General features: G+C 63.5%; 52 protein-coding genes and 1 tRNA gene (2 of these 53 running past the window's edge). 19 read left to right on the top strand and 34 right to left on the bottom strand.

All coding sequences use genetic code 11. The features are described 5' to 3' along the window. From AC3G7M_RS07415 to rpsB, 10 genes are all read right to left on the bottom strand, one after another. Window positions 1-391, bottom strand: the 5' end (the start) of a protein-coding gene (locus AC3G7M_RS07415) for an OmpH/Skp family outer membrane protein (protein WP_489215245.1). It extends 455 nt beyond the left edge of the window; 391 of the gene's 846 nt are visible here — the first part of the coding sequence; the start codon lies at window positions 389-391; the stop codon falls past the left edge of the window. Between the two features lie 33 nt (window positions 392-424). Then, on the bottom strand, window positions 425-2,779 hold the full coding sequence (gene bamA / locus AC3G7M_RS07410) for an outer membrane protein assembly factor BamA (protein WP_489215244.1): 2,355 nt from the start codon (window positions 2,777-2,779) through the stop codon (window positions 425-427). A 263-nt stretch (window positions 2,780-3,042) separates the two neighbouring features. Next, window positions 3,043-4,155: an RIP metalloprotease RseP gene (gene rseP / locus AC3G7M_RS07405; RefSeq protein WP_489215242.1), complete on the bottom strand. Its 1,113-nt coding sequence runs from the start codon at window positions 4,153-4,155 to the stop codon at window positions 3,043-3,045. A 35-nt stretch (window positions 4,156-4,190) separates the two neighbouring features. Next, window positions 4,191-5,354, bottom strand: a complete 1,164-nt coding sequence (locus AC3G7M_RS07400) for a 1-deoxy-D-xylulose-5-phosphate reductoisomerase (protein WP_489215240.1) — start codon at window positions 5,352-5,354, stop codon at window positions 4,191-4,193. Next, window positions 5,345-6,112: a phosphatidate cytidylyltransferase gene (locus AC3G7M_RS07395; protein ID WP_489215238.1), complete on the bottom strand. Its 768-nt coding sequence runs from the start codon at window positions 6,110-6,112 to the stop codon at window positions 5,345-5,347. The genes AC3G7M_RS07400 and AC3G7M_RS07395 overlap by 10 nt, the downstream gene beginning before the upstream one ends. A 97-nt stretch (window positions 6,113-6,209) precedes the next feature. After that, a complete protein-coding gene (gene uppS / locus AC3G7M_RS07390) occupies window positions 6,210-6,884 on the bottom strand; it encodes a polyprenyl diphosphate synthase (protein ID WP_489215236.1) in 675 nt (224 codons plus the stop codon). 117 nt (window positions 6,885-7,001) lie between these two features. After that, window positions 7,002-7,523, bottom strand: coding sequence for a ribosome recycling factor (frr, locus tag AC3G7M_RS07385; RefSeq protein WP_489215989.1), 522 nt, complete (start codon window positions 7,521-7,523; stop codon window positions 7,002-7,004). Between the two features lie 59 nt (window positions 7,524-7,582). Next, complete coding sequence (gene pyrH, locus AC3G7M_RS07380) at window positions 7,583-8,305, bottom strand: UMP kinase (protein ID WP_489215234.1); 723 nt, start codon at window positions 8,303-8,305, stop codon at window positions 7,583-7,585. Between the two features lie 209 nt (window positions 8,306-8,514). Continuing rightward, window positions 8,515-9,438 (bottom strand): translation elongation factor Ts, encoded by a 924-nt coding sequence (gene tsf / locus AC3G7M_RS07375; protein WP_489215232.1) that lies wholly within the window; start codon window positions 9,436-9,438, stop codon window positions 8,515-8,517. Window positions 9,439-9,604: 166 nt separating this feature from the next. Then, window positions 9,605-10,411: a 30S ribosomal protein S2 gene (gene rpsB / locus AC3G7M_RS07370; protein WP_489215230.1), complete on the bottom strand. Its 807-nt coding sequence runs from the start codon at window positions 10,409-10,411 to the stop codon at window positions 9,605-9,607. A 472-nt stretch (window positions 10,412-10,883) separates the two neighbouring features. Between rpsB and AC3G7M_RS07365 the strand changes: the two genes are divergently transcribed. After that, on the top strand, window positions 10,884-11,576 hold the full coding sequence (locus tag AC3G7M_RS07365; protein WP_489215228.1) for an EAL domain-containing protein: 693 nt from the start codon (window positions 10,884-10,886) through the stop codon (window positions 11,574-11,576). Between the two features lie 51 nt (window positions 11,577-11,627). Further along, window positions 11,628-12,677 (top strand): LLM class flavin-dependent oxidoreductase, encoded by a 1,050-nt coding sequence (locus AC3G7M_RS07360; RefSeq protein ID WP_489215987.1) that lies wholly within the window; start codon window positions 11,628-11,630, stop codon window positions 12,675-12,677. 9 nt (window positions 12,678-12,686) lie between these two features. Here AC3G7M_RS07360 and hydA read toward each other — a convergent pair whose 3' ends face one another. Together hydA and AC3G7M_RS07350 are read right to left on the bottom strand one after the other, a co-directional pair. Further along, window positions 12,687-14,144 (bottom strand): dihydropyrimidinase, encoded by a 1,458-nt coding sequence (gene hydA / locus AC3G7M_RS07355; protein WP_489215226.1) that lies wholly within the window; start codon window positions 14,142-14,144, stop codon window positions 12,687-12,689. Window positions 14,145-14,165: 21 nt separating this feature from the next. Next, window positions 14,166-14,486, bottom strand: coding sequence for a hypothetical protein (locus AC3G7M_RS07350; protein ID WP_489215224.1), 321 nt, complete (start codon window positions 14,484-14,486; stop codon window positions 14,166-14,168). Window positions 14,487-14,987: 501 nt separating this feature from the next. On the opposite strand from AC3G7M_RS07350, the gene AC3G7M_RS07345 reads away from it, so the two are divergent. The 4 genes from AC3G7M_RS07345 (at window position 14,988) to AC3G7M_RS07330 (ending at window position 20,697) form a co-directional block, all read left to right on the top strand. Next, window positions 14,988-17,246, top strand: coding sequence for a DUF6600 domain-containing protein (locus tag AC3G7M_RS07345; protein ID WP_489215222.1), 2,259 nt, complete (start codon window positions 14,988-14,990; stop codon window positions 17,244-17,246). 150 nt (window positions 17,247-17,396) lie between these two features. Beyond that, the gene (gnd, locus tag AC3G7M_RS07340; RefSeq protein WP_489215220.1) at window positions 17,397-18,392 is read left to right on the top strand and encodes a phosphogluconate dehydrogenase (NAD(+)-dependent, decarboxylating); all 996 of its coding nucleotides are present in this window, start codon (window positions 17,397-17,399) and stop codon (window positions 18,390-18,392) included. After that, window positions 18,389-19,921: a glucose-6-phosphate dehydrogenase gene (gene zwf / locus AC3G7M_RS07335; RefSeq protein WP_489215218.1), complete on the top strand. Its 1,533-nt coding sequence runs from the start codon at window positions 18,389-18,391 to the stop codon at window positions 19,919-19,921. The genes gnd and zwf overlap by 4 nt, the downstream gene beginning before the upstream one ends. A 47-nt stretch (window positions 19,922-19,968) precedes the next feature. Further along, entirely contained in the window at window positions 19,969-20,697 is a 729-nt protein-coding gene (locus tag AC3G7M_RS07330) for an ROK family protein (RefSeq protein ID WP_489215216.1), read from the top strand. Between the two features lie 57 nt (window positions 20,698-20,754). Here AC3G7M_RS07330 and AC3G7M_RS07325 read toward each other — a convergent pair whose 3' ends face one another. Both AC3G7M_RS07325 and AC3G7M_RS07320 read right to left on the bottom strand, forming a co-directional pair. After that, window positions 20,755-22,089, bottom strand: coding sequence for a UDP-glucose dehydrogenase family protein (locus AC3G7M_RS07325; protein WP_489215214.1), 1,335 nt, complete (start codon window positions 22,087-22,089; stop codon window positions 20,755-20,757). Between the two features lie 145 nt (window positions 22,090-22,234). Next, window positions 22,235-23,686 (bottom strand): TSCPD domain-containing protein, encoded by a 1,452-nt coding sequence (locus tag AC3G7M_RS07320; protein WP_489215212.1) that lies wholly within the window; start codon window positions 23,684-23,686, stop codon window positions 22,235-22,237. A gap of 267 nt (window positions 23,687-23,953) precedes the next feature. On the opposite strand from AC3G7M_RS07320, the gene AC3G7M_RS07315 reads away from it, so the two are divergent. The 5 genes from AC3G7M_RS07315 (at window position 23,954) to AC3G7M_RS07295 (ending at window position 27,054) form a co-directional block, all read left to right on the top strand. Beyond that, window positions 23,954-24,325, top strand: coding sequence for an NADH:ubiquinone oxidoreductase subunit NDUFA12 (locus AC3G7M_RS07315; RefSeq protein ID WP_489215210.1), 372 nt, complete (start codon window positions 23,954-23,956; stop codon window positions 24,323-24,325). A 2-nt stretch (window positions 24,326-24,327) separates the two neighbouring features. Continuing rightward, window positions 24,328-24,846 (top strand): outer membrane lipid asymmetry maintenance protein MlaD, encoded by a 519-nt coding sequence (gene mlaD / locus AC3G7M_RS07310; protein WP_489215208.1) that lies wholly within the window; start codon window positions 24,328-24,330, stop codon window positions 24,844-24,846. Further along, window positions 24,843-25,088, top strand: coding sequence for a hypothetical protein (locus AC3G7M_RS07305; RefSeq protein ID WP_489215206.1), 246 nt, complete (start codon window positions 24,843-24,845; stop codon window positions 25,086-25,088). The genes mlaD and AC3G7M_RS07305 overlap by 4 nt, the downstream gene beginning before the upstream one ends. Window positions 25,089-25,096: 8 nt before the next feature. Continuing rightward, window positions 25,097-25,672, top strand: coding sequence for a DUF2155 domain-containing protein (locus tag AC3G7M_RS07300; RefSeq protein ID WP_489215204.1), 576 nt, complete (start codon window positions 25,097-25,099; stop codon window positions 25,670-25,672). A 296-nt stretch (window positions 25,673-25,968) separates the two neighbouring features. Further along, the gene (locus AC3G7M_RS07295) at window positions 25,969-27,054 is read left to right on the top strand and encodes an OmpA family protein (protein WP_489215203.1); all 1,086 of its coding nucleotides are present in this window, start codon (window positions 25,969-25,971) and stop codon (window positions 27,052-27,054) included. Window positions 27,055-27,158: 104 nt separating this feature from the next. Here AC3G7M_RS07295 and AC3G7M_RS07290 read toward each other — a convergent pair whose 3' ends face one another. The 4 genes from AC3G7M_RS07290 to AC3G7M_RS07275 all read right to left on the bottom strand — a co-directional run bounded on the left by AC3G7M_RS07290 (window position 27,159) and on the right by AC3G7M_RS07275 (window position 32,065). Further along, complete coding sequence (locus AC3G7M_RS07290; protein ID WP_489215201.1) at window positions 27,159-28,535, bottom strand: MFS transporter; 1,377 nt, start codon at window positions 28,533-28,535, stop codon at window positions 27,159-27,161. Window positions 28,536-28,637: 102 nt separating this feature from the next. Continuing rightward, entirely contained in the window at window positions 28,638-30,167 is a 1,530-nt protein-coding gene (locus AC3G7M_RS07285; RefSeq protein WP_489215198.1) for a sensor histidine kinase, read from the bottom strand. A 36-nt stretch (window positions 30,168-30,203) separates the two neighbouring features. Further along, on the bottom strand, window positions 30,204-30,890 hold the full coding sequence (locus tag AC3G7M_RS07280) for a response regulator transcription factor (protein WP_489215196.1): 687 nt from the start codon (window positions 30,888-30,890) through the stop codon (window positions 30,204-30,206). A gap of 80 nt (window positions 30,891-30,970) precedes the next feature. After that, the gene (locus AC3G7M_RS07275; protein WP_489215194.1) at window positions 30,971-32,065 is read right to left on the bottom strand and encodes a S1C family serine protease; all 1,095 of its coding nucleotides are present in this window, start codon (window positions 32,063-32,065) and stop codon (window positions 30,971-30,973) included. A 171-nt stretch (window positions 32,066-32,236) separates the two neighbouring features. Between AC3G7M_RS07275 and AC3G7M_RS07270 the strand changes: the two genes are divergently transcribed. Both AC3G7M_RS07270 and gpt read left to right on the top strand, forming a co-directional pair. Further along, complete coding sequence (locus AC3G7M_RS07270; protein WP_489215192.1) at window positions 32,237-32,581, top strand: tRNA-binding protein; 345 nt, start codon at window positions 32,237-32,239, stop codon at window positions 32,579-32,581. Next, complete coding sequence (gpt, locus tag AC3G7M_RS07265; protein WP_489215191.1) at window positions 32,581-33,069, top strand: xanthine phosphoribosyltransferase; 489 nt, start codon at window positions 32,581-32,583, stop codon at window positions 33,067-33,069. Before AC3G7M_RS07270 ends, gpt begins: the two co-directional genes overlap by 1 nt. A gap of 7 nt (window positions 33,070-33,076) precedes the next feature. Here the strand turns inward: gpt and AC3G7M_RS07260 are convergent, their stop codons facing one another. After that, window positions 33,077-34,288: a UbiH/UbiF/VisC/COQ6 family ubiquinone biosynthesis hydroxylase gene (locus AC3G7M_RS07260; RefSeq protein WP_489215189.1), complete on the bottom strand. Its 1,212-nt coding sequence runs from the start codon at window positions 34,286-34,288 to the stop codon at window positions 33,077-33,079. 262 nt (window positions 34,289-34,550) lie between these two features. Between AC3G7M_RS07260 and AC3G7M_RS07255 the strand changes: the two genes are divergently transcribed. Beyond that, window positions 34,551-34,889, top strand: coding sequence for a P-II family nitrogen regulator (locus AC3G7M_RS07255; RefSeq protein WP_227320522.1), 339 nt, complete (start codon window positions 34,551-34,553; stop codon window positions 34,887-34,889). 26 nt (window positions 34,890-34,915) lie between these two features. Further along, entirely contained in the window at window positions 34,916-36,238 is a 1,323-nt protein-coding gene (locus tag AC3G7M_RS07250) for an ammonium transporter (protein WP_489215985.1), read from the top strand. A 66-nt stretch (window positions 36,239-36,304) separates the two neighbouring features. On the opposite strand, the gene ccmB is transcribed toward AC3G7M_RS07250, so the two are convergent. Together ccmB and ccmA are read right to left on the bottom strand one after the other, a co-directional pair. Further along, window positions 36,305-36,973, bottom strand: coding sequence for a heme exporter protein CcmB (ccmB, locus tag AC3G7M_RS07245; RefSeq protein WP_489215186.1), 669 nt, complete (start codon window positions 36,971-36,973; stop codon window positions 36,305-36,307). Then, window positions 36,970-37,575, bottom strand: a complete 606-nt coding sequence (gene ccmA, locus AC3G7M_RS07240) for a cytochrome c biogenesis heme-transporting ATPase CcmA (RefSeq protein WP_489215184.1) — start codon at window positions 37,573-37,575, stop codon at window positions 36,970-36,972. Before ccmA ends, ccmB begins: the two co-directional genes overlap by 4 nt. Before the next feature lie 220 nt (window positions 37,576-37,795). Between ccmA and acnA the strand changes: the two genes are divergently transcribed. Together acnA and AC3G7M_RS07230 are read left to right on the top strand one after the other, a co-directional pair. Then, a complete protein-coding gene (gene acnA / locus AC3G7M_RS07235; protein ID WP_489215182.1) occupies window positions 37,796-40,489 on the top strand; it encodes an aconitate hydratase AcnA in 2,694 nt (897 codons plus the stop codon). 175 nt (window positions 40,490-40,664) lie between these two features. Next, complete coding sequence (locus AC3G7M_RS07230; RefSeq protein WP_489215180.1) at window positions 40,665-42,770, top strand: FUSC family protein; 2,106 nt, start codon at window positions 40,665-40,667, stop codon at window positions 42,768-42,770. A gap of 6 nt (window positions 42,771-42,776) precedes the next feature. Here AC3G7M_RS07230 and AC3G7M_RS07225 read toward each other — a convergent pair whose 3' ends face one another. From AC3G7M_RS07225 to AC3G7M_RS07215, 3 genes are read right to left on the bottom strand one after another with little or no spacing between them, the layout of a single operon-like run. Further along, window positions 42,777-42,965, bottom strand: a complete 189-nt coding sequence (locus tag AC3G7M_RS07225; protein ID WP_489215983.1) for a Trm112 family protein — start codon at window positions 42,963-42,965, stop codon at window positions 42,777-42,779. 57 nt (window positions 42,966-43,022) lie between these two features. Further along, window positions 43,023-43,703 (bottom strand): LON peptidase substrate-binding domain-containing protein, encoded by a 681-nt coding sequence (locus AC3G7M_RS07220; RefSeq protein WP_489215178.1) that lies wholly within the window; start codon window positions 43,701-43,703, stop codon window positions 43,023-43,025. A 5-nt stretch (window positions 43,704-43,708) separates the two neighbouring features. Further along, window positions 43,709-44,644: a tetratricopeptide repeat protein gene (locus tag AC3G7M_RS07215; protein WP_489215176.1), complete on the bottom strand. Its 936-nt coding sequence runs from the start codon at window positions 44,642-44,644 to the stop codon at window positions 43,709-43,711. A gap of 214 nt (window positions 44,645-44,858) precedes the next feature. On the opposite strand from AC3G7M_RS07215, the gene AC3G7M_RS07210 reads away from it, so the two are divergent. After that, a tRNA-Gly gene (locus tag AC3G7M_RS07210) sits at window positions 44,859-44,933 on the top strand. A gap of 1,000 nt (window positions 44,934-45,933) precedes the next feature. On the opposite strand, the gene AC3G7M_RS07205 is transcribed toward AC3G7M_RS07210, so the two are convergent. The 10 genes from AC3G7M_RS07205 to AC3G7M_RS07160 all read right to left on the bottom strand — a co-directional run bounded on the left by AC3G7M_RS07205 (window position 45,934) and on the right by AC3G7M_RS07160 (window position 57,310). Beyond that, the gene (locus AC3G7M_RS07205) at window positions 45,934-46,953 is read right to left on the bottom strand and encodes a sugar-binding transcriptional regulator (protein WP_489215174.1); all 1,020 of its coding nucleotides are present in this window, start codon (window positions 46,951-46,953) and stop codon (window positions 45,934-45,936) included. Window positions 46,954-46,998: 45 nt separating this feature from the next. Continuing rightward, a complete protein-coding gene (locus tag AC3G7M_RS07200; RefSeq protein ID WP_489215172.1) occupies window positions 46,999-48,117 on the bottom strand; it encodes a lactonase family protein in 1,119 nt (372 codons plus the stop codon). Window positions 48,118-48,149: 32 nt separating this feature from the next. Beyond that, window positions 48,150-49,097 (bottom strand): ABC transporter permease, encoded by a 948-nt coding sequence (locus AC3G7M_RS07195; RefSeq protein ID WP_489215170.1) that lies wholly within the window; start codon window positions 49,095-49,097, stop codon window positions 48,150-48,152. Then, window positions 49,094-50,044 carry an ABC transporter permease gene (locus AC3G7M_RS07190; protein ID WP_489215168.1) on the bottom strand — a complete coding sequence of 317 codons (951 nt, stop codon included), beginning with the start codon at window positions 50,042-50,044 and terminating at the stop codon, window positions 49,094-49,096. The genes AC3G7M_RS07195 and AC3G7M_RS07190 overlap by 4 nt, the downstream gene beginning before the upstream one ends. Further along, on the bottom strand, window positions 50,031-51,545 hold the full coding sequence (locus AC3G7M_RS07185; protein ID WP_489215166.1) for a sugar ABC transporter ATP-binding protein: 1,515 nt from the start codon (window positions 51,543-51,545) through the stop codon (window positions 50,031-50,033). Before AC3G7M_RS07185 ends, AC3G7M_RS07190 begins: the two co-directional genes overlap by 14 nt. Window positions 51,546-51,575: 30 nt before the next feature. Further along, window positions 51,576-52,658: a substrate-binding domain-containing protein gene (locus AC3G7M_RS07180; RefSeq protein WP_489215164.1), complete on the bottom strand. Its 1,083-nt coding sequence runs from the start codon at window positions 52,656-52,658 to the stop codon at window positions 51,576-51,578. Window positions 52,659-52,962: 304 nt separating this feature from the next. Further along, on the bottom strand, window positions 52,963-53,793 hold the full coding sequence (locus AC3G7M_RS07175) for an MBL fold metallo-hydrolase (protein WP_489215162.1): 831 nt from the start codon (window positions 53,791-53,793) through the stop codon (window positions 52,963-52,965). A gap of 13 nt (window positions 53,794-53,806) precedes the next feature. After that, window positions 53,807-54,802 carry an ABC transporter permease gene (locus AC3G7M_RS07170; RefSeq protein WP_489215160.1) on the bottom strand — a complete coding sequence of 332 codons (996 nt, stop codon included), beginning with the start codon at window positions 54,800-54,802 and terminating at the stop codon, window positions 53,807-53,809. Then, window positions 54,795-56,351 carry a sugar ABC transporter ATP-binding protein gene (locus AC3G7M_RS07165; protein WP_489215158.1) on the bottom strand — a complete coding sequence of 519 codons (1,557 nt, stop codon included), beginning with the start codon at window positions 56,349-56,351 and terminating at the stop codon, window positions 54,795-54,797. The genes AC3G7M_RS07170 and AC3G7M_RS07165 overlap by 8 nt, the downstream gene beginning before the upstream one ends. A 14-nt stretch (window positions 56,352-56,365) precedes the next feature. Continuing rightward, entirely contained in the window at window positions 56,366-57,310 is a 945-nt protein-coding gene (locus AC3G7M_RS07160; protein ID WP_489215156.1) for a sugar ABC transporter substrate-binding protein, read from the bottom strand. A gap of 193 nt (window positions 57,311-57,503) precedes the next feature. Here AC3G7M_RS07160 and AC3G7M_RS07155 point away from each other — a divergent pair, with 193 nt between their 5' ends. Continuing rightward, window positions 57,504-57,671, top strand: partial view of a LacI family DNA-binding transcriptional regulator gene (locus tag AC3G7M_RS07155; RefSeq protein ID WP_489215154.1) — the start only. 858 nt of this gene lie beyond the right edge of the window; 168 of the gene's 1,026 nt are visible here — the first part of the coding sequence; it begins with the start codon at window positions 57,504-57,506; its stop codon lies off the right edge, out of view.

Below are 57,671 nucleotides of genomic sequence, written 5' to 3'. Positions count from 1 at the left end.
GCTGAATCTCCTTCTCTACCGCTTGCGCGGCAACAGAGGCCTGCAGCACATCCGGCACCCCGATAACACCGATGATCGGCGCCGGCGGCGGGCTTTCCTTCATCAGCGTCGGCAAGGTCGGAATGGGCGCACTGGCCTGGGCCTGAGCCGCAGCCTCAGCCTTGGGATCGGAGGCCGGAGCGACGGGGATGGGCGCGCCCATCTCCGGCATGGCCACGGCGCGCCGGCTGGCGGTGTGGGATGACCCGGCCGAACCATGCTTGGCGCTTGGCTGGCCACCCTGGCCGGGAACGAACCAGCCTTGGCCCTGGGAAGTCTGGGCATAAACCGCGCCAGGCGTGAGCAGCAGCGCCGCCGCCACGGCGACCATAGAACGAGAAAGGTATCGCAAAGGATCTATAACCTTACCGAAGCGGGATGAAAGCTAGAAGTTCGTGCCGAAGCCGAAGCGGAAGACCTGAGTCTGATCGTATTTGTACTTCACGACCGGATCTGCAATATCGATGTTGATAAGGCCGAAAGGTGTGTTCCACGAGAAGCCGAAGCCGACGGACACGCGGGGCGACTTGTTCTGGTACACGTCTCCATACTGATCCGTCACGCCATACAGCGTGCCGATATCAGAGAAGAGACGGCCCGAAAGGCCGATATCCTTGGAGATCGGCAGCGGGAAGTGCAGTTCCACCGTGCCCGTCATGATGGTATCGCCGCCGAGGCTGTCGCCGGTCGCCGTATCATGCGGGCCGGCACCACCTTCCTGGAAGCCGCGCATATTGTCGCCGCCCAGGAAGAAGTTATCGATCAGATAGTTGTTGCCGCCGTAGCGGTAGAGCTTTCCACCGCCAGCGCGCAGCGCCAGAGTCCAATCGCTATTGCCGGTGAAGTAGTCGAGCGGGATATAGTAGCCTGCATCCAGCTTCACGCGGACATAGTCCGAACTGCCGCCGAGACCGGCGAAATCAGTCCCCAGGCGAATGATGTAGCCCTTGTGCGGATCAAGTGTGCTGTCGCGCCGGTCATAGGTCAGCGCCTGGCCGAGCTGCGACAGTAGTGACCAGCCCTCTTCGTTCTGCACATAGATACTGGCAGTGGATTCGACGTTGTAGACATCGCGATCGACCAGCGAGTAGCTCTCGGTCTGCGACAGATAGTTGTTGAAGGCATAGCCGGTGCGGATCGTAAAGCCGAGCCGCTGTTCCTCATACTGCGAAATACTGAGGTTATTGTTCGTCGTATCGAAAATCTCGCCGCCCAGCATCAGGTTGCGGTCGAGGAAATAAGGGTCTGTCACCGACAGGTCGATCTGGCTGGCACGCTGGGCCAGCACACCCGTAATGCCGGCATCGATACCGCTGCCGATAAGGTTCTTTTCGTTAAGGCCCAGATCGATCAACGCGCCGTCATCGGTCGAGTAACCGCCGCCGATGGTAAACGACCCGGTCGCCTGTTCCTGAACATTGGTGGTGAGCACGATCTTGTCGGGGGCGGAGCCCGGCTGCGTGCTCATGTCCACGTTCTTGAAATACTGCAATTCGGTCAGACGTTGGCGCGACTGCTTGATCTTCTCGGCGTTGAACGCGTCCCCTTCCGCGATCGAGAACTCACGGCGAATGACCTTGTCCTCGGTCCGGCTATTGCCGGTGATGTCGATCCGTTCGAGGAAGACGCGTGGCCCCTCGGTGATCTCGAAGGTCAGGTCGACAACATGCTGTCCGCTCGAGGTGACCCGCTTCGTCTCGATCGGCTTGACCTGAACGAAGGCGAAGCCCCGACCCTGGATGTCGGCGGTGATGGCCTGGACGCTCTCGGTGATAGCATCGCCGTTATACCAGTCGCCCTTGGAAAGTTGCAGGTCGCCTTCGGCCGTCGCGCCGTCAAGATGCGGCAGGTGCGACACGATCTTGACATTGCCGATGCGATAGCGCGGCCCTTCGTTGAGCACGAAAGTGATGAAGAAGGAGGAGCGATCGGGCGCAAGCTCCGCTTCCGTGTTCAGAAGCTGGTAATCGGGATAGCCGCTGCGATGATAAAAGCGGCTCAGCAGGTCTTGATCCAAGCCTACCCGGCCCGGATCATAGGAATCGGAGGTCGACAGGAAGCGCCACCAGGCACTTTCGCGACTGCTGACAACGTCGCGCAATGCGCCTTCGCTGAAGTGCTTGTTACCCACGAAGGCGATGCGGCTGATGTAGGTGGCCTTGCCGTCATGGATCTTGTAGACGACATCGACGCGGTTTTCAGGCAGCAGGATGATCTGCGGCACGACAGTCGTCGAATAATAGCCCTTATGGGCATAGGCATCGAGAATCGCCTGGCGATCCTGCTCGGCCGCCTGCGGCGTATAGACCGAATTGCCCCGCAGTGAGACGACAGCGACCAGGTCCTTGTTGACCAGCTGGTGGTTACCCTCGAAGGCAACCTGCGCGATCACTGGGTTTTCGCTGACATCGACCACCAGATTGTTGCCAACCCGCGTGATAGAGACATTCTTAAAGAGGCCTGTCGCATAGAGTGTTTTGAGGCTTTGGTCGATCGCCTTGGGATCGAAGGGCTGTCCCGGCGTCAGCAGCATGTAGGACTCAATGGTCCCAGCCTCGATTCGGTGATTACCTTGCACCACGATGGCCGCAATGGTGTTGCCCGTCTGAGCCTGGGCAGCAGCCTTCGGCCGCCCCGGCTTCGTGGCGTGGTGACGCAAGGTTTGCGAAAACGCTGCACCGGGGACAAGCGCGGGCAGAAGGCAGGCTGTTGCGAGCAGCGCAGCACGAGTGCGAAGCAAAGAACGCGTCTCCCTCAGTTCCGGCAAATGCCGGTAGCAGAACCAGCCCGATCGGCAGGCGGGCAAAAACGTCAGTGGGCCCCGACCATCGGACCTTCCGCCATCGAGAGGCCAATCCCCTGGGGGAAGGCAACGCGCGGCAGTCGCTAGATAGTCCGGCAAAGAGCCCCGACCGCAAGACACGGACCGGCGGCTTTGCCCTATCTCAGCCCCCCGTATCGCGGCAAGGTCTTTCTGGCCGCAATACCGGGGTCATTCCTACGTCATCCGACGAGATGCGTCACCCAGCGAACGAAGCCCAACTGATTGACGTCGTTCCATGTCGCAAAAACAAACAGGCAAAGCAGCAGAGCGAATCCAGCCCGGAAGCCATATTCCTGGGCACGGGCGGGAATCGGCCGGCCGCGGATCGCCTCCGCGATGTAGAAAAGAAGGTGGCCGCCGTCCAGGACCGGGATCGGGAAGAGATTGATCAGGCCCAGATTGACCGACAGAACCGCGATGAAAGACACCAGGCTCGCGATGCCCATCGCCGCGACCTGCCCCGATAGGGACGCGATTCGGAGCGGGCCGCCCAGCTGATTCAGACCTGTACGGTGGGCGGCAATCTGCCATAGGCCATTGAGCGTCTCCCGACCGACCTTCCAAGTCTCCTGCAGCCCCTGCACCACTGCGGCGCCCGGACCCAGGCGCTGGAAGCTCGGCGGGCCTTCGATGATGCCGAGTACGCCATGCTGACCGCCATGGCCGTCAGGTGCGGTGCCGACCGTCAGCCGGAACATGATCGAGGCATCGCCGCGCTTGACGGTCAGCCCCAAATCCTTGCCCGGGTTAGGGGCAACCTGATGCTGGATATCCGCGAAACTCGAGACCGGAACGCCGCCGACGCTCTGGATGAGATCGCCCGGCTTCAGGTTGGCGTGGGACGCGGCCGAATTCGGCATGATCTGGCCGACGACCGGTGCATCGATCGGCTTGCCCACCGCCATGAAGAGGCCGATGAATAGGACCGCTGCCAGGATAAAATTGGCAATCGGCCCGGCCGCGATGACGATCATGCGCGACCAGACGGACTTCTCATGGAAGGTTCGGCCGGACTGCCAGGCTGCCCGCTCTTCGGGGGAGATATCGTCCGGCCGTTCCTGGCCATGCAGCTTGACGTAGCCACCCAGCGGAATCCAGGCAAGTTTCCACACCGTGCCCCGCTTATCGGTCCATCGCGCGAGAGACTGGCCGAAGCCGATCGAAAAGGTTTCCACATGGACGCCGCGCCAACGGGCCGCAAGGTAATGGCCCATCTCATGGACGAAAACGAGGACGCCCAGGACGATAGCGAAGGAAACAAGCGTGCGGAGGAGACTGATGATGTCGTGCATGATGGTCCGTCTCTAGCCGATTAGCTGGGTGGCCGTCACGCGGCACGCGACAGAATGCGCGCATCGGCCGCGTGACGTGCCGCGGCATCGAGCGCAATAATCGCTTCCAGGTCCGGGGCCGGCGGGACGCCAAGCGTATCAAGCACGGCTTCGACCGTGCCGACGATGTCCAGAAAACCGATCCGCCGCGCCAGAAAGGCCGCGACCGCCACCTCATTCGCGGCATTCATAATCGCAGGCGCGCCGCCACCGGCCTCAAGCACCTCACGCGCGACGCGCAAGGCGGGGAAACGAACAGGGTCCGGGGCCGTGAATTCGAGCTGTGACAGCGTGGTCAGATCCAGCCGCTTTGCGTTCGTCACCAAACGATCCGGCCAGCCCAAGGCATGGGCGATTGGAATATGCATGTCCGGCGCGCCGAGCTGCGCCAGCATGCTGCCATCGGCATAGCAGACGATGCCATGGACCACCGATTGGGGGTGAACCAGCACGTCAACCGCCGCACTCGGCAGCCGGAACAGACGCGCCGCTTCGATGACTTCCAGGCCCTTGTTCATCATGGTGGCCGAGTCGATGGTGATTTTGGCACCCATCGACCAGACCGGATGCTTGAGCGCGGCTTCCGGCGTGATCGCCGCCATCGCCTCGCGGCTGGTCTGGCGAAAGGGGCCACCCGATGCCGTCAGCACAATACGCTCGATCGTCCGCGCATTCGCGGACTCCCAGCATTGGAAAATCGCATTATGCTCGGAATCGACCGGCAGCAGCCGGACGCCGGCAGCGGCGACAGCGTCCATCATGATATCGCCGGCCGATACCAGGACTTCCTTATTTGCGAAAGCGATGGCGCCACCGCGGCGGATGGCCGTCAGCGTCGGATGAAGTCCCGCCATGCCAATGATCGCGGCCATGGTCCAATCTGCCGGCAGTGCCGCCGCCGCGAGAACAGCCTCAGCGCCAGCGGCGACCGCGATGCCGGTGCCTGCCAGCGCCTGACTCAATGCATCGAGACCGGCCGAATCGTGAATAACGGCAATTTCCGGGCGGCACAGTTTTGCCTGCTCGGCCAGCAGCGCGACATTGCGGCCAGCGACCAGGGCGCGCACGCGGTAGCGATCGGGCTCCGCCAGGATCAGATCCAGCGTTTGCGTGCCCACGCTCCCGGTACTGCCCAGGATGCTGATTGTTTTCACTGCCACAGCCACACTCCCTCCCCAAGCAAAAGCGCGATCACGATGGCGGTGGGGGCCGCCGTCAGCATGCCGTCAAGCCGATCCAGCAGCCCGCCGTGTCCGGGGATCGATCGCCCCGAATCCTTCACGCCAAAATGCCGCTTGAAGCCACTTTCGAGCAAATCGCCGATCTGTGAAGCGATGCCGATCACGATGGAAATCACAACGCAATGACCGATCGGCAGGTGGATGCTGACAAGGCTTGCAACGCCCAGGCCGACCAAGGCAGCAGCCAACACGCCGCCTGCAGCGCCTGACCAGGTTTTGCCGGGAGAGATGGCCGGGGCCAGCTTCGGACCACCGACCAGACGCCCGACGATATAGGCGCCGATATCGCTCGCCCAGATGATGAGCACCAGATAGACCATGTCCCAGCGGCCGACGCTCGGCAGATGCCGCAGCCTGACCAGCGCGATCACGGCGGGCGCCAGATAGACGAAACCGCCCGCAAGCCAGAGCGCGCGCCTGTCAGCGCCGAACACCAGCCAACCTATGACCGTCAGCAGCGCGGCAAGCGCCAGCGCCACCGGTCCGCCGAAACTATGGGCGACCAGAGGCACGATCGCCATGCCCAGCGGCAGCAGCAGGTGCGGCCAGTTCCAGGCGCTCACCTTATTCATGCCGGCCCATTCGGCAGCACAGCCGGCCGCACCGACGGCAATCAGAATCGCCCAGGCATCTTTGCCGAACCAGAGACAGGTCAGGGCCAGCGGTGCGAGGACCACCGCAGAACCAACCCTTTTGCCCAGATCGCCCCACCGCCCTTTCTTGACCGGAGGACGGGGCGCGACAGCGCCCCCCTCAGGCAAAGACGGCGCAGGCTCAGCCGACACTGGCACCGTAACGTCGGTCGCGCCGCGCAAAATCCGCAAGCGCCGCTGCCAGATGAGAGGCGTCGAAGTCCGGCCAGAGCACATCCATGAAGACAAGCTCCGCATAGGCGCATTGCCAGAGAAGGAAATTCGAGAGCCGGCGCTCGCCACTGGTCCGTATCAGCAGGTCAGGATCGGGCATGGCGGCGGTCCAGAGGAAACGGCCGAACGCCGCTTCGTCCACCGCATCGACCTCAAGCGTGCCGGCCTGCACCGCATGCGCCATGCTGCGCGCGGCCTTCACAATCTCATCCCGACCGCCATAGGACAGGGCAACGGTAAGGTTGAGACGATGATTGCCCGCCGTCTCGCGCTCTGCCCGATCAAATTCGGCCCGGAGTTCGGAGGAAAAGCGTGTGCGATCCCCGATCACCCGAAAGCAAACACCCTGCTTGGCAAGTTCTGCGACTTCGCTGCGCAGATATTGTTTGAGCAGGCTGGTCAGTTCCATGACCTCGCCTTCGGGGCGACGCCAGTTTTCGCTGCTGAAGGCAAAGAGTGTCAGCCACTCTACGCCCTGGTCGATGGCCGCCTCCACGCAGCGGCGCACAGCCTTGGCCCCGCTATGGTGACCGGCGACCCTCGGCATGCCGCGGGACTTCGCCCAGCGACCGTTGCCATCCATGATAATCGCGACATGGCGGGGTGTCCCATCTCCCCCGATTTTCGGACGCTTAATCAGGGCGTCCGTGGAAACGGCGGCCCTCTCAGAGGGCACGGCGCGGTTCATGGATGGACTGTCTCACACCTGGCGAATTTCGCGGTCTTTATCAGCCGCCATCTCGTCGATCTTTTTGACGTAGGTGTCGGTTAGCTTCTGCACGACGCCGGACCAGTCTTCCGCCTCGTCCTTGCTGATGTCGCTCTTCTTCTCGAAACCCTTGATCTGCTCCATGCCATCGCGGCGCACGGCACGCACCGCAATCCGGGCGCTTTCCGCATAGCGGTTGGCCGCCTTGGCAAGCTCCACCCGGCGCTCGGCGGTCAACTGGGGAATGGGCACGCGCACGGTCTGGCCGTCCGCACCGGGATTGAGGCCAAGGCCGGAGTCCCGGATCGCGGCAACCACGGAATTCACCAGGCTGCGATCCCAAACCTGCACTGTGATCATCCGGGCTTCGGGCACGGCGATGGTGCCAACCTGCGGCAAAGGCGTGATCGCGCCATAAGCATCGACGCGCACAGGCTCCAGCAGAGCCGGGCTGGCACGGCCGGTGCGCAGGCCGCTCTGGTCCTTGCGCAGGGTCTCGACCGCGCCATCCATGCGACGGGTCAGGTCTTGCTTCAAAGCATTCAGGTCTGCGGGCACAGGCCCCTCCTTCGTCAAACGTCGCGGATGATCGTATATGGCCCCTCACCGCGCATGGCAGACGCAAATGCGCCTTGCCGGTGCAGGTTAAAGACCACGATCGGCAGTTTGCTCTCGCGCGCCAGGCTGATGGCTGCCGCGTCCATCACGGCGAGATCCTGAGAGAGCACCTCTAGATAGGTCAGCGTGTCGAACCGTTTGGCATCGGTAACTTTATAGGGGTCGGCAGAATAGACGCCATCCACCTGCGTTCCTTTGAGAATGGCATCACAGCTCATCTCGGCCGCGCGGAGCGCCGCCGCGGTATCGGTCGTAAAGAACGGATTGCCCGTACCGGCGGCAAAGATAACGATGCGGCCCTTTTCCATATGCCGTTGCGCACGGCGGCGGATATAGGGCTCACACAGGCTCGCCATGGGGATGGCGGATTGTACGCGGGTCGGCAGGCCGGCAAGTTCGAGCGCGCTCTGCATCGCCAGCGCGTTCATCACCGTAGCCAGCATACCCATGTAATCAGCCTGGGCACGATCCATACCGGCAGCTGCACCCTTCATGCCGCGGAAGATATTGCCGCCGCCGATCACGACGCAGACTTCAACACCCATGCCCACAACAGATCCGATATCCGCCGCGATCTGCTTCACCGTAGGCGAATCAAGCCCGTACTCGCCGGGTCCCATCAGCGCCTCACCCGACAGCTTGAGGAGCACACGCTTATAGAGAGGCTGCCCGTTCATAATGTCCTTGATTTCCTGTAGCCGCACGCCGCCTGCCGATCCGGCTTACTAAGCCCGGGCAGCCGCACCCTAGATATAGGGGGTGAGCGCCACAAGTGACAGAGTCTCAATGGAAGCGCAAAGGCGCTCAGCGCGACCATTACTAAGCAAAACTGCTTACGGTGACCGCGCGGAGGCGGCGGCGCGGTGCCGCCTCCGGCATTGCTGTCTTAGACGCCGGCGGGAGCGATGCCGGCAGTTGCGGCGACTTCGGCCGCGAAGTCGGAAGTCTGCTTTTCGATGCCTTCGCCCAGCTGAAAGCGATCGAAGCCGGCCAGCTTTGCACCCGCCTTCTGGACCACGGCGCGGACACGGCTTTCGCCGTCATGAACCCACACCTGCTCCAGCAGAACGACTTCTTCGTAGTATTTGCGGATACGGCCCTCGACCATCTTTTCGATGATCGCTTCCGGCTTGCCCGAAGCGCGCGCCTGCTCGCTCAGCACGTCACGCTCGCGCAGCAGTGCGGCGGGATCGACCGAGTCGACGTCCAGCGCTTCCGGGCGGGTCGCGGCAACATGCATGCCGACCTGGCGGCCGAGAACTTCAAGCCCGTCCAGCTCGCTCGGAGCCTCAAGAGCGATCAGAACGCCGATCTTGCCCAGGCCAGGCCTCAGCGCGCTATGCACATAGGTCGCGACGACGCCGCTCGGCACGCGCAGGACGCGGGCACGACGGATCGTCATGTTCTCGCCGATCGTGGCGACGAGCTGCGTCAGCTGATCGGCCACCGTATGGCTCGTGCCGGGGAAGGGCGCGGCCTTGATGGCTTCCACGTCTTCGCCGACCGCAAGCGCCACTTGGGCGACGGTCTCGACGAAGCCCTGGAAGGTTTCGTTGCGGGCAACGAAGTCGGTCTCGGCATTGACCTCAACCATGGAGGCCGCATTGGTCGTGCTCGCCACACCGACCAGACCCTCGGCGGCGACGCGGCCGGACTTCTTCGCGGCAGCGGACAAGCCCTTCTTGCGCAGCCAGTCGATGGCGGCATCCAGGTCGCCTGCCGTCTCGGCCAGCGCCTTCTTGCAGTCCATCATGCCGGCGCCGCTCTTCTCGCGCAGGTCCTTGACCAGCGCGGCTGTGATCTCGGCCATTTCGATCTCCGTGTGGTTAAGCGGCACCGCATCTCGGCAGCGCCGCCATCGATTCCTCTAGGCGAGCCTTTATATCGGCCCCGAACATCCAGAGAAGGCCTTGCGGCCTTACGTCATCGGTCCGCCATATCGGGAGCACGAAGGCACCCGATATGGCGGAAAATCGTCAGGCCTCGGCGGCGACCGGAGCCACTTCCGCCACTTCGATGACCTCATCGTCCTCAGCCGGCAGAACGGCTGAGGGCAGTTCCTCGGCAGCGCCGATGTCACGGCCGGATGCCGCCATTTCGGCGCTGATGCCGTCGAGCACGGCGTTCGACACCAGATCGCAATACATCATGATGGCGCGGATCGCGTCGTCATTGCCCGGGATCGGATAGGTGACGCCATGCGGATCGGAATTGCTATCGAGGACGGCCACAACCGGAATGCCCAGCTTGTTGGCTTCCTCAACGGCGAGCTTTTCCTTGTTGGTATCAATGATGAAGATGATGTCGGGAAGGCCGCCCATCTCCTTGATGCCACCAAGCGCGCGCTCCAGCTTCTCCTGGTCGCGGGTGATCTCAAGAACTTCCTTCTTGGTCAGGCCCTGGGTGTCACCGGCGACCAGCTCTTCGATCTGGCGCAAGCGCTTGATGCTGGCCGTGATGGTCTTCCAGTTGGTGAGCATGCCGCCCAGCCAGCGATGGTTGACGTAGTACTGGCCGCAGCGACGAGCAGCCTCGGCCACCGGCTCGGCAGCGGCGCGCTTGGTGCCCACGAACAGAACGCGGCCGCCATTGGCGGTCGTGTCGCGGAGCGCGCGCAGCGCACGGTCGAGCAGGGGAACGGTCTGCTGCAGGTCGATAATATGGACCTGGTTGCGGACACCGAAGAGATACGGCGCCATCGCCGGATTCCAACGACGGGTGTGGTGACCAAAGTGAACGCCGGCTTCCAGCAGCTGACGCAGTGTATATTCGGGCATCGCCATAAGCGTGCTCCTTTCCTATTCGTCCGGTTAACCCTCCGCAGGGCGAGGCTTTGAAGCACCGGACCCGGTCGTTTACGGCCGAGAAAGGCGCCCTGCGTGCGAATTTGCCCGCCGCCCCCTGACAATCAGGGCACGGAAAGCGGCGCTGCTATTGCGCATCGGGCGATGCAATGCAAGCGAAAGCCGCTTCGGACTGCCGCCGGTCAGCCATTCGCAGGCCTGTGCAGGGGCGCGCTCACGCAGCTTTGCATCCAGCCCGGAGACACGAAACGTTATAAGTATCGATCTAACGCCATAGGCCTCAGACAACGGTCGTTGCTATCGTTACGACTTTAAGCGTGTGAAGGGATCTCGCTCACTCGTGCCCCCCTCCAGAGACGACGAGGCTGCCCATCCTTCTGGGCTGAAGGCTAGCAGCGCAGCCCCTGGCTGCGGCGGCGCCTGTGGCACGGCCTTCCCGTCACCTTTTACCATGGCATTCCAGCCAATCGTCGATCTTCGCGAAAATCGGATGGTGGCTCATGAGGCGCTGGTCCGCGGCATAGGCGGCGAAAGTGCCGCGACAGTGCTCTCCGGCGTCACCCCCGAGACGCTCTATGCTTTCGACCAGGCCTGCCGCACCCGGGCGATCGAACTCGCCGCCCAATTGGGCCTCCCCACCCGTCTCAACATCAACTTTCTGCCAAATGCGGTTTACGAGCCCATCGCTTGCATTCGTGCGACGCTTGAGACCGCCCGACGCACCGGGTTTGCACTCGACCGCCTGACCTTTGAGATCGTCGAGTCCGAAGATGTCGTCGCCCCCGGCCATTTGCGCCGCATCGTCGAGACCTACCGACAGATCGGGTTCCGCATCGCGCTTGACGATTACGGCACGGGGCATTCCGGCCTGCTACGGCTCGCCGAACTTCGGCCGGACAGCATCAAGCTGGACCGCCAGCTGGTTGCCGGCATCCCCGACGATCACGTGCGCCAGGCCATGGTGCGGGCGATCCTCGGCTTTTGCGACGAGATCGGGATCGAAGCTGTCTTCGAGGGGGTCGAGACCGAGGCGGAGGTAAGAACGCTCCTGGCGCTTGGCGGCCGCTATATGCAGGGCTTCTATTTCGCGAGGCCGGCGCTGGAGCGGATCGTGACAGAGGCCGATATCATCTGGCTGGCCTGACCGCCGCAGCCGGCGTTGAGTTTCTGATCCTAGGGGGCCACCTTGCACGCCATGCACAAGCCCAGCATCCCCTTACGCGTCAGCATTCTGGATCAGGCGCCGATCGCCGCCAACAAGACCGGTGGGCAGGCGCTGCGACAGGTCGTGGATCTCGCTCAGCTGGCAGAGAAAAGCGGCTTTCATCGCTTCTGGATCGCCGAACATCACGCGACCCCCGGTCTTGCCTCAGCCAGCCCCGAAGTGCTGCTGGGTGCGGTCGGGATGGCGACAGACCGCATCCGCCTTGGCACCGGCGGCATCATGCTGCCCCATTACAGCCCCTTCAAAATCGCAGAAACCTTCAGCATGCTGAGCGGTCTGTTTCCGGGCCGCATCGATCTTGGCCTGGGCCGCGCGCCGGGCTCAGACGGGCGCACGGCCTTTGCCCTGCAGCGCGACCGGCGGGATCGCGCGCCGGATGACTTCCCCCAGGCCCTAGCAGAACTTCTGGGCTATATCGACGGCACCATCCCCGACAGCCATCCTTTCGCTTACCTCAGCAAAACCCTGCCGGGGGGCGACAACAAACCGGCACCCTGGATGCTTGGGACCTCGCCCGATAGCGCCGCCTGGGCGGCGGAACTTGGCCTGCCTTATTGTATCGCCGACTTCATCAACCCGCAGGGCGCGGACCTGGCGGAACAGTATCGCCGCGCCTTTCGGCCCAATCCGGCGCGCGCCATCGATCGCCCACAGATCATGGTCGCATGCTGGTCGATCACGGCCGATACATCAGCCGAGGCGGAGCGGCTGGCGCTCAGCTCGCGGATGCTCTTCAAGCTGCTGCATCGCGGCCAGCTCATCGCCGTGCCGCCGCCAGAGGAAGCGCAGCGGTTTTTGGAAAATGACACGGTCCCCAGCTCCCGCGTGCGACGCATGGTGTTGGGCACGCCAGAGGAGGTGCGCGACGGCCTGCAAACGGTTGCCGCTGAATACGGCGCCGAGGAAGTCATGGTCGTCAACATCCTGTACGACCATGCGGCACGGCTGCGGTCCTATGCGCTGCTGGCCCAAGCCTTTAATCTGGACGTCATACCCGCGCCCGAGCTGGCGCAGGTGTGACAGAAAACCTCAGATCATAATCACGCTGGCATCGAACCCATTGGGCAAAACGCCCCGCGGCCGGATCAGGTCGTAAGGGGCGCGGGCCAGGAATTTGGCCGAGCCCGGTTCCGCCGTCACCACCCCATCCTGCATCACCGGACGACCGCGGGCGAAGGTCACCTGCGGCCAGCCGATCACCTCCAGCCCCTCATAGGGCGTGTAGTCGATGGCGTGCTGCATGAGGCTATTGGTGATGGTGACCTTGCGGCTGGGGTCCCACAGGACCAGATCGGCATCGGCCCCGGGTGCGATCGTGCCCTTATGCGGATAAAGCCCGAAGAGCTTGGCCGCATTCAGCGAGGTCAACCGGACGAAGGTCTGCAAATCGATCCGCCCTTTCGATACGCCTTCGCTGAAAATGATCGGCAAGCGGGCGGCAAGGCCCGGAACGCCGTTGGGAATGCGAGTAAAGGGTGCGTCCGTGCCATTTTTCTGCTTGCCGATCCCGGCCTTGGAGAAGCTATGGCCGCTGTGGTCGGAGGAGATGATGTCGATTGTTCCCGCACGGATGGCCTGCCACAGTCCGTCGCTCTCGGCCTGGCCGCGCGGCGCCGGGCTGCAGATGAATTTCGCCCCCTCGAAACCAGGCCGGTCCATATCCTCGGCGTGGAGCACCAGATATTGCGGGCAGGTCTCGCCCCAGACTTTCAGACCCCGCGCCTGGGCTGCGGCAATTTCAGCCGCCGGCTCAGGGCCGGAGACGTGAAAGATCTGAATCGGCTGATCGAGCAGCTCGGCCAGCGCAATCGCCCTATGCGTCGCTTCGCGCTCGATCACCGTGGGCCTCGCCCAGGCGTGGTATTTCGGTGACGTCAGACCCGCCTTGAGAAGCGCTTCCGTCAACCAGCCGATCGCGTCGTAATTCTCGGCATGAACGGTAACGAGCGCGCCGGCGCGGCGGGCCGCGGCCAGGACGCGCAGATATTGACGATCGTCGATGCGGACATCGTCATACGTCAGGAAGACTTTGAGACTGCGAATGCCCGCAGCCACCACCTCGGGAATATCCTCCCGCACAACGGCATCGAACGGGTCATTGACGATCTGGTGGAAGCTGTAATCGACCATGCCGCGGGCGGCACGGCGATGATATTCCGCCAGCACCGGCCCCAGGCGCTGCCCCTTGAACTGGGCCGCAAAGGTGATGACGCTGGTCGTTCCGCCAGCAAAGCAGGCGCGCGACGCGATCTCGAACGTATCTTCATAGGACGAGCCGTCGGGGTCCAACTGTTCGATATGGCAATGCGGATCGACACCGCCGGGCAGGATCAGAAGGCCGCCGGCGTCGGTGACCTCCGCGCCGGCCGTATCCAAACCCAGCCCCACCGCGGTGATCACCTCACCCGAGATGCCGACATCCGCCCGCAGGGTATCGCTGCCGGTCACCACAATACCGCCGCGAATGACACGATCAAAGCTGCCCACCGCTCTACCCTCTCTCAGACCTTATATAGGGCAATGCACCGCAGATTGAGCGGCGCCGCAAGCAGCGGGCAGGTCGTCAGTGACTGTACATGCGCTGATTGGTCGGGGGCGGCTGATAGGGCTGGCCACCGCCACCAGCGGGCCGTTGACTTGGCGCCGTGCCACCTTGCGGTGGACGATAGCCACCACCACCACCCGGAGGCTGACCACCACCTGGTGGCGGACGATAGCCACCACCACCACCCGGAGGTTGCCCACCACCTGGCGGCGGACGATAGCCGCCACCACCGCCTGGAGGCGGGCCACCGCCGCCGCCCGGCGGAGGCCGATAGCCACCGCCACCCCATCCGCCCGGTGGTGGGGGTGGCGGGGGATGTCCCCCGGCCCAGTAGCCACCGCCGCCCTCATAGCCGCCACCGATGATAACGGGCGCTGCGGCATAGGGTTGGACGTAGCCGGGCGCATAACCGGGCGCGTAGCCGGCCGCTCCATACCCTGGCCCTGCATCGTAGCCGGGTGGATAGTAGCAGCCGGCCACAGCAAGCAGCGCCGAGCCTGCCAAACCTATGCGAAACAAGGATTTTAATGAGCGAGTCATCGTGCGGCGCCTCCCGGTTCGCCCAAGGGCTTTCGCCCAGTCACCCAAACTGTCCGCTAACTTGGGCGCTTTGTTGCAGCAACCGAGGCCGAACCAAGGCTGCGGTCACCTAATCCGCCGGGTGTCGCGATCACTTTAGGGAGAGCCATGGGCCTGCCACACGCCAAACACGGTTTTGGCCTCATCTGGAGACCAACTGGATTGCGCCCATACGCAGTCCCATCCCCAGCCTGAGGCAGCCAGCCATGACTCTTCGCGTTCGATGGTCGTTTTTGCCGACCGTGATTGCCAGCTTCGGCCTTGTCAGTGCCAATCTGGCGACAAGCCTGCCTGCTTTCGCGCAAGTAACGGCGCCCCCGGCGCCGGCCGGCGCCCCCGTCAATGCCGCGACCGATGCCGGCGATCCGCCGGCACGCGTCGGCTGGCTGTCAAATCTCTCAGGCTCTGTGTCGTTTCACAGCGCCAGCCAAAATCAATGGGTGACAGCGACCCAGAACTACCCCTTCGCGACGGGGGACGCGGTATGGACCCAGCCGAATGCCCAGGCATCCGTCATCGTTGATTCCAGCCGCGTCGCACTCGCCAGCGGCACCGAGCTGACGGCGCAGGAAATTGACCAGTCGACGATTACGCTGGCCCTGTCGCAGGGAGAGGTCTTCCTCAATATCGTGGCGCTGGAGAATGGCCAGAGCGTGGTCATCCAGACGCCGCGCGGCACCGCGCAGATCGTCGGCAACGGGCAGTATGAGATCTATGCCGGCGACAGCAGCACGCCGACCTATGTAACGGCGGTGACAGGTGCTGTGCAGTTCACCGGTGTCGGCCAGTCAGGACCGCAGGCCGTGGCGGCCCAGCAGACGCTCGTCGTCTCCGGCACCAATCCCGTGCAAAGCCAGCTCGGCGGCATGCAGCAGGACCAGTTTCTGACGACGATGCTGCAGCAGGCGGCGCCACCGCCGCCGCCGACGACGACAGCCGCACCGCCGGTTGTCGCCCAGATGACGGGGGCAGCCGTCCTGACCCAATATGGCAGCTGGACGCCGCAGCCCGATGTCGGCTCGGTTTGGTTTCCGCAGGTCGCCTCCTCCTGGGTGCCATACCGGGAGGGTCATTGGGCCTATGTCCAGCCCTGGGGCTGGACCTGGGTGGATAATGCACCCTGGGGGTTTGCCCCCTTCCATTACGGGCGCTGGGCGCAGTTCGGTGGCCGCTGGGGATGGGTTCCGGCACCCGCCGCCGATCCCGGCTATAACGAGGCGAGCTATCAACCGGTCTATGCGCCAGCGCTGGTCACCTTTCTGGGTGCTGCCGCCGGCGCGCTGACGGCCGCCGCCTTCGCATCAGGCTCGATCGGCTGGGCGCCGCTTGGCCCGCGCGAAGCCTATTACCCGCCCTACCCGGTCTCGCCCCGCTATTTCGGTGCCTATAACCGGCCCTATGTGCAGAACTACAATCAATTCTATCAGCGCAACGTCACAGTGGTGAACAACCGGATCAGCTACCGCAACGTTGAGATCAACAATCAGGCTCCGGGCGGCGCGCCCGGCGGCTTCTACAACCGCCAGGGCGCGACCTTCGTGCCCCGTGACGCCATGCTCGGCTCACGCCCGATCGCCGCGGTGGCGCGGCCGCTGCCCCATGGCGCCCAGGTGCAAGCCTTCCGCCCCGGTAGCGGCGGCCATGACCTGCCACCCGCGCCGCATGGCGCGCCATCGCAGACAGCGGCACCGGGTCCTGCCTTCCGGCCGACGCCGGGTGGCGAGGTCGGTGGCCGTCGCGCACCGCCGCCGCTCGTGGGTCACGCCGCCGTGGCCCCCAGCTTTCGGGGGGGCGCCGCGGGGTTACCGCGCGGCGAAGCGCCGGGCGTGCAGCCGGGCGCTTCGCCGGCACCGGGCGCAACGCAGCAGTCCGGTCCTGGCGCGGGACAGGCGCCGCGGCCCGGCGTTGCCCCTGCTGGCGGGGCGCGGCCCGGCGTGACGCCACAGCCCGGCGCACTGGGCTTGCCCGTGCGTGGCCTGCCGCCACTGCCGCAGGCCAGCGGGCATTCTGAGGCGCCGCGTCCGCCAGGTGCCCCCGCCCAAGGCCATGGTCAGATCGGCCAGCCCGCACAGGCGAGACCCGGTGCCGTTCCGCAATTGGCGGCGCCGCGGCCAGGCGCAGGCCAGCCCGCGGCGCAGACGCCCCGGGCCGAAGCGCCCCGGCCCACGCCGCAACAAGCACCGCGGGTGGCGGTCCCTCAGGCGCCGGCCCAGCGACCAGCCGCGCCTCAAGCCGCGCCACGCCCTGCCCCGGTTCCCGCAGCCCGACCGGCGCCAGCGCCGGCTCCCCGCCCTGCTCCGGCCGCACGACCGCAGCCCGCACCCGGACCGGCCGCCGCGCCGCGACCGGCACCTGCCCCGCGCCCCGCGCCCGCTCCGCGCATAGAAGCCCCGCGGCCTGCGCCGCACGCCGAGGCACCCCGTCCTGCCCCGCATGAAAACGTGCCGAGACCGCCGCAGCACTAATGGCAAGCGGCGACCCGCCGGGCGGAGGATGTCCTTCCCCACCCCGCGGGCTCTCCGCGGCATCAAACACGAAACTGTAGGAACCGGCCGCTAGTCTCAGGAGCACCATCACGATATCGTCTCTCCCGCAAATACCATGAGGAGGCTCGGATGCAGCTTGGTGTGATCGGTTTGGGACGAATGGGCGGCAATATCGCTCGTCGGCTCATGCAGCACGGCCACGAAGTCGCGGTTTTCGACGTGAACACCGACAGTGTCGATGCCCTGGCCAAGGAAAGCGCGGTCCCCGCGCATTCGCTCCAGGAATTGGCGCAGAAACTCAGCAAGCCTCGCGCGGTCTGGGTGATGCTGCCCGCCGGCCATATCACCGAGGCAACGATCGAGACCCTGACCACCATCCTGGAGCCGGGCGACATCATCATCGACGGCGGCAATACCTTCTACAAGGATGATATCCGCCGCGGCAAAGCCCTGCTCGAAAAGGGCCTGCACTATGTTGACGTCGGCACCTCCGGCGGTATCTGGGGTGTGGAACGAGGCTACTGCATGATGATCGGCGGAGAGAAGGCGATCGTCGATCACCTCGACCCGATCTTCGCGACCCTGGCACCGGGTATCGGTGATATCGAGCGCACGCCGCATTTCAACGGCGATACCCGCGCCGAACACGGCTATATTCATGCAGGCCCTGTCGGTTCCGGCCATTTCGTAAAGATGGTCCATAACGGCATCGAATACGGTCTGATGCAGGCCTATGCCGAAGGCTTCGACATCATGCGCGGCAAGAACTCCGACAAGCTGCCAGCGGATGAACGCTACTCCCTCAATCTCGGCGATATCGCGGAAGTCTGGCGCCGCGGCAGCGTCGTCTCCTCCTGGCTGCTCGACCTCACCGCCATGTCGCTGAATGAGAGCCCGAATCTTGAGGAATTCACCGGCAAGGTCGATGACAGCGGCGAAGGCCGTTGGACCATCAATGCCGCGATCGAAGAAGCGGTCTCCGCCGAAGTTCTGACCGCCGCGCTTTTCGCGCGTTTCCGCTCCCGCATCGACAACAGCTTCGGCGAGAAGCTGCTGTCCGCCATGCGCAACAAGTTCGGTGGCCATGTTGAAGGCAAGAGCTTCACGCCGAGCGTCCAGGGATGAGCGGCGACAGCGCAAACCTCCGCACGCCGCCGGTCGCGCCGCCCTGCGCGATGGTGATTTTCGGCGCCGCGGGTGATTTGACGAAGCGCCTCGTCATGCCTGCGCTGTACAATCTTTGCTGTTCCGGCCTGCTGCCGAAAAACTTCGCCCTGGTCGGCGTCGATCTCGTGCAGCAGGATGCGGAAGCCTGGGCCAGTAATCTGCATGACTTCCTGGTGTCATCCCGGAAGAAGGGCGGCGAAGGTTCCGACGCCGATCATGCGGTCGACGAAGAGGCATGGGCGCGGCTTGCCGGGACCATGTCCTATCTCTCCGGCGATCTGTCGAGCGAGGATACCTTCGAGAACTTGAGCGATCATCTTGATAAGCTCAACGAAGAGAAGGACCTGGGCAAGAACGTTCTGTTTTACCTTGCAGTAGCGGAACGGTTCTTCGGCCCGACGGTGGAGCGCCTCGGCCGCGCTGGCCTCACGGTTCAGGAAGGCGAAAGCTGGCGGCGCGTCGTCATTGAAAAGCCCTTCGGCCACGACCTCAACTCGGCCATCGCGCTCGACAAGCAGGTTCTGTCGGTTCTCTCGGAAGATCAGGTCTATCGCATCGACCACTTCCTGGGCAAAGAGACCGTCCAGAACATCATGGCGGTGCGCTTCGCCAATGGATTGTTTGAACCGATCTGGAACCGCGACCGCATCGACCATGTGCAGATCACCGTCGCCGAGACGGTCGGCGTGGAGCTGCGCGGGTCTTTCTATGAGCATACGGGCGCGCTGCGCGACATGGTCCCCAACCATGTCTTCCAGCTTCTGGCCATGACGGCGATGGAGCCGCCTTCGGCTTTCGACGCAGAAGCGATCCGCGCGAAAAAGGCGGAAGTCTTCACCTCCATGCATGCCCTGACGCCGGACTGTGCCGTCCGTGGTCAGTATGCGGCTGGGGAAATCGGAGACCAGCCGGCCATCGCCTATCGCGATGAGCCGCATGTCTCGCCGACCAGCGTCACGGAAACCTTCGTCGCCATGCGGGTGATGATCGACAACTGGCGGTGGGCCGGCGTGCCTTTCTATCTTCGCACCGGCAAGCGCATGTCCAAGCGCAAGACGGAAATCGCGATCCGCTTCAAGCAGGCGCCTTTCGCCATGTTCCGCAACACGCGGGTGGATGCGCTGGGCGACAACTGGCTCATCATCTCCATCCAGCCCGAAGAAGGCATCAAGCTTCAGTTCAATGCCAAGAAGCCTGGGCCGATGCTGACCTTTGAACACGTCTCGATGAACTTCAATTATGATGATTGGTTCAAGCAGGCACCGGCGACAGGCTACGAGACGCTGATCTTCGACTGCTTCATCGGGGACGCGACGCTCTTCCAGCGGGCGGATCAGCTGGAAGCCGCGTGGCGTGTCGTGCAACCTGTTGTGGACAACTGGGCCGTCCACGACGCATCCTTTCCGAACTATAAGGCTGGGTCTGCCGGACCCGAAGAGGCCAACCAGCTTTTGGAAAGGGAGGGGCGATTTTGGCGGCCGATCTGACTTCTGGACAGGATGGGGCGACAGCCCCATCAGAGACTCAACAGGGTTTGAATATCCTCTCGATCGACATCGGGGGCACCGGGCTCAAGGCCTCCGTCATCGATCACACGGGGGCGATGATCGCCGACAAAGTACGCGTGGCCACCCCGCACCCCAGCCCGCCCGGCGTTCTGGTGGAGGCGATCGCCAATCTGGTGAAGCCTTTGCCGCAATTCCACCGCATCGCCATCGGCTTTCCTGGCGCCGTGCGGGCCAATGTCATCCTCACCGCGCCCCATCTGGGCGAGGATGTCTGGCATGGCGTCAATCTGGCCGCCCTCGTCTCGCATCGCTTCGGCGGTATTCCGACGAAGATCGTCAATGACGCGGAAATGCAGGGATTGGCCGTGATCACGCGGGAGGGGCTCGAGGTGATCCTGACGCTGGGCACCGGCTGCGGCACCGGCATTTTCTACGATGGCGAGCTGGCGCCGCACCTTGAATTGTCAACGCACCCGATCCACAAGAAATACACCTACGATCTCTACGTCGGGAACGCAGCTTTCGAGTCGGTCGGCAAGAAGCGGTGGAACAAGCGCGTGCAACGGGTGATCGATGTCATTCGCTCGCTGACGCATTTCGACCGCCTCTATATCGGCGGCGGCAATGCCAAGCACGTGACGCTGGATCTGCCCGCCTCCATCCGACTGGTGTCCAACGAAGCCGGCATCGACGGCGGCGCCGGTTTGTGGTCCGAAAGCAAGGGCCGCCACCCGGAATACGATATCCAGGCCTGAGTCTTCAGGCCTTATTAGCTCTGTCTGCCGGCAATGCCGGCAGACAGTCTTCTATATCTATGATGAAGTTTCAGTCCGCTCCGGCACAGCCCGGCCGATGGAACTGTAGTCGAAGCCCTCGGCCCGCATGGCAAGGGGATCGAAGATATTGCGCAGATCGACGATTACCCGCCCCTTCATCAGCGTCTTCAGCCGCGCCGGGCTAACAGCGCGAAAGACATTCCATTCGGTCAGCACGACCAGAACATCGGCGCCGGTCACGGCCGAGATGGCATCGGCTTCATAGATCACCGCAGGGGGCAGCTGCGATTTAGCCGCGTCCATCCCTTCGGGATCGAAGGCATGAATTTCGGCCCCCTCCTCCACCAGCCGGCTCACCACCGGGATGGAGGGCGCATCGCGCATGTCATCTGTCTCAGGCTTGAAGGTCAGGCCCCAGATCGCAATTTTCTTGCCCCGAACGGAACCGCCGCAGGCCGCCGTCACCCGGCGGGCCATGGTGGATTTGCGCGCGTCGTTGACCTGCACCACGGTTTCCACCAGGCGCTGTGGCGCGCCGGCATCCTGCCCGATCCGGGCCATGGCGAGCGTGTCCTTGGGAAAGCAGGAGCCCCCGAAACCCGGACCGGGATGGAGAAATTTTCGCCCGATCCGACCATCAAGGCCCATGCCGCGCGCCACATCATGCACGTCGGCGCCCACGCGCTCGCAAAGGTCAGCGACCTCATTGATGAAGGTCACCTTCATGGCCAGGAAGGAATTGGCCGCATATTTGATAAGCTCGGCGGTTTCAATCGCCGTCACCACGATCGGCGTCTCGATCAGAAACAGCGGCCGATACAGCGTGCGCAACACAGCCTCGGCGCGCTCGCTTTCAACCCCGATGACGACGCGGTCCGGCCGCATGAAGTCGCCGATGGCGCTACCCTCGCGCAAAAACTCGGGGTTGGAGGCGACATCGAACTCAAGCTCCGGCCGCGCCGCCCGCATGATCTCGGCAACTTTACGGCCGGTGCCCACGGGCACGGTCGATTTCGTCACGATCACCGCATAGCCAGGCAGTTTGCGCGCCACCTGCTCGGCTGCCTGATAGACATAGGTCAGATCGGCATGGCCGTCACCGCGGCGCGTCGGCGTGCCGACGGCGATGAAGACGACTTCGGCGCCGACCAGAGCCTCCTCCATCGACCCGGTGAAGGATAGCCGTCCGGCCGCCACATTCTCGGCGACCAGAGCGTCAAGCCCAGGCTCGAAGATCGGAATCTGGCCGTTCTGAAGCGCCGCAAGCTTGCGCTCGTCCACTTCGACGACCACCACTTCCATGCCGAATTGTGCAAAGCAGGCACCGGAGACCAGCCCCACATAGCCGCCGCCGATCATTGTCACGCGCATCTGAGTTCCTTCGCACTCGGAGCCATCTCAAAACCTGCGGCGCACGGGACAAGGCGAGAGCGTTTCACCCGCCCGTCTATCGCTGCAGCTTCTGTATGATCCTGCTTTGTGACCGATCTATGGGCCGATCGTAGCGATTGCAGGGCTAGGAAACGAGCCTCAGGCGCCGGCGGCGCGTCTCGGGCGTCTCCTGCGGCCATTCGAGCGGAAGGGTCGGCTCGAAATCAACGACTGAAGCGGCCTGCACAAGGTCACTTGCCTCCGGTTCCGGCAGGCGGCGGCCGAGATGGGCCATCGCCAGATGGCGGAAGACATAATCAAGGATGGAGGTTGCGGCGCCTACGGAGGAATCCCCCTCCACAACGCCGGCGGCGCCGAAGCGGGTGCCCACGAAGGCCTCGACAAACTGTTCCAGTGGCACGCCATGCTGCAGCCCAAGGCTCACCGAGGTTGCGAAAGCATCCATCAGCGCGCGGAACGCCGGCGTTTCCTTTTGCAGGGAGATGCCGACCTCTCCCAATTTGCCATCCTCATATTCGGCCGTGCGCAAATAGACGCGATGGCCGCCGACGGCGGCTTTCTGCATCGTGCCGCTGCGGCGCATCGGCAGGTCGACCGCTTGCGCAGGCCGCGGCGACACCGGCGCACCCTGCTGCACCATTCCACGACGGCCGCGGCCTGGCTGGACCAGCGGCAGCAGAGGCAGAATAGGCGCCAGCGCCGCATGCATCGCGGCATGGGCCTCGGCAGTCGGCACGGGCAGCGGCTGCTCCCCGCGCAGCATGGCGGCCAAGGCAAGATCCGGTGATAGATTTTTCGCCGCCAGCGATTGCCGGCTGGCCCGGGTCAGACCGCCATCGGCGGATACACGGGCAAAAGCGGGCGCAAGGCCGGTCGTCTCGACACCCAACAGTGCTTCCGCAGCATCGGCCGGGGTCTGCGCGGCCACAGCCGCATGACCGCAGCTATGAAGCGCCGCCGCCGCATGAAAGGCGTCCGCCGCGGCTTCTGCCAGCCCTGGGATCGCGCAGTGCAACGGCGGGGTTGACCAGATATCGGGCAGGGCATCTTCGCCCGTCAGACCGGACAGCCTGGCTGAGGCACATTCGGCATGCCCGCGCAGCACAGCTGCCAAACAAGCCGCGATATCGCGCCCGACGACGCTGTCATAGTCATGGCCAAGGCCTGCCAGCAGCCCGTCCAGATCGGCGAAGCCGATCGCGATGCGCTTGGCCTTCGGGCGCAGAAGCGTCAGTGCAATGGTGGCGACCTCCGCCGCTTCCTGAAAACCAGTCAGGTCGAAGCCCAGCCCAGGCTCGAGGAAGGCCGGCAGGTTGAGGACGAAACGGGGCAGCGGTTCGGCCCCGCTCTCGGGGTCAGTCCAGATCGCGGCCCCTGGGGCCCCACGCCGCCGCAATAGAAGATCGTGCAGTTTGTCCGCCAGAGCACCGGCCGCAAACAGGCCTGCAGTGCCCGCACGGGCGGAAGCCAGGCCGATCCAGCGATCGGCGACCGCAGGCAGACTGATGCGCCGTGTGGCCGGCATCATGGCCGCAAGGGCCCCGGCGGAGCCATCATCCCACGATGTTGGCAGCATGACCGGAATCGGCGCCGAATCAGGGTCGGCCTCAGCATCCACCCATCGTAAGCGAACGCCGTGCCACGCTTTGCTTGCTCTCATGCTGCTCAGATTACTCGATCGGGTCGCGAAGCGGAAGAACATCTAGGGTGTCGAATCGCGGTTACCCACAACTTCTAGCGCGTCATCCCATCCGCCCCGGACACAGCGCCTATGCCGAACACGATGCGACAGGCCCGTGGCTGACCGATGGACCAGCGCCCGCCCATCGCTTATAGAAGCAGCATGAACCTCGCGAAAATTGGTTATATCGGTACGTCCCTGTTCACGCGCTTTCGCGGCCGTGGTGTGGGGACTGATGTGTTCGGCAACCGCTACTTCGAGGAGAAGTCGGCGGTGCCCGGTCGCCGTGTGCGCCGCTGGGTGATCTATGCCGGCCCCATCGAAGCCTCCACCGTGCCGCCGGAATGGCATGCCTGGCTGCATTACACCGTCGATGCGCCGATCGCGGACACGAACCGCCGCAGTTGGATGAAACCGCATCTCCCCAATCGCACGGGCACGCCTTACAGTTACCGTCCGCCAGGACATGACTATCGCGGCGGGCGGCGCCACCGGGCAACCGGCGACTACGATGCTTGGACACCGGGAGAATAGACGTGGCGCGGCGTAACGCCGCCGAGATTCTGGCCGGTCTTGCCGTTATCGTTGTCGCTGCAGGCTTTCTTGCCTACGCGCTTGCGACGTCAGGCTCCGCCAGTGTTCCCGGCTATACCCTCTCGGCCGAATTCGACCGTATCGACGGACTCAATGTCGGCTCCGACGTGCGCATGGCGGGCGTCAAGGTCGGCTCAGTCACCGAAACGACCATCGACCCGAAGACCTATCTCGCGGTTGTCGACTTCACGGTCCGCAAAGATATCCAGCTGCCCTCTGATAGCAGTGCGTCCATCGCAAGCCAGAGCCTGCTTGGCGGCAATTATCTGGCCCTGGTGCCGGGAGGCTCGGAAACGATGCTGAAGCCTGATGCCCGCGTGACGATCACACAAGGCTCCGTCAGTCTTGAGGATCTGCTCGGCAAATTCATTTTCAGTGTCACCGACCTTGTCTCCGGCCTGAAAAAGAATGCGCCGCAGTCCGGCTCGACCTCCAGCTCCGGCTCGGGTGGCTCGCCGTGAGCCTGGCCGTTGAGCCGGGCACCATCGATCCCGACGGCGGTCGTTGGCCGCGGGCGGATGGCAGCCTCGTCGATTGCCGTGAAAAGCTCCGCCAGCTGCAGGATAACCATGCCGAGCTGGCGCAATGCCTGCAGGATTGCTTTGACGATGCCGTCCTCATGGAAGTGGACGCTGGCGCCATGCGCGAACTGCTGCACCGCATGGTCGATCGCTTGCGCGATCCGCGCCCAGCCCGCTCGTGATCCCCGCCGTGAGACGCAGCCTGCTGGGCGTGTGGCCCATCGTCGCATTGACGACGATGCTGGCTCCAGCGGTCGCGCTGGCGCAGTCGCAAGATCCTGCGGCCAGTTCCATCCAGGGGCAGCCGCTTACCGCACCGCCCAATACGGATGAAAGCAAGGTGCTCGGCATTGGTGCCGGGAATTCCGGCTCCGCCACAGGCACTGGGGAAATTGCCCCACCCGCAACCCCACCCGCGCCGGAGCCAGCGCCGCCGGCCACAGCGACCATCCCTGCTTCAACCGCATGGGTCGCGAAGTCCCAGGCGGATCTCATCGTGCTCGATAAGATTTACGGCAGTTCAAGAGAGGTCACGGCCGCTGTCGGGACACCGTTCAGCGAACGTTTTCTGACGATCACGGTGCTTGCCTGTTTTGTACGGCCGCCCACCCTGCCGCCGGATGCCGCTGTTTTCTTGCAAGTCACAGATACCAAGGCGCCGGCCGGAACCCCGCCGAAATTTCGCGGATGGGTTTTTCAGGCCGAACCCGCGCTCTCAGGCATGGCCGATCCGGCGACGGATGTTTCCGTCAGAGGATGCCGTTAAAGAGGTATATCACGATCTTCACGCGTTAGTGTTTTCGCGGTAACGGTTGGTGATATTTCCGTAGCTTCCGCCGCACCTGAATGAGTGCTTAAAGAGCCTGGAATTCCTTTGGATTCACCGAGTTGGACCGACCGTCCTGGCTTCTGTGTTATTTTTATCACGGTGTGTCAGAAACGCAGCGGAAAGACTGGGAAAGCCTGAAGAAGATGATAGATTTAGCAGACCGAACAGCAGGCACCGCCTCCGCGCGACCGCCCGGGCTGAATGGTATGCGTCGGTCAAAGAGGAGAATTAGAATGAAGCTCCGCAGCGCGCTTTTGGCGGCGACTGTGTTGGCGGTTCCGGCTATCGCCCTTCCCACTCTGGCGAAGGCCCAGCCGGTTACCGGTCTCTATGTCGGCGCTGGCGCCGGCTATGACTACCAGAGCAACCAGAAGGTTACTGGTGGTCCGGGCGGTCTCGCTGGTGGGCGCGCCTTCTACAAGGGCAGCGTATCCGGTAGCGGCAGCATCGGTTACGGCCTCGGCAACGGTCTGCGTTTTGAACTCGAAGGTATTTACCTCCGCGCTCAGGCGAAGAACATCAAGCCGGGCGCTCTTGGCCCGAACAACGCGTTCCACGGCTACACGCAGAAATACGGCGCGTTCGTGAACGCCCTGTATGACATCGATGTGGGTTCGCCTTACTTCTACCCCTACGTCGGTGCAGGCGCCGGCTATCTGTGGGAAGGCATCCCGAGCGGCGCTGTGAACTCCGCGGGCGTTACCAGCCTCGGTGGCAGCACCACGGGCAGCTTCGCCTATCAGGGCATCGCTGGTTTCTCGGTTCCCGTCCCCCCGGTGCCCGGCCTGTCGATCACGGCCGAATACCACTACATCGGCGAGACGCATAAGCAGAAGTTCGACGCGACCTACCTTGGCACGTCCTCTTCTGTGACCTTCGGCCCGGCTGTGAACCAGACCGTGCTCGTTGGCCTGCGTTATGCCTTCAACACGCCGTCGGCCCCGCCGCCGCCGCCGCCCGCTCCGGTGGTTGCTCCGGTTGCCGCCCCGGCTCGTACCTACCTCGTCTTCTTCGACTGGGATAAGTACAACCTGACGCCGCGCGCCAAGGAAATCATCGCCGAGGCCGCGTCCAACTCGACCCACGTGCAGTACACGCAGATCGCTGTGAACGGCTACACGGATACCTCGGGCACGGCCTCCTACAACATGGGCCTGTCCATCCGTCGCGCCAAAAGCGTTCAGGCGCAGCTGATCGCCGACGGCGTGCCGGCTTCCGCGATCTCCATCGCGGGCTATGGCGACACCCACCTGCTGGTTCCGACCGGCCCGGGCGTTCGCGAGCCGCAGAACCGCCGCGTCGAAATCATCATCAAGTAATTTTCCCCAAAGGGAATTACGGCGTGATGAGGGGCGCTCCGCAAGGAGCGCCCCTTTCGTTTGTGCAGTGCCCTGTGCCCGCAGAGACCGACCGGCCCCCGGCCTCAGCCGGCAATATCTTCCAGGGAACGGTTGCGCGTCAGCGGTCCCAGCAGCGCCGTCGCGGCGATCACCACGACCATGCTGCCGGCGATCAGCATGAACACGCCTGAGACGCCGAACTTGCGCAGCGTGAAGGCGATCACGAAAGCCATGAAAATGACCGAGAGGCGGCTCCAGGAATAGACGAAGCCGATTGCCACGGCCCGGATGCGCGTCGGGTACAGCTCGGCTTGATAGCTATGGAAGGCGAAGGACAGAATATTGTTCGCCACCGTCACCAGCACGCCGAAACCCACGACCGCTGCCGGACTGCGCGCTTCTCCAAAACACAGGCCGAAGATGGCGACCGCCGTTGCGCTGATGATCACCAGCACCTTGCGCTCGACCTTGTCGGCCAAGCCGAAGAACAGCAGCGGCGCGAAGGGCGCAGCGATTGCAATCAGGAAGGTATATTCCAGACTATGGGTGATGGTGATGCCGTGCTGGATCAGAAATGTCGGCACCCAATTGGCGAAGCCGTAATAGCCCACCGCCTGAAAGACGTTGAACAGGATCAGCATGATGGTCCGCGACCGATAGCGGCGCTGCCAGATTTCCCGCAGGCGGCCCCGGGCGACGGCGATCTCCGCCGCGGGCAGCTCGGCGGCCGCCGGCCTTAGGAGAGAGGGTGGCACCTCCGCCTCCAGCTGCACAAGGATACGATCTGCTTCTGCCAGACGCCCGCGACCGGCCAGCCAGCGCGGCGATTCGGGAAGCGGACGGCGAATGAACCAGACCACTATGGCACCCGCCGCGCCAATCACCACCAGCCAGCGCCAGCCGTCGAACCCAAGCGGTGCGATCGGCACCAGCCACCAGGCGAGCGCCGCCGCGATCGGCAGGATGCTGAACTGGATGGCGGCATTGATGACGAAGGCCCGGCCGCGCAGAGCTTTCGGCATCAGCTCGGAGATATAGGTATCGATCGTCACCAGCTCGACGCCAATGCCGATACCCGCCAACAGGCGCCATAGATTGATGCCCTCGGCATCCGTCTGGAAGGCCATGACAAGCGTGCAGAGGCTGTACCAAATCAGCGAAGCCGTGAAAATCACGCGCCGGCCGAAACGGTCGGCCACGAAGCCGAAGGCCAGTGTCCCGATGAAAAGACCGAGGAAGAAGGCTGCGACAAAGCTCGCGATGCCGTTATTGCCAAAGAAACCGGCCGTGGTCGCGGCGAAAATATGCGCATGAACCAGTCCAGGGGCGATATAGCCCGTCAGAAACAGGTCGAAATATTCAAAACAACCGCCCAGCGACAGCAGGATGACCATGGTCCAAAGACGGCGGGTGCCGGGCAGCTGATCGAGCCGAGCGGCGATAGTGGCGGCAGAATTCATGGATATTTGCTCCCGACAGCCCGTCCGTTGCGGGCAGGCGGGATGTGACATGGCCTGCGCTCTGGCGCCAGAGCACGCGCCAGTCCAGCGCTTTGCGGCCTGTCAGCGAGCGGGGTCGCCCGGCACCGGCCGGGGCGGCGGGGGTGCGCTGCGTTCGGTCTTCACCAGGCGGCGGCTGACGCTGAATTCGGCTGGCAGAGACAGCACCGCACGCACGCCCGGATGATTGTCCTCCAGCCGCAGAGAGCCGCTATGCAATTGCACGACCGCCTGCACCAGAGACAGTCCAAGTCCCGATCCTGGCGTGCTGCGCGCCGATTCACCTCGATAGAAGCGCTCTGTCACCCTTGCCCGATCTTCGGGCGGAATGCCCGGACCGGAATCGGCCACGACGATTTCGATCCGATCGCCAAGCCTGCCGGCGCCGAGCAGGATCGGCCGGCCGGGCGGCGAGAATTTGAGCGCGTTTTCCAGAAGATTCGCGACCGCCTGCTGCAGCAGGTCACGGTCTCCGAACATCAGCAGCGGGGGACGTGCCAAAAGGTCGATCTGCTGCCCCTGCTCCTCCGCCGCAGCCCCGTACAGCTCGTGCATATCGGCGAGCAGCGCATAGAGATCGAGAGAGGCGAAAGCCGATCGCCGGGCGCCGGCCTCGATTTCGGCAATGCGCAGCAGTCCCTGAAAGACGGAGACGATACCGTCCAGATCCGAGGTTGCCCGTTCCACCGCCGCATGCAGGTCGCTGGCATCACGGGCATGCAGCGCCGCATCTTCCAGACGCGCCCGGGCGCGGGTGATGGGCGTGCGCAGATCATGGGCAATCGCGTTGGAGACCTGGCGCACGCCATCCATCAGGCGCGCGATACGGTCCAGCATGTCGTTGATGGTTTCGGCGAGCCGGTCGAACTCATCCCCGCGGCCGGAGATGCGCACACGGTTGGAAAGGTCGCCGCGGGAAATGGCGTTCGCCGTCGCCGACACATCGGCCAGGCTGCGGCGAAACAGGCTTTGGATGGCAATCGCGCCAGCGGAGCCGAGCACGACCATGACAAGCACGGCCCACAGCAGCCCCGCCGTCAGCAAGGATCGCAGTTTGGCGCGTGATCCGACGTCCCGGCCGATCAGCAGATGAAACCCACCCGGCAGATCGTAGCGGCGCAGACGGGCGAGCGCCTGCCGGTCGCCCCGCTGCACCGTCAGCTCAAACCAGGAATCGGCGCCCGAGACTTCCTTCGGCCAGCTCGCCAGATTGCCGGCGATCGGGTGAAGATCGCTATCGGCCAGAAGGTAGATCGCATTTTCATCGACATTCTGGGACAGGCGATCCTGAATCGTCAGGATCAGCGCTGGCACGCCACCTTCCTGATAACGCTCGCCCAGCCCTTGCGCATCGGCATTGATGGCCGCTTCGACCTGACGGTTGAGCAGGCCAGCCGTCGCCCACCACAGGAAAATCGCCAGCGCGACAGCGCTCAGTCCGAAGATGATGGCATAGAGCGCGGCGAAGCGCAGCCCCGCCGATCGCAGCAAGGGGGAACTGCGCAGCCGCACGAACAATTCCCGTCGCCGTGCCCCCGGCTCCCGGAACAGGACGGCCGTGCCAGGCTTGCGGCGGAAGCTTGGGAAGCGCAACGCCTTCAGCCTGGCTGCCAGAAACAGCAGAAGAGCTTAGGCTTCACTGTCAGCGCGCATGATGTAGCCGGCATTGCGCACGGTATGGAGCAGCGGTTTCGGGAAAGGCTTGTCGACCTTCTGCCGCAGCCGCGAGACGTGGACGTCAATGACATTGGTCTGCGGGTCGAAATGGTAGTCCCAGACGCCCTCAAGCAGCATGGTGCGGGTGACGACCTGACCGGCATGGCGCATCAGATATTCCAGCAGCCGGTATTCCCGCGGCTGCAGATCGATCTTCTGGCCAGCGCGCTTCACGCTGCGGGACAGCAGGTCCATCTCCAGATCCCCCACGGCAAGCCGCGTGATGGGCGAATCGGATTTGCCGCGCCGGGTCAGCGCCTCCACACGCGCCAGCAACTCGGCGAAGGCAAACGGCTTCGTGAGGTAGTCATCACCGCCGGCCTTGAGGCCTTTGACCCGGTCATCCACTTGGCCCAGCGCCGACAGGAACAGCACCGGCACCGTATTTTCCTGGGCGCGGAGCGTCTCCAGCAGGCGCAGACCGTCCACACCGCCGGGCAGCATGCGATCGAGAATGATCGCGTCGAACTGCTCGCTCGCCGCCATAAAGAGCCCGTCCCGGCCATTGGCGGCGTGCTCGACCACATGATTGGCCTCACGCAGCCCCTTGACCACAAAGCCAGCGACGTCTCGGTCATCCTCGACCAGAAGAATGCGCATCTCAGACCCCTCTTAACTCACCAGGCCGATTGCTCGGCCGGACAGACCACTCGCTTCACCGCTATGGCCGCAGTCCATTCTCATTGCGTCTGCGTTTGGGGACGCAGCCCCACCGTCACATTGGCGGACACAACATGTCCGTGACGGAGGACGGATAGATGTGTGCGCAGCCCGGGATGGATTTCGGCCACCGCACGGATCAGCCCCAAAGCCGTCGTCACCTTCTTTGCATCGACAGATAAAATGCGGTCCCCACTCCGCAGACCGGCATGGCCGGCCGGGCCGCCCGGTTCTACCGCGGTCACCCGCACGCCGTCGCCACTGTCGTCATCGGCCACGCCGACGCCAAGCCAGCCGCGATCCAGATGACCATGCTGCTCCAGCTCTGCCACCACCGTCTGGGCAATTTCGCTCGGAATGGCGAAGCCGATGCCGACCGAACCGCCGGTGGGGGAGATGATCGCTGTATCCACCCCGATCACGCCGCCGCTCATATCGAAAGCTGGCCCCCCAGAATTCCCGGGATTGATCGGCGCATCCAGCTGCAGGAAATCGTCGAAGGGTCCGCTCATGATGTCCCGGCCACGGGCGGAGATGATGCCCGCCGTCACCGTATTGCCCAGCCCGAAGGGATTGCCGGCCACCATAATCCAATCGCCGACCTCAACCTGCCTAGAATCGCCCCAGCTGACAAAGGGCAGCGGCTTGTCGGCGATGACCTTGATAACGGCGATATCGGTCAACTGGTCGACCCCCAGGATCTTGGCGGGAAGTTCGGTTCCATCCGCCAGTGCGACGGTGATCTTTGTCGCGCCGCCAACGACGTGATCATTGGTCACGATGATGCCGGATGGGTCGATGATAAAGCCAGAGCCGGCACCAAACACCTTCTGGTGTCCGCCATTTGCCTGGGGCGGATTGCCTGGATCGGTGCCCTCATTGGCCGCCGCCGCGGCCGCGCTCTCCGTCACAGAGATGCTCACGACCGCAGGCACCACCTTCTTCACCAGGTTGCGGAAGCTTGGAAAACCTTGCTGCGCCCGTGCCGGCAAAGCCCCTAGTCCCAGCGTAATCACTACCGCGAGACCCGCGCCAAGACGCGCACAGCCGCCGGGACCAGGCAGGCTGAGCTTAAGCGAAGAGAGCGCGATCGGTTTCATAGTGCTACTTGTCACGAAAATCCCTCCCTCGCCCAGAGGGCGGCAAGGAAACCCATTGCGATTTCTGAGCTTTAACCTTTCGTCATGGCGTGCTTCATCTGGCGCAGGCGGATAATCCGTCCCGCCCGGTCGGAAAACGCTCAGTGACCCACGTCAGCCGCCGAAACGCCACAAAGGATGCCCGTCGTGACGACCGAACCTGTGACCATCGACGATTTCGAGCGAATCGATATTCGTGTCGGCACTGTCACCGATGCGCGGACCTTTCCCGAAGCCCACAAGCCGGCCATCAAACTTTGGATCGACTTCGGTGCCGAAATCGGGGTGAAACAGTCGTCCGCCCAGATCACCTTGCATTACCAGCCGGAAACCCTGATCGGGCGGCAGGTCTGCGCTGTCGTCAATTTCCCACCCCGGCGCATCGGGCCATTCCTCAGCGAGGTCTTGACCTTGGGCCTGCCAGACCCGCAAGGCGGTGTCGTTTTGGTGCGGCCTGACTTCAAGGTGCCCGATGGAGGAAAGCTTTTCTAATGGCGCAACAATATTACACCGTCACCTGGGACCAATTGCACCGCGACGCCCGGGCGCTGGCTTGGCGGCTGGTCGATGTCGGCCCCTGGAAGGGAATCGTGGCCGTCACACGCGGCGGACTTATCCCGGCGGCGATCATTGCTCGTGAACTGGAATGCCGCCTCATCGAAAGCGTTTCCATCGAAACCTATCAGGAGGAGCAGCTCGGCCAGCCGGTCGTCACCAAACCGCCGACCGCGGCAGGCGACGGCGAGGGATTTCTGATCGTCGATGACCTCGTCGATACCGGCACTACCGCCCGCGTGGTGCGCAGCCTTTTGCCGAAAGCGCATTTCGCGACCGTATATGCCAAGCCGGCCGGCAAGGACGTCGTCGATACCTTCGTCACCGAAGTCAGCCAGAATACCTGGATTCTCTTTCCCTGGGATACGGACGCCGCGCCGCAATTCGTCGCACCCATCGCGCGAACCCCGGGTCGGGGCGCCTAAACCGCGGTCAGCTGATGCCCATGGCCCGGCGCATGAAAAAGCGCTTGACCGGGGGCAGCCTATGGACCGCGGCAATGCCAAGGTCACGGGCCAGGCGAATGGCCGGATTGTCGTTGCTGAACAGCCGGTCAAGCGCATCGGTCGCCGCCAGCATGGCGAGGTTATCCGGCCGGCGCTGACGCTGGTACTGCGTGAGCAGGTCTGGCGCGCCGGGGTCCTCCCCGCGCTCCAAAGCCGTCAGAATCAGCTCGGACAGCACCGCGGCATCGCGCAGGCCGAGATTGAACCCCTGACCGGCAATGGGATGGATGCCGTGCGCCGCATCTCCCACCAAAGCCAAGCGCTGGTCGACATAGCGGACGGCCAGAAGCGCCGACAACGGGTAGTTCCAGCGCCGACCCAGGAGCCGGATGCCGCCCAAATGGTCGCCCAGACGCCGGGCCACTTCGCGCGTGAAAGCCTCCGGCTCCAGCCGCGTGAGCGCGGCGGCAATCGCCGTCTTTTCGGTGAAAACGATGGCAGAGACATGCGGCGCACCCGGCGCTGGTCCCAGAGGCAGCTGGGCGAAGGGGCCGCCGGGCAGGAAATGCTCCAGCGCCGTGTTCTCATGCGGATAGTCGTGCGCAATGGCACAAACGACACCGCTTTGCCGGTAGGGATAGCGGATGACCGGTATATTGGCGGCCCGGCGCTGCGCGCTCTGCCGTCCCTCGGCCGCGATCACCAGACGCGCGGTCAGGCGCTCACCGGTGGACAACGTGATGGTGGCGCCGTCCGGCTGGCGGTCGACCTTGGCCTCGCAGGGCGCAGCGAGGGTAATGCCCTGGCCCGCATTCAGGCGGCGGTTCAGGGCAATGCGCAGCCCCCTTGCCTCTACCATCCAGCCGAAAGGCCCAGCGCTCTCCCCCAGTTCGCGGCGATCGAAATGCAGGAACAGGGACGAGGCGGGGCGGCCCGGCTTCCCGTCTGAGACATGGATCTGTTCGATCGGGCAAGGCTGGAAGGGAAGCGCCTGCCATAGCGCTGCATCCGCGAGCAAAGGCTGCGTACCAGCCGCGATAGCATAGGCACGGCCGTCGAATTCAGGATGTTCCATCGGCGGCAGGGCGGCACGGTCCACGATCAGAACACGTGCCCCGCCTTCAGCCAGGCGGCAGGCCAGGGACCCGCCGACAGGCCCGGCACCCAGGATACAGACGTCAAATTCCGTATTGCTCATCGCCGCTCATCTCTCTTCCCTGATTATAGGCCTCAAGCCTCTGACCGGGAAAGAGCACGCGTTGCCTCGGCCGCAGGCGCGGAACCTTGTTTCGACTGCTCAAAAATGAGGCAGTGAGGCCAGCACATGAAGAATGAATAAGGAAAATTGTTTTTTGCGCTACAATCACGTTCTTGGCATGGCTCTTGAATAAGCTCTTTGCGATTGAGAGCCCTCGCCGCTGGGGCGGGCCACGACGATGCCACGAACGGAGGACGCCGACATGAAGTTGGTCATGGCCATTATCAAACCATTCAAGCTCGACGACGTTCGCGAAGCGCTAACTCCGCTGGGCGTGCAGGGACTGACCGTCTCTGAGGTCAAAGGATTTGGCCGCCAGAAAGGACAGACGGAAATCTACCGCGGGGCGGAATACCACGTGAACTTTCTCCCCAAGGTAAAGATCGAAGTGGCGGTGCCCTCCGATCTGGCTGAGCAGGTTGTCGAGGCGATCATGAAGGCCGCTCATACCGGCAAGATCGGTGACGGCAAGATCTTCATCATGGACGTCGAGCGTGTCGTGCGTATCCGCACGGGCGAACTCGACTCAGAAGCTCTTTGAAGGAAACCCGGATGACTGGACCATCCATGCAGCGCTTTAAAAGTACCCGGAGTCTTGTCCGGGCCCTTCCCCTCGCCCTGCCGATGCTGGGCTTGGCCGCTCCGGCCTTTGCTGCCGATGCGCCTAAGATTGACACCGGCAACACCGCCTGGATGCTGGCATCCACCGCGCTCGTGTTGATGATGACCATCCCGGGTCTGGCGCTTTTCTATGCCGGCATGGTGCGCAAGAAGAACGTGCTTGCGACCATGATGCAGTCCTTTGCGATCTGCTGCCTTGTCACCCTCGTCTGGTGCGTCGTCGGCTACAGCCTCGCCTTCACCACCGGCAATGCCTATGTCGGCGATCTGTCCCAGTTCATGCTGAAGGGCTTCGCCAAAACCTGGAACAATGACTTCCTCCTCGGTGGCACCGTCGACCAGACGATCCCTGAGAGCGTCTACATGATGTTCCAGATGACCTTCGCCATTATTACTCCGGCGCTCATCTGCGGCGCCTTCGCAGACCGCATGAAGTTCAGCGCCATGTGCATCTTCATGGTGATCTGGTCGATCGTGGTCTACAGCCCCATCGCGCATTGGGTCTGGTCGACAACCGGCTGGGCCGGCGCCCTCGGCGTGCTCGACTTCGCGGGTGGCACCGTCGTTCACATCAACGCGGGCGTTGCCGGCCTGATGTGCGCCATCGTCCTCGGCAAGCGCGTCGGCTACGGCCACGACAATATGCACCCCTATAATGTCGGCTACGCCATGATCGGCGCCAGCCTTCTGTGGGTGGGTTGGTTCGGCTTCAACGCGGGTTCCGCGGTCGCCGCCAATGGCCGTGCGGGCATGGCCATGGCCGCAACCCAGATCGCGACCGCGGCAGCCGCGCTCGCCTGGATGTTCGCTGAATGGCTGACCAAGGGTAAGCCGAGCCTGCTCGGCATCGTGTCCGGCGCCGTTGCCGGTCTCGTCGCCATCACCCCGGCTTCCGGCTTCGTTCTCCCGGGCGCTTCCATCATCATCGGCGTCGCCGCCGGCGTGGTCTGCTACTTCTTCTCCACAACGGTGAAGAACTTCTTCGGCTATGACGACAGCCTCGACTGCTGGGGCGTGCATGGCATCGGCGGTATCGTCGGCGCTCTGCTCACCGGCGTCTTCGCCTTCGGCCCGCTCTATGGCGGTTCCGGCGGCAGCGCGCACCAGCTGCTTATCCAGTGCGCCGGCGTCGGCGCGACCTTGGTCTGGTCGGGCGGCATCTCCTTCGTACTGCTCAAGATCATCGACCTGACGGTCGGTCTCCGCATCACGCGGGACGAGGAAGTCGAAGGCATGGACATCACCCTGCATGGCGAACAGATCGTCTGATCTGCCCCGCAGCAGGATTTGCCTCGGAAACCCCCGCATCATGCGGGGGTTTTTGTTTGCGTGGCCCTATTCGGCTGCGGCTTTGGCGGCAGCCCCAGCGGCCAGCGGACACAGGATGATGCCCAGGCATAGAAACGCCCCCAGCATCAGCAGCGCCGGCCGCGCCGCGAGTCCGGTTTGCAATGCGCCCGCCGCAGCTGTGCCGAAGATAAGCACCGGCGTCGCGAGCGGCAGCACGATCAAGGGCAGCAGAACCCCACCCCGCCGCGCGCCGATCACCAGGGCAGCGCCCGTCGTGCCCAGCAGCGACAGCGTCAGAGTGCCTAGGATGAGACCGATTTCGAGTGGCATAAGGCCCTCGCGCGGCAGATTGAGCATGATGGCCATGGGAAGGGCGACGATCACCAGCGGCAGACCGGCGACAAGCCAATGGGACGCAGCCTTGATCAGGGCCAAAAGTGCCGGGGGCAGCCCTTGCACCAGCAGCTGGTCCAGGGAACCGTCCTCATAATCCGCGCCGAACAGCCGATCGAGCGGCAGAAGGGCGGCGAGCAGTGCCGCGATCCAGATCGCGCCGGGCGCTATTTTTCCCAGCAGCGACGGCTCCGGTCCGATACCGAGCGGAAACAGACTGGCGGCCAGCAGAAAGAAGAGCAGAACAGCGAGACTATCCGCGCCGTGGCGGAAGGACAGGCGCATTTCCCGCGCCAGAAGGCGCGCCATGGCAGCCATCATGACAGCCGCACCGCAAAGCCGCCGGGCATCGGCAGGTCCTGATGGGTCGCGGCAACCACCATGCCCCCGGCCGCACGATGGGTCGCGATCATCGCCCCGAACCGATCGATAGAGGCCGTGTCCAGGCCGGTGATTGGCTCATCCAGCAACCACAGGGGCGCCGGGCGCAAAGAGAGGCGTCCGAGTGCCACCCGCCGCCGCTGCCCGGCTGACAGCATGCGCGCCGGCAGATCGGCAAGATCGAGAAGATCCACGGCCGCAAGTGCTTTCCCGACCGCCGCGGTACGTGTGATTGGGCTGCCATCGGCCCAGCTGCTGAGATTTTCCGCAACCGTCAGGCCGGGTTTCACGGCATCCTGATGCCCGAGATAGGACAGGTGCGCATGATAAGCGCTGAGGTCAGTGCGGGCATTCTGTCCCATCCACAGCACCGCACCGCTGGCCAGCTGTGCAAGACCGGCGATGATCCGCAGCAAGGTCGTCTTGCCGGCACCGTTCCGCCCCGTCAGAGCGACGGCCTCGCCCGCAGCTACGGTGAAGGACAGATCTTCAAACAGCAGCCGGTCGCCGCGGATCGCCGCCACGTTTCGGATTTCGAGCACGCTCACGCTCCTCCAAGGCTTTTACGCCGCATAGGCCCCTGGTGCGCGCAACTGCACCGACATGACCCGTCGATATCCAGCATTCGCGCTGCCCCGCAGCAAACAGGGCCTCCCCATGCGCCTGCGACGTGGACCCGAGCCGGTGGGTATGGTTTAAGCCGCTATAGGATTCTTGGCGCCTCCCCGGGCGGGAGTGCACCTCCTTTAGGGACAAAGCAGCATGAAAATGAGTGGGCAGGATAGTCTGGGTACCAAACGGACCCTCGACGTCGGTGGCAAGAGCTACACCTACTTCTCTATCCCTGCCGCCGAGGCGGCCCTCGGTGACGTGTCCCGGCTGCCGGTCAGCCTCAAGGTGCTGCTGGAAAACATCCTTCGTTTTGAGGATGGGCGCTCCTACAAGGTCGATGATGCGAAAGCGATGGCTGAATGGCTGACAGCCGCGACCTCCACCCGTGAAGTGCCCTTCCGCCCCGCCCGCATCCTGATGCAGGATTTCACCGGCGTGCCTGCGGTGGTCGATCTCGCCGCCATGCGCGACGGCATCCTCAAGCTCGGCGGCAATCCCGACAAGGTCAACCCGCTCATCCCCGTCGACCTTGTCATCGACCATTCGGTCCAGGTCGATGTTAGCGGCACCGCCGACAGCCTCGAAAAGAACGTCGATATCGAATTCGAGCGCAACAGCGAGCGCTACACCTTCCTGCGCTGGGGCCAGGGCTCCTTCAACAATTTCGGCGTCGTCCCGCCCGGCACCGGCATCTGCCATCAGGTCAATCTCGAATACATCTCGCAGAACACCTGGACCGCCGAAGGCGACGGCGAGACCTTCGCCTATCCTGACACACTTTTTGGCACCGACAGCCATACCACCATGGTGAACGGTCTCGGCGTGCTCGGCTGGGGCGTCGGCGGCATCGAAGCCGAAGCCGCCATGCTCGGCCAGCCCATCGCCATGCTGATCCCTGACGTCATCGGCTTCCGCATCACGGGCAAGCTGAACGAGGGCGTGACGGCGACAGATCTCGTTCTCACGGTCACGCAGATGCTGCGGAAGAAGGGCGTCGTCGGCAAGTTCGTCGAATTCTTCGGCCCCGGCCTTGACCATATGCCCCTCGCCGACCGTGCCACCATCGCCAATATGGCGCCCGAATACGGCGCGACCTGCGGCTTCTTCCCGCTCGACAAGCTCGCACTCGACTATATGCGCCTGACCGGCCGCACTGATCAGGCGATCGCCCTGGCCGAAGCCTATACCAAGGCGCAGGGCCTGTGGCGCGACACGACGACCCCGGACCCGGTTTTCACCGATACGCTTGAGCTTGATCTCTCCACCGTCGAGCCCTCCATCGCTGGCCCGAAGCGTCCGCAGGACCGTGTCGCCCTCAAGGATGCCTCTTCCGCCTTCAAGACCGAGCTGACCAAAAGCCTCGGCGTGCCCGCGAATGATGTCGCGACCACGGCCAAGGTCGGTGACCGCAACTACACCATCACCCATGGCGATGTGGTGATCGCGGCCATCACCAGCTGCACCAATACCTCCAACCCGTACGTGCTCGTCGCCGCCGGCCTCGTCGCCCGCAAGGCGCGCGCGCTGGGCCTCACGCCGCGGCCCTGGGTGAAGACCTCTCTCGCCCCCGGGTCTCAGGTCGTGACCGAATATCTCGACAAGTCGGGCCTCTCGGCCGATCTCGACGCGCTCGGCTTCCAGACGGTCGGCTATGGGTGCACCACCTGTATCGGCAACTCCGGCCCGCTGGATGATGAGATTGTCGACGCGATCGAAAGCAACAAGCTGGTGGCCGTCTCGGTCCTTTCCGGCAACCGCAATTTTGAGGGCCGCGTGCACCCGAATGTGCGCGCCAATTACCTGGCCAGCCCGCCGCTGGTCGTCGCCTACGCCCTGCTCGGCACAATGAACGAAGACATCACCACGGCAGCCCTCGGGACCTCCAAGGACGGCCAGCCGGTCTACCTCAAGGACATCTGGCCGACGGCGGCCGAGATCAACGGCATCGTCGGCAGCACCCTGAGCCGCGAGATGTTCCAGTCGCGCTATTCGGATGTCTACAAGGGGCCGCGCCAGTGGCAGGAGATTGAGGTCGAAGCCGGCAGCAAGACCTATGGCTGGAACGACAGCTCCACCTATGTCCGCAACCCGCCCTATTTCGACGGGATGACGATGACGCCGAAGCCGGTGACGGATGTAACCGGCGCCCGCATCCTGGCGCTGCTAGGCGACAGCATTACTACCGACCATATCAGCCCCGCTGGCAGCATCAAGAAAAGCTCGCCGGCCGGCGAATATCTGCTGCAGTACCAGGTGCAGCAGAAGGACTTCAACAGCTACGGCGCCCGCCGCGGCAATCATGAAGTGATGATGCGCGGCACCTTCGCCAATATCCGCATCAAGAACGAAATGGCGCCCGGCATCGAAGGTGGCGTCACCACGCACTACCCCTCGGGCAAGATCATGCCGATCTACGATGCCGCCATGCTCTACAAGGCGGAAGCGACCCCGCTGGTCGTCTTCGGCGGCAAGGAATACGGCACCGGCTCCTCGCGTGACTGGGCGGCCAAGGGCACCATGCTGCTGGGCGTGAAGGCCGTCATCACCGAGAGTTTCGAGCGCATCCATCGCTCCAATCTCGTCGGCATGGGCGTGCTGCCGCTGACCTTCAAGGACGGCATGGACCGCAAGAGTCTCGGCCTCACCGGGCAGGAGACGCTGGATCTGCTGGGCCTGGAAGCGCTAAGCCCGCGGATGGACGTGACGCTCGTCATTCATCGCCCCAACGGCACGACGGACGAAGTGAAGCTTCTCTGCCGCGTCGATACGCTGGACGAGGTCGCCTATTACCAGCACGGCGGCATCCTGCATTATGTGCTGCGCGAAATGGCCAAGGCGGCCTGATCGCTTCCGCCTCCGCTGGCCTCCAAGGCCGCGCGGTTCGCCGCGCGGCCTTTTTTGTGGGCCCTGTTCAAAATAGATAGCGTTTCTCCGCCGCGGACAAACTCTAAGGGTGGCCGTTTGCGTCTTCGCACCGCATGACGATGATCATGCCCCCGACAGGGAGTTTTCGGCAGACGTGACCGCCCTTACCCGCTCGTCCTTTGCCCTCGATTTCGGGGCTTTCAGCATTCAGGAAGGCCTGCGGGCCGGTCTTTCGGTCGCGGCTCTCGTCGTGCTGCACGCCTGGCTCGACTTTCCGCTTCTCCTGCTCACGGCCCTCGGCGCGCTGCTCACCTGTCTGGCCGATGCCGGCACGCCAGGACGTGAACGGCTGCCCGCCCTGTTTGCCTTCGCCGTGCTCGGCGCGGCCACAGGCGTCCTCTTCGGGCTCGCCCGCGCTGAGGGCCTAATCCTGGCCATTCCGCTTGCCGGTATCGCCATCTTCATCGCGAGCTTTGCGCGCGTCTACGGCCCTGCAGCCATGCAGGTCGGCAATCTGCTCACAGTCTGGATCGTGCTCGCGATCGACGTCCCGGAACCGAGCCTGCATACCGCTCTGGTATCGGGCGGCATGTTCTGTCTCGGCAGCCTATGGGCCATTCTGCTGACGAGTGTGATCTGGCGCATTCAGGCGACGGTGCCCTTCCGCCATATCATCGGCGATTGCTACCGGTCGCTGGCCGCTATGACGCAGGACATGCGGGAAATCCTTGCCGCGCGGACGGATGCCGCTTCCACGGCCGCACGGTGGGAACAGAACGCCCGCATCTTTCGTGGCGGCGGCCGTACGGCGATCGAGACTGCGCGCGAGAATGTCCTGGGCCTGGTCCGCGTCCTGGGCAGCGGCAGCCCGAGGGTTGCCCGCGCCTGGCTGCGGCTGGAAGCGGTCGACCAGGCCTTTGCCGCCCTCAGTGGCCTGGCCGATCTTCTGGAATCCTCTGGCCCACGCAACAGAAGTTTGGCCGCGCGCACGCTGCGGCATCTGCACAATGACATTCTGTTGATCGCGCATCACATCGACAATGACAAAGGCATCGACCTTCCGCGCCTGACCAAAAGCCTGAATGGCGTAAGGGGCGCCGTCGCGGGGCTTGGCGATTACGATCCGCTGCGCAAATTGGTGGAGACGATCGCCGAACGCCTGTTCGTCGCCGCCAGCCTGACGACGCCGGAAAACCTGCATCCCGGCACCTTCACCGATGGCCGCTCCGCCCTGCCCTTGGCCGCGCGCGTGCTGGACCCCATCCGCAGCAATCTGAACCGCCAATCCTCTCATCTGCGCCATGCAGGGATGGCAGGCTTCGCGGCTATCCTGTGCCTGTCCTACACGCTCCATCACGAGCATGAATACGAGCGCTGGCTCACGATCACGCTGCTGATGACCATGCAGCCGCATTTCAGCTTGACCTGGCAACGCATGCTGGAACGGATCGGCGGCACCGTGCTGGGCGGGCTTATTGCGTCCGGGCTCAGCCTCTTCCTCCACACGCCGCTGACCGTCAGCCTGGCCATGTTTCCGCTCGCCGTTCTGGCTTTCACGCTGCGCCGGGTGAGCTTCGGGCTCTTTCTGTCCGCGCTGACGCCGATGGTGATCCTGCTTGTGGAGTCCTCGGCCCCTGGTGCCTCTGAGATCTATATTGCCCTGATGCGCGCGCTCTACACCGTCATCGGCGGTATGCTGGCGCTCACCTGCAGCCTTGCTCTCTGGCCCGGCCGCCAGCCGCAACGCGCCCTGACCGAAGTGCGCGACGCTATCATGGCCCATGCCAAAGTGGCCGACGCCACGCTCGCCCAGATGCTGGGCGAAGACGATGGCACGAATTGGGATAGCGGGCGCCGACAGGCCGGCATCGCCAGCAATGCGCTGGAATCGGCGCTCAGCCGCAGCCTGCTGGAGCCACGGCTGGTCTCCGGCAACCATGTCAATGCCGCCCTGACGATCGACGCGGCGCTGCGCCGGATCATGGGCCGGCTGACCGTCCTGCGGGTGTCATGGATCAGTGCGACGGCACAGAACAGGCCACCACCCCTGCCGCCCGAGACCCTTCGCCAATGGCGGCAATGGTGCGCGACCTGCGCCGCGCGAGTGCTGGACATCGCGCCCGGCCGCGGTGGTGACATCATCCTTCCGTCGCGTCCCGCGCTTGACGCCCCGGCCGATGAGCCTGTCGCGGATAGCTTGCGACGGATCGCCCGGCAGATCGAACTGATCGCGGGCGCCATGCCCAAGTTGGGAAGCTGACCGTGATCAGCTTTCGAGAGGGCGCGCCTCATCCGGCAGCATGATCGGAATGCCGCCGCGGATCGGATAGGCCAGACCCGCCGCCCGGCTGATCAGCTCGCCACGCTCACGATCATAGACCAGCGGCTGCTTGCTCAAGGGGCAGACAAGGATCTCGAGCAGCCGGGGGTCGACTGGCTGCGGCGGCACAGCCACGGCTTCCACCAAAATGTCCGATCCGTCAGCCGTTGCATCACTCACGCATAGTCTCCTTCAGCTCGGGCGGAGATCGCCGCCCTCGGTATCGGTTTCATGCTGGCCGAATTCCAGAAGTGTCGCCAGAATCTGCGCCCGCTCGGTCAGGCTCCCCGCCTCGAGCAGCGCCTGCTTCTCGGACGGCAAGAAAGGGCAGATCATGCAAAGCGTGGTCAATAGGGTCTCATCGTCCAGCGCGCCGACCGCACTCCAATCCGCAGTCAATTTCTGACGGTCGAAATAGCTGCGCAGGCTGGCGAGCAAGCCCTGCCGCGGCAGGACGATACTCTCCGCCGGTTCGGCCAGATCTGTCGCATAGGCCTCATAGGACACGCGGAGCCGCCGGTAGCCGCGCCGCGCCGCGACCTCTGTTTCAGCCGCAAAGCGCACGAGACCGAGGAGAGAGATGATGATCCGGCCGTCCTCCGTCTCCATGAAAGACGTAATCCGTCCCAGGCAGCCGACGCCGAACAGGCCAGGCCCCTTCGCATCCTCCGGCTTCCGGCTATCGGGCTGAATCATGCCGAACATCCGGCCGGCCGCCAGCGCATCCTCGACCATGGCGAGGTAGCGCGGCTCGAAGATCGTCAGCGGCAAGCGGCCGCCCGGCAGCAGCATCGCCCCCGGCAGCGGAAAGACTGGAATCTCCGCGGGCAGCTCGCCCAATACGGGATGGAACGGCAGAATGCCCGATGCCATGGCGATCAACTGAACAAGAGGGCGGACAGCTTCCGGCGCGCCGCCATGGTGGTCGGATCGTCCAGCCCCCAGGATTCAAAGAATTTCAGCAGCTGCAGCCGTGCTGCATCCTCGTTCCAGCCGCGCTGGCGCTTCATGATGTCAAGCAAGGCCGCCGCCGCCTCTTCCCGCCGATTGGTCGCATTGAGCGCGGTCGCGAGGTCGTAGCGCGCTTGGTGGTCATCGGCATTGGCGGCCAGGCGTGCCTCCAGCTCGCGCAATTGTCCGCTGGCTTGCTTGCCTTCGATTGCCAGCGCCAGCGCGCTGCGGGCGCCCGCCACTTCGGCATGATCGGCGATTTTGGCGGGGACCTCGCCGAGCAAGGCCTCGGCCTCCTCTTCCCGGCCAGCCGCCAGGAAGCAGCGGATCAGGCCGCCCCAGGCCTCAGGCCTTTCCGGCTCTTCCTGCAGCATGGCCTGATACAGTTCGGCGGCGCTTTCGATATCGCCGTCCTCCTGCGCGGCCCGGGCGGCAGCCAGCAAATCGGCCGTCGGCATGGTGCTGCCCGCCATTTTGAGCAAAGCCTCGACGAAGCGGCGCACGTCGCTTTCGGGCAGACCACCCTGGAAGATATCGGCGATCTGGCCCTGCCAGAAGGCCGCGACCGTCGGGATGGATTGCAGCGGCAGGCCCAGCTGGCTGAGCTGCTGGACAAGGGCACGGTTCGCATCGACATCGATCTTGACGAGACGGACGCGGCCACCGGCCGCCGTCACGACCTTTTCCAGCGTGGGTGTCAGCGTCTTGCAGGGGCCGCACCAGGTCGCCCAGAAATCGACCAGGATTGGCACCTCCCGCGAGGCCTCGATCACGTCCTTCATGAAGGTTGCCTGGTTGCCATCGATAATGATGGGACCGGCGCCGGCGGGTGCGGCGGCAGGCTGGCCGAAGGTCAGGTCCATGACTGTGCTTCTCTCTCTGATCGTCGTTGGGCCGATCATAATGCGGATCGCGGCTAGCCCAAACCTTTGCCGCAAGCGGCCCTCATCTGGGCGATCTCCGTCATGCGCCCAGCCGAAAACATAGGATCGAGCTAGGGGGCCTAGCGCATGGCGGCAAGGCCGGACGGCGCTTGCAATCGGATCGTAACCCGCTTAGAACCCGCCTCAACGGAGCGCGGGCGTAGCTCAGGGGTAGAGCACAACCTTGCCAAGGTTGGGGTCGAGGGTTCGAATCCCTTCGCCCGCTCCAAATTTTCTTAGAGAAATCAGCGCGTTATGAAGAAGCTACCGCGAGGTGGCTTTTCTTTTTGTGGTTTGGTGTCCACATGGTGTCCACCGCCGTGTTAGCGCCCCACGAAGCCATACCTGGGACACCATGTCCCCCCACGCGCCCCGTATATTCCAGAGTTCTTAGGATCTTCAGCTGAAACGATCCGCCTATCCGTTGAACTCGCCGTGCCCGCACGCAAAAGCCACGTGCTCGAGTCGTTCGGTATCCTAAAATCTTCAATGATTTCATCATTTTGTTAAACATTCACGCAGGATCAACGGCCGTCATTGTTCCGTTTAACCATCATGCAACCATCAGCACTTTGGTGTTGGACGCTCTAAGGATGAGTTGTCTGGTGGCCGGCCGGCGGAATACGGGCAGAGGCGAAGCTCATCGTTCGCCGCCGCTGCCGCCAGGCGTATCGGCAGCACGATCATCGATCCGGCAGCCGAGATGGTGGTGCTGATTGATGGGGCGCACATACAGGCAGCCCATAGCGGGAGCGGCGAGGAGACCGGCGTGGCCATTACGATTATCCCGGCCGCCGCCAGAGCGAGACGATACTGCATGGCCGCGTCAGCATGCTGCCGGGACGGCTGACCGGCTAGGGCGAAAGATGGGATGGGGATGAGTGCCTGCTGTGGTGCGAGGGCATCGTGCAGCAGACGGCGCTGTTTGGCGAAAATCTCCGCCTCATCCGCCGTATCTAGGCCTGCCTCAGCTCAAACGACATCCACATTCAGGATCGTGTAGTCAATCAGGGGTTTCCCTGACGCCGCATATTTATCTTTACCACATCAATCTCAGCTATCCGCTTCTGGATGCCGGTGCGCGCTATGTGGCCCCACTCTCGGCAGTGATGAGCCGGACCCAGGTTATTGCGGCGCCTTGCGACCGCTCACTGCTGCCTTTCATAAACACCGCATACGCGATCTAGCCCTGGCGAGGTGCGCCAGTCGCGCGGATCGTGTCACCGGCGCTACTTTCCCTCCATCTCCAGCAACAGCCTTGCCGTCTGCTCGTCAGTGATAAGACTATTGGCGATACGGCCCGAGAGAGCAGCGCGCATGGCCGCCGCGCGCACAGAACCGGTTTGCACGATCATCGTTGTACATTTCGCTGGCACAGGCAGCTGATAGGATGTCAGCCGCTTGTGATAGCCATTCTCGAGCAACCTGCCATGTTTATCGAAGCTGTGGCCGAGCACTTCACCAATGGCACCCGCTTGCATCGCCTCTCCCAGCTCCACATCGGTGATGTGGCCGTCCAGATGCAGCGGCGCCTGCCAATCAATATAGCCCATACCCATGATCAGCACCGTCGCTTCATCAATCAACGACAAGTAGGATCTGTAGGCCGGCTGGGTCTGGATGAAAGACCATTCCTCTATCGTATTCGTCACCACCGGCATCGGCACCGGATAGCATTGCGCGCTGATACGCTCGGCCAGGCGCATGACGACATCGTAATGGCTTGCCCAGCCATAGCGCGTGAGATTGCCCATCAGCGAGATGCATTTATGCTGCGGGCGGTGCATCAGGGGCACACGGTTGGCCGTTTCACGCATCGCCTGACCGTTGCCGATGGCGATTGTCGTCGGCGCCTTCTGCTGCAACAGATTTTCGAGATAGAGCGCGGCCGCTGTCGCCACGGTCTCGATATCACCATCCCCGAGCTTGGAGGCAGGTGCGACCTCGCAATAGACGAGGTCGAAGGCTTCGCGCAGGCGCTCTGCAAGCTCGATACATTCCGACAGCGGGTGGATGAGCTGGAAGCGGATGAGATTTTCCGAGGCGGCAAGCGCGACAAGGCGCTGCACAATCTGGCGCGACACGTTCAACTCTGCCGCGATCTGATCCTGCCGGCGCCCCTTGGCGTGATAGAGCCAGGCCGCCCGTGCTGCCATTTCAAGCTTGCGGTCGCTCAGGGCCTCGCTGCGATCAGCGCCCTCTCCAGACGATGGATCATCGGGGGCATTGCCGCGGCTCGGGCTTCTCATCTGAGCATGCTTCCGCAGATTACCCTTATCGCTTTCTGATCCGTCTCAGATGGCATAGACGCGCACCACCATCGGCGTGCCAATAGCAATGTGGTCTATTTGCGTCAACGCACCGCTATCCTCGGCACGCTGGAAGACAGTAATGCAGTCGCTGTTTTGATTGGCGACCAGGAGGTGCCGCCCGGACCGGCTAAGCGTAAAGTTCCGCGGCCATTCACCGCCGGTTGGCGTCTGCCCGCGCGATGTCAGCATGCCCGTCTCTCCATCCACCGCAAAGCAGGCGATACTGTCATGCCCACGATTGGCGGCATAGAGAAACCGTCCGTCAGGACTGAGCTGCAGTTCCGAGCAGTTGTTGAGACCGGCGAAGCCATCAGGCAGTGTCGATAGAATCTGGCGAAGGGAAAGCACGCCGGTCGCTGCATCATAATCGAAGACGGCGACCGTGCCGCCCAGCTCATTCAATGCATAACCGCGGGTGCCGGATGCGTCGAAAATGAAATGACGGGGGCCGGAGCCGGGCGGCAGCACGGCGGGCGGCGGAGAGACCGTATCGTCAAACACACCGCTCTCGAACCGGTAGCTATGGATGCGATCCGTTCCGAGGTCAGTGACGATGACAAATCGATTGTCAGGGCTGGCTACGGCGCAATGCGGATGCGGGCAGGTCTGCCGGATCGGCACAGGCCCCTGCCCTGCATGCTTGACCATGGAGAGTGCCGGACCAAGCCCACCATCCGGCCGGACAGGAAAGCTGGTGACCGCGTAGCCCGGAATATCCTCGTTAAACCCTTCCCAGGCTTCATGCGCATAGTTCACTGCGAAGGCAAACCGACCGCTACGGTCCAGGCTCGCATGGGTGGTGATGCTGCCGCCCGACACCTGCTTGTTGATATAGTGCAGCCTGCCATCCGCGTTCAGCGAATAGGCCGAGAGCGTGCCTTCGTTCCAGCCGAATACTTCAGTCGTTACGTAGATATGACGGGCATTCCGGTCAGCGGCGATAAAGCTTGGGTTATCAATACCTGCCTGGCAATGGAGGCGGGAGAGTTTTCCAGTGTCCTCATCAAAATCGAAAACCGTTATGCCCTCGCCGTTCGCCTGTTTGAAGTAAGGTGTGTGCCGGGTCAATGCACCAACCAGGAGACGGGATTTTTCAGCCATGGGGAAGCTCCAAAGACAAGAGACCGATAATGCTAAGCAGAGGCCCGGTCTTCCGAGAGGGCAAGAACCGCGATGATGATCGCGCCCGTCAAGGCATAGCGCACGCCGGCACCGAGGCCGAGCACATTCAGCATCGTGGAAATGAGATAGATGAAGAGCGCGCCACCCCAGATGCCGGCGGCGGAGACGCGCCCGCCCGTAATGCTAGTGCCGCCAATCACCACGACCGCGATCGACATCAACAGAAAATCCGACGACATATCAAGTGCCGCGCCGCCCGAATAAGCTGCCAGCATGAGGCCGGTGATAGCGGCAAGCAGAGAGGAGAAGACATAGACGAGGGTTGTCACCCGCCGCGTGGGCACGCCGGCAAGATAAGCCGCCCGTTCGCTCTGCCCGACCGCCAGCAAATCCCGCCCGAAGACACTGCGCGCCATGACAACGCCGAGGATAAGGGCGCCGAGGATGAGGACGATCGCCATCCAGGGAATGCCGAATACGCGCCCGAGCGCGAATTCCATGAGGATCGCCGGCGGCTTGGCGGGCGCTGTCTTGGAATAGGCGATGGTAATTGACTGCATGATGAAGCCGGTGGAGAGCGTTGCCACCATCGGCGGGACACGCGCCAGCTTGATGAAGGCGACGTTGACCAGACCGAGTACCACACCAAGCACTACGACCACCACAAGCCCGAGCCAAAGACGGGCAGGGTCACCGGCCATTGCGCCCGTTGCCAGGTAGCCCACCAGCGTCATCACCGACGGGATGGAGAGATCGATATTGCCTGGGCCGGCGGCCACCACCAGCATCTGTCCCATGCCGGCCATGACATAGAAAGCTGCGAAGCCGAGGGCGATGCTGAGCGTGGCGCCCGCACCGCGCCCTTCGGCGCTGACCACGGTGATGATCCAGACGAGCAGCGCCCCGGCAAAGGACCAGGTCCATCGGTTCCTGGCGACGTAAGCAAGCAGTGTCTTCATTGCGCGGCCCTCCGCGACAGGGAGCGCAAGCCCAGGACCAGGAGAAGCAGCAATCCCTGCACGCTCAACTGCCAGTCAGACGAGATGGCCGTGAAGGAGAGCAGAACACCCGTCAGGAGCATGATGAAAGCCCCGACCACGGCGCCGATGGGCGATATCACGCCCCCTGTAAAGCTGCTGCCGCCGACGATGACCGCTGCCACCGACAGCAAAGTATAGGGCGTGCCGACATTCGCATCCCCGCTGCTGATCAGGGCCGTCAGCAGGAGACCGGCGACGACGCCGAAGAAGCCGGCGAGCGCGTAGAGCGCACTCCGCGCCGCAATCAGCGACCAGCCCGCGTCACGCAGATAGGCGGGCGCACTGCCCAGGCCGCGCAGGACGACGCCGAAGGAAGAAAGGCGGAGGAACCAATGTGCCAGGATAGCCGCCACGACGCCGACTAGAATGGGCAAAGGAAGAAAGGGCGGCCGCCAATGCACGACGGCGCTCAGCCAAGCGGGGGCCGAGCCCGCAGGTGTTGGCATGATCAGAAGGGCCAAACCCAGCCAGACGAAGGAGGCGCCGAGCGTGACGACAATCGAGGGCAGGCGGCGGATCTGGATGAAGGCGCCCATCGCTGCATAGGCTGCAATGCCGAGCAGAAGCAGCAGGCCGCATAGGACCGGCTGGGTCGCGAGAAAGGTCGCAGCAAGGCAGTTCATCAAGCTGATGAATGGCCCGATGCCGAAGTCGATGTCACTCGCAGTAACGACGCAAAGCTGGGCGAGAGCCGCAAAGATGATCGGCAATGCGAAGCGGAGGATGAGCTGGAGGCCGATATAGCTTGTTGCCCGTGGCTGCATCATGCCCATGCCGACGACCATGATCATGAGGGCGGCAATCGGCAGTAGCGGCAGATTGGTGGCTTGAAAGGCGCGGCCTAATTCGGATTTAAGCAACGGCATCGGCCGGCTCCACCCTACGGCCGAAGGAGGCCGCGAGAATACGGTCTTCTGACAGGTCGGCCCGCGCGATTTCGGCGGTGATAGCGCCCTGGTAGAAGACATAGACACGGTCGCAATTGGCCAATTCTTCGGTTTCCGTGGTGTAGAGAACAAAGCATTTGCCGCTTGCCGCCACGTGCCGGATCATGTCGAACATCTCGCGCTTGCTGCTGACGTCCACGCCGCGCATCGGGTCGTCGAGCAGGATAATATCGGCATTGGTAGCGAGCGCCCGTGCGATCAACACCTTCTGCTGGTTGCCGCCGCTAAGCGACAGAATGGGCAGGCCGACATCGGGCGTCTTGATGCCAAGCCGGCCGCGCCATTCCCGCGCGGCCACCGCCTCATCCTCAGCCCGCACAAATCCGAAGCGGCCCATGCTGCGCATCAGGCTGACGGTCAGGTTATTACTGATCGACCAGAGCGGAAAAATTCCTTCGGCGCGACGGTCTCCGCTGACATAGGCGGCCTTCGCCGTCACCGTGACGGACGCCTCGGCCTGGCCGGAGGCCGCACGGAAGATCGCCTGCAGCCTGGCCCGCTGGCCGTGGCCGTCGAGCCCGGCGAGACCCACTACCTCGCCCGCCCTGGCGGTGAAGGCGAGCGACCCTTGATCTGCACCGGTATCCCGCACCAGCGCAGCACCCTGGCCGGCAGGCGCGCTGGCCGCCTGGACCGTGGCCGGCGCGGGCCGGCGCGGGCCGGCCTCGGCGGCCTGGGCCATGACACCCATCGCCTCCACCAGATGCTCAGGGGAAAGCCCGACCGTGCTGCGCGCCTCCACCACCGCGCCGTCGCGCATGACCACGACACGGTCGGTATGATCGACGATCTCTTTCAATCGATGCGATATCAAAAGGCAGGATGTGCCCTGCTGGCGCGCACGGCCGATGAACTCCAGAAATTGGCCAGCGGCACGCGCATCAAGTGCCGATGTCGGCTCGTCGAGGATGACAAGGCACGGGGCAATCGACACCGTTGAGAAGGCACGGGCAATCTCGACCATCTGGCGGACACTGGCTGACAATTCGCGCACCGGGACATCGAGCGCGATGCCGTGATCAGGAAAGATGCTGTCGAGCGAATTGGCGATGACGCGGCGGGCCGCCTTTGCCCAGCCCCAACCGCGCAGGCCGCGGTGACTGAGACGTGTATTCTCAACCACCGTCAGCGTCGGACACAGCGACAGTTCCTGAAAGACCGAGCGGATTCCGAAGCGGTAAGCATCACGCACGGAGTAGCCCCGGGCAATCTCATGGCGGTCGATCACAAGATGGCCGCCATCCCCGGCCAGCGTGCCGCGCAGAATGCCCATCAGCGTCGATTTGCCGGCACCGTTATGGCCGACGATGCCGATGAGTTCTGCGCGACCGATCCTGAGATCGACGCCCGCCAGCGCACGAACCGGGCCGAAGCTTTTGGCAATGCCGCTCATCGCGACGAGGGGTTCGGCGTCACTCATCGGCTCACTCGCGTCAGCGCCGGCTGCCTATTATTGGGCATTCGCGGTCGGCGACGGTGCGGCCGGCGCAGGCTTGCCGGCATTGGCTGCCTCGATGAAACTCTCCGTCCAGGCCTGGTCGAAGGGCGTGAGTGCCAGACTGCCCACGGGCGTGATTTTCAGCCAGGCATCGAGATCATTCTGGTAGATGGTGGTGACGGGCAGATACGTTGTCTTGGGCACGTGACGCCCGGCAAGAATCTGCTGGGCCACCCAGCAAGCGACCTTGGAGCTCGACGGCGTTGATGACACCGAGAAGGTCTTGTAGTTGGGATCGGCGTCTACGAGTTGCTTCCACAAGGCAAGTTCATCCTGCCGGTTGCCCATGATGATGATCGGCGTCGGGCGGCCCGCGGCATGAATGGCCTGATAGGCACCCCAACCGTCACCGCCCTGCGTCGCCACGCCCTGGATCGGCGGCAGGCTGGGCAGAATGCCGGCCACTTCCTTCTGCGCCACCGTCTGCGTCCAGTTTCCATAGACGGTGCCGACGATCTTGATATTGGGATAGGCCTTCAGGCCATCCACCAGACCATTATGCATATCGACATCAGCGGATGTTCCCGCAATGCCTCGGATTTCCAGAATATTAGCCGGGCCTTTGAGCGTTTTACCCAGATACTCCGCCTGCAGCCGGCCATCCTGCACATAGTCGGTTATGATGTGATAGGCGCAGGGTGCCGTCGCCGTCTCATTGAAAACGATAACCACGACACCTGCGTTGCAGGCATCTTCCATAGCACCGTTGATCGCCGTCGTGGAAATCGGATCAACAACGATGGCGTTATATCCTTCGACAATCAAGCTTTCGATCTGGCTTGACTGCTCGGTCGCGGAATTGTCGGCATTGACGATCTTGGTGCCCCCGATGATGCCGCCCTTGATCGCCTGATTGGCGGTATCGGACCAGGATTTCAGCAGCGCCTGCCGCCAGCTGTTGCCCGCGTAGAAATTGCTGAGCGCGATCTTGTCAGTTGCCGTGCTTTTCAAATCCGCCGCACTCGCGCCGGTCGCAGCCACCATCAGCGTGACAGCGAGACCCATTAAAGGGGCAGTCAGAGTTTTCCGAGACATGTCGATACTCCCTGAGCAATTATTTATGTTGTAAATAAATGAGCATGTCCTTTCGACCCGGTCAAGCGAATGAATCGGGGGCATTCTTCGGATAATTGTGGTTTTACCGTGCTGACGCCTCAGCGCGCCGCAGGCCTGCACGCACGAGTTTGTGAGTAAATATTCGTGAGAAGGGCTATTTTATGGATCTCGCTCACCGCATCGGGGCGCCGTCAGGAGGCCGTGGCGGTCGCCGACCGCCCCGGCGGCGGGAGAGGTTGCAGGCGCGTGGACCGGGCGGCGGTCGCCGCCCGTGAGATTGCGCTCAGGACGCGCGAGCGATCCGGAAACCGTCGATTTCCCGGTGCAGAGGCAGCCTGGCCCATCGCTCCATGTCATGCAGGATGACGAGACGATCGAGATTGCCGCCAATTTCCTTGTTGATGCGGTCAATCGTCTTGAGCTGGTCCCAGGCGCTGCCGACCGCATTCACCAGGGGGGCATAGACGCCATCATGATTGTGACCGCAAATATTTGATTTGGTGTAGACGCAATCGCCTGAAATCACGATCCGCCCCCGCTGCGTCTCGATGATGACGAATTGCTGGCCCATCGTGTGGCCCATGCCAAGCCGCACATGCAGGCCGGGTAGAAGGTCGTCGACGTCGCCGTCCACAAGATCAAGCCGATGCTCGACCGATGCGTCAAAGGCATGGCGAAGGTCATCCGGGTTGATGATCTGCGTCAGGTAGCCGTATTGCCGCGGCAGGGCCATGGCCTCCACCCAGCTCAGGATTTCACGCTTCTGGATATGAATCTGCGCATTCGGAAATTTGCCGATGGAACCCATATGGTCAAAATGCGCGTGGCTCAGCACGATATCGGTGACATCGGCGGCCTCGACGTCCAGCTCCTGCAGCATGCGCAAGGGTGAAATCCAGCTCGGGATGCCGAACTTGACGCTCATCGCCTCGCCGCTGCCCTCGCGCATGAAGCCGGTATCGACCAACACGATGCGCGCACCCTGGCGTGCCATCACGAAGGAGAAGGGCAGATCGGCAACACCGGTCTCGCCCATGACAAGCCCGCCCAGGGCCTGATCCTTGGAGCGCGCATATTCGATGACGAAGACATCCCAAAGATGGTTGCCGGACATGACGTTCTCCCTGTCAGCTTGCCGCCAGGCTGCGTCCCAGACTGGACAGCGCCACCGCGACGATGAGGATCGCACCCTGCAGAATATATTGCGAGAAGGTCGGCGCGCCGAAGATGCTGAGGCCATTGAAACCGAAGGCAATGATCAGCGCACCGATCACCGTGCCGAAGATGTGGAATTCGCCGTCCCGCAGGGTGGCGGAGCCGAGAAACACGGCTGCGAAAGCCGTGAGCAGATAGGTATCGCCCGCGCCCGTCGTGCCGCTGCCCAGGCGTGAGGCCAGCAGAATGCCGGTGATGGCGGCGCAGACACCCGAAATCATGAAACCGAGCACTTTGATGCGGTCCACATTGATGCCGGCCAGGCGCGCCGCGGCCGGATTGCCGCCGACCGCCTGGATTTCCTGACCCTTCGAGGTGCGCTCGACCAGCAGCCACAGCCCACCCACGACCAGAACCATGATCAGGATCGCATTCGGGATGCCCCAGATCCAGCGGCCGAGCGAAATCGACAGGAAGGCGTCGGGCACGCCGGCGACGATGGGCACGCCGGCCGAATAGGCGAAAGCGAGGCCGGTGAGGATGGTGCCGGTGCCGAGCGTCGCGATCACCGAATTGACCCGCGCCTTGGTGACGATCAGGCCATTGACGAGGCCAATGAGGGCACCGACGCAAAGCACGATGAGGATCGCGAGGGGTATCGGCAGCTGGTTGCTGACGATGAGGCCGGTCACCAGAATGCCATGCAGGCTGGCAGCAAAGCCGATGGAAAGGTCAAGCTCGCCGACCGCGACTGCGACCGTCAAGCCTGCCGCGATGATCATCGTCAGCGACGCCTGGTTGAGGACGTTGACGAAATTCATCTTCGTCGGAAAGGCCCCGGGCGAGGCGATCGAAAAGATCACCATCATCCCAACCAGCGCAATGATGGTGCCGTAATGGGCAAAGAATCCCAGACCGGCTTTGACCTGGGGCGACAGCCGCCGCGTGGCAAGGGTTGCGTCAGACAAGGACAGGCTCCTCCGTTCGGGGCTCTTCCGCGTAGCTTGCCTCGATGATGGCCGCGCGGGACAAGCGCTCCCCCGCCAGCTCCCGCACGATCCTGCCTTCTGCCATCACCAGAACGCGGTCGCAGAGATCGGGCAGTTCGTCAGGTTCTGAGGAGATGACGATGACTGCCATGCCGCGCGACGCCAGGTCACGGATCAGCCGATGGATCTCGCCACGCGCACCGATATCGACGCCGCGAGTCGGCTCATCCAGGATCAGCACCTGGGGCTGGCGCAACAGCCAGCGGCCGATGACGACCTTCTGCTGATTGCCGCCGCTGAGGCGCCCGACCACGGTTTCGATAGAGGCGGTTTTGATCGCGAGATCGCTCACCATCTGGCGGCATTGGGCGTCGCGCCGGCGGTAAGCGATCAGCGGCAGGGCAGCGCTGTGGCGAATGGCGCGCAAATTCGAAAGCTGCAGGTTGAAGGCGACGCTTTTGGTGAGCACCAGCCCCTCCGCCCTGCGCTCTTCCGGCACGAGCCCGAGGCCTGCGCGGACAGCGGCGTCCGGCCCTTTGGGCGCGAAGAGGCGCCCCGCGAGCCGCATCACCCCGCGATCCGGTCGGTCGGCGCCAAAGATCAGTCGCGCGAGTTCGCTGCGGCCGGACCCCACGAGCCCGCCCAGGCCGAGTACCTCGCCCTGGTGCAGTTCGAAGCTGACCCCGCGCACGCGCGGCAAACGGGACAGGTTGCTGACTGAAAGCACAACGTCGCCGCGCGCTGCGGTGCCGGATGACCGCACAAGCGGCGCCATGGCCCGGCCGACGATGGCTTGCACCAAGTCTGCACGCGTGAGGGTCGCGCCCTCCAGCACCGCCACCGACTTTCCGTCGCGAAAGGCTGTGACCCTGTCGCAGAGGCGGAGGATTTCATCGAGCCGGTGCGAGACATAGAGGATGGCGACACCCGATTGCGCGAGATCGGCGATGATGCCGAACAGCTTCTCGCTCTCACTCGCGGAGAGCGACGCTGTCGGCTCATCCATCACGATGAGGCGGGATTGGCGCATGAGGGCGCGGCAGATATTGATGAGCCAGTTTTCTGCGGTCGAAAGACCCTTCACCTTGGCGGTGAGCGGCGCGGTGAGGCCGACGCGGGCGGCCATGGGCGCGACGGCGCGGGCCATGGCCGGCCAATCAACCATGCCGAAGCGCGAGGCCTTTGGCAGACCGAGCATGATGTTCTGGAGCACCGTCATGCCCGGCACGAAGGCAAGCTCCTGATGGATGAAACTCATGCCGAGATCGCTGGCACGCTGCGGTGACGCAATCTCCACTTCCCGCCCGTCAATCGTGATGCGCCCAGCATCCGGCTGGATGAGGCCGGCGAGCGCGCGGATGAGCGTGGACTTACCGGCGCCGTTCGCGCCCACCAGCCCATGCACCTCCCCCGGGCGGAGCGCGAGCGACACGCCCTTCAAGGCCTGCACCCCACCATAGGCTTTGGTCAGTCCGATTGCCTCCACAAAAGGCCGGCCGGTCTGACCTGAGGGCTGTTCGTCAACCATCCGCAGGCTGCACCCTATTTGCCGAGCGCGTCCGGATGCGCCTTGATGAAGGCAGCGACATTGTCCTGCGTCACCAGAACGGCCGGAACCTCCACCGCCTTGGGCTTCCAACCGGCGCCCGCTGCCTTGATGGCGCCGAGCAGCTTCACCATGGCATAGCCTTCGGTGTAGCTGTCTTCCCAGCCGGTGGCGGTCATATAGCCGTCCTTGATATTCTCGATAGCCTGGGCATTGCCATTGACGCCGTAGACTTTCACATCCCGGCGGCCCTGCTGCCGCAGCGCGCTGATCGCGCCGAGGGCCGGGTCATCCCAGCAGCCCCAAATGGCGAGCGTGCCGCTGCCCGCAGGGTGGGAGGCGAGCCAGGCATTGGCGTATTGCGCACCATCCTCGAAATAGCCCGGGATTCGCACTTCATCTTTGGTGACATGGATGCCGGGATATTTGGCGAGTGTCTGATCAAGCAGCACCTCACGGTTGCGGCAAACCTCCCCTGTGCGGTAGGTGAGCGCCAGCAGATCCCCCTTACCGCCGAGATCGGCAACCATCTTTTCGATTACCGGTTGGGCGATCGGCGCGCCTGAGCCGTTGGTCGCGGCCACCGAACTGCCGAGGCCGCCGCCCCAGGTCACAACGGGAATCCCGGCATCGCGGGCCGCAAACAAGCCCGCCCCGATCGATGAATAGGGAAAGACCATGTCAACGACGGCCGCTGCGCCGCGCTGCACGAAATTCTGGATCGCGGAATTGGCCTGATCCGCACTGCCCGCGGCATCGACGACGGACACTGTCCAGCCAAGATCCTGGCCGGCAGCCTCGGCGCCCTTGATGTAGCGGGCGTTATTCGCCTCCGCGGCCGAGATTGAGACGATACCGAGCAAAGGCTTGTCGGCGGCATTGGCCGCCACTGACAGAAGCACGCATCCGGCTGCAATGAGCCCGACCGACCATCCCCGCATTCTACCCCCCTATGCGCTTTTATAATGCCATTCGCCCAAGCGAACAGTATCTAAGCGTTTCGCTAAGGTTTGCTGATCCTAAGATTTTCAGCAAGATATTTCTGCTGAAATCTGTTGAAATTGATGAACAGTTGCGGCTTTCTGCCGGAAAGAGGCTTCGATCTAACGCCAAACCGTTTAGCCAGGTGAGAATTTGCCGACCATTCGCGACGTGGCCAAAGCGGCAGGGGTATCGACCGCGACCGTGTCTGCCGTTGTCAATAACAGCGCCTTTGTCAGCGCCGAATTGCGCGGGCGGGTGCTGGCCGCGATCAAGACGCTGCACTATGCACCGATGTCGGCAGCCCGGAATTTGAAGCGC

It is taken from the genome of Acidisoma sibiricum (genome assembly GCF_057837225.1).
The sequence above is the reverse complement of the archived record's forward strand: the minus strand, read 5'-3'. Positions and strand labels throughout refer to the sequence as shown.

Excerpts from the sequence above, each read along its gene's own strand:
- rseP (WP_489215242.1), bottom strand. The coding sequence starts at position 4,155 with ATGCACGACATCATCAGTCTCCTCCGCACGCTTGTTTCCTTCGCTATC.
- uppS (WP_489215236.1), bottom strand. The coding sequence starts at position 6,884 with ATGGATGGCAACGGTCGCTGGGCGAAGTCCCGCGGCATGCCGAGGGTC.
- frr (WP_489215989.1), bottom strand. The coding sequence starts at position 7,523 with ATGGATGGCGCGGTCGAGACCCTGCGCAAGGACCAGAGCGGCCTGCGC.
- pyrH (WP_489215234.1), bottom strand. The coding sequence starts at position 8,305 with ATGAACGGGCAGCCTCTCTATAAGCGTGTGCTCCTCAAGCTGTCGGGT.
- tsf (WP_489215232.1), bottom strand. The coding sequence starts at position 9,438 with ATGGCCGAGATCACAGCCGCGCTGGTCAAGGACCTGCGCGAGAAGAGC.
- rpsB (WP_489215230.1), bottom strand. The coding sequence starts at position 10,411 with ATGGCGATGCCCGAATATACACTGCGTCAGCTGCTGGAAGCCGGCGTT.
- AC3G7M_RS07365 (WP_489215228.1), top strand. The coding sequence starts at position 10,884 with ATGGCATTCCAGCCAATCGTCGATCTTCGCGAAAATCGGATGGTGGCT.
- AC3G7M_RS07360 (WP_489215987.1), top strand. The coding sequence starts at position 11,628 with ATGCACAAGCCCAGCATCCCCTTACGCGTCAGCATTCTGGATCAGGCG.
- AC3G7M_RS07345 (WP_489215222.1), top strand. The coding sequence starts at position 14,988 with ATGACTCTTCGCGTTCGATGGTCGTTTTTGCCGACCGTGATTGCCAGC.
- gnd (WP_489215220.1), top strand. The coding sequence starts at position 17,397 with ATGCAGCTTGGTGTGATCGGTTTGGGACGAATGGGCGGCAATATCGCT.
- zwf (WP_489215218.1), top strand. The coding sequence starts at position 18,389 with ATGAGCGGCGACAGCGCAAACCTCCGCACGCCGCCGGTCGCGCCGCCC.
- AC3G7M_RS07325 (WP_489215214.1), bottom strand. The coding sequence starts at position 22,089 with ATGCGCGTGACAATGATCGGCGGCGGCTATGTGGGGCTGGTCTCCGGT.
- AC3G7M_RS07320 (WP_489215212.1), bottom strand. The coding sequence starts at position 23,686 with ATGCTGCCAACATCGTGGGATGATGGCTCCGCCGGGGCCCTTGCGGCC.
- AC3G7M_RS07315 (WP_489215210.1), top strand. The coding sequence starts at position 23,954 with ATGAACCTCGCGAAAATTGGTTATATCGGTACGTCCCTGTTCACGCGC.
- AC3G7M_RS07295 (WP_489215203.1), top strand. The coding sequence starts at position 25,969 with ATGAAGCTCCGCAGCGCGCTTTTGGCGGCGACTGTGTTGGCGGTTCCG.
- AC3G7M_RS07290 (WP_489215201.1), bottom strand. The coding sequence starts at position 28,535 with ATGAATTCTGCCGCCACTATCGCCGCTCGGCTCGATCAGCTGCCCGGC.
- AC3G7M_RS07280 (WP_489215196.1), bottom strand. The coding sequence starts at position 30,890 with ATGCGCATTCTTCTGGTCGAGGATGACCGAGACGTCGCTGGCTTTGTG.
- gpt (WP_489215191.1), top strand. The coding sequence starts at position 32,581 with ATGGCGCAACAATATTACACCGTCACCTGGGACCAATTGCACCGCGAC.
- AC3G7M_RS07260 (WP_489215189.1), bottom strand. The coding sequence starts at position 34,288 with ATGAGCAATACGGAATTTGACGTCTGTATCCTGGGTGCCGGGCCTGTC.
- AC3G7M_RS07255 (WP_227320522.1), top strand. The coding sequence starts at position 34,551 with ATGAAGTTGGTCATGGCCATTATCAAACCATTCAAGCTCGACGACGTT.
- AC3G7M_RS07250 (WP_489215985.1), top strand. The coding sequence starts at position 34,916 with ATGCAGCGCTTTAAAAGTACCCGGAGTCTTGTCCGGGCCCTTCCCCTC.
- ccmB (WP_489215186.1), bottom strand. The coding sequence starts at position 36,973 with ATGATGGCTGCCATGGCGCGCCTTCTGGCGCGGGAAATGCGCCTGTCC.
- acnA (WP_489215182.1), top strand. The coding sequence starts at position 37,796 with ATGAAAATGAGTGGGCAGGATAGTCTGGGTACCAAACGGACCCTCGAC.
- AC3G7M_RS07220 (WP_489215178.1), bottom strand. The coding sequence starts at position 43,703 with ATGGCATCGGGCATTCTGCCGTTCCATCCCGTATTGGGCGAGCTGCCC.
- AC3G7M_RS07215 (WP_489215176.1), bottom strand. The coding sequence starts at position 44,644 with ATGGACCTGACCTTCGGCCAGCCTGCCGCCGCACCCGCCGGCGCCGGT.
- AC3G7M_RS07205 (WP_489215174.1), bottom strand. The coding sequence starts at position 46,953 with ATGAGAAGCCCGAGCCGCGGCAATGCCCCCGATGATCCATCGTCTGGA.
- AC3G7M_RS07200 (WP_489215172.1), bottom strand. The coding sequence starts at position 48,117 with ATGGCTGAAAAATCCCGTCTCCTGGTTGGTGCATTGACCCGGCACACA.
- AC3G7M_RS07195 (WP_489215170.1), bottom strand. The coding sequence starts at position 49,097 with ATGAAGACACTGCTTGCTTACGTCGCCAGGAACCGATGGACCTGGTCC.
- AC3G7M_RS07190 (WP_489215168.1), bottom strand. The coding sequence starts at position 50,044 with ATGCCGTTGCTTAAATCCGAATTAGGCCGCGCCTTTCAAGCCACCAAT.
- AC3G7M_RS07185 (WP_489215166.1), bottom strand. The coding sequence starts at position 51,545 with ATGAGTGACGCCGAACCCCTCGTCGCGATGAGCGGCATTGCCAAAAGC.
- AC3G7M_RS07180 (WP_489215164.1), bottom strand. The coding sequence starts at position 52,658 with ATGTCTCGGAAAACTCTGACTGCCCCTTTAATGGGTCTCGCTGTCACG.
- AC3G7M_RS07175 (WP_489215162.1), bottom strand. The coding sequence starts at position 53,793 with ATGTCCGGCAACCATCTTTGGGATGTCTTCGTCATCGAATATGCGCGC.
- AC3G7M_RS07165 (WP_489215158.1), bottom strand. The coding sequence starts at position 56,351 with ATGGTTGACGAACAGCCCTCAGGTCAGACCGGCCGGCCTTTTGTGGAG.
- AC3G7M_RS07160 (WP_489215156.1), bottom strand. The coding sequence starts at position 57,310 with ATGCGGGGATGGTCGGTCGGGCTCATTGCAGCCGGATGCGTGCTTCTG.